Below are 56,941 nucleotides of genomic sequence, written 5' to 3'. Positions count from 1 at the left end.
CTGAAAGATACTTTAAGATTAATCCGATATTTCCAACCGTGATATTTTTCGATGTCGAAGAGACACACTGGGTTCCTGATGTCCTCCCGCGCCAAGAGTTCTGCCGCACACGGTTTTTTCAGGAATTCCTGCTGCCCCAGGGCTACATGGATGGTCTGTTCACGAACCTCGAAAAAACGCCGACGGGTTGCGCACTTTTCACCGTATTCCGCCGCATGAGCGACGGTATGGTCGATGACCGGATGCGCCAACGATTCGACCTCATCGTCCCGCATGTCCGTCGGGCGCTTCTGATCGGAAGAGTGATCGATCTCAAGAAGGTCGAGGCCGCGGCTCTTGCGGACAGCCTCGATACTCTTGCGTCCGCGATGTTCATGGTCGACGGCACCGGCCGCGTCGTCCACGCCAATGTCAGCGGCCACATCATGGTGGCCGAAGCGAGTGTTGTGAGAGCGCGCAAGGGCCGACTTGGGGCGATCGACCAGGCGGCTGACCGGGCGTTGCTGGATAGCTTCAACGCTTCGGGCGGCGGCGATGCGACGTTGGGCCGGAGGGGCATCGCAGTGCCGCTAAGGGCGCACAATGGTGAGCGGTATGTCGCCAACGTGCTAACCCTGACCTCCGGTGCGCGGCGTCGGGCGGGTATCTCCTACGAGGCCGTGGCAACCGTCTTCATTCACAAAGCTGCACTGGATTTGCCCTCGCCGCCGGAGGCGGTCGCGCAGGAGTTTCGCCTGACGCCGGCGGAATTGCGGGTTCTCTTTGCGATCATCGAGGTCGGCGGCGTTGCGGACGTGGCAGCGGTCCTTGGACTTTCTGAGGCAACGGTGAAGACGCACCTCCAACGCCTGTTCCACAAGACTGGCAGCGCCCGGCAGTCCGATCTGGTGAAATTGGTTGCCGGCTACTCCAACGCCCTCGTCGGCTAATCCCCTCGGATCATACGGATCTGGCCCGCATCAACCGAACGGTTGACGCGGACAAGATGTGTCGCTGGTAGAACAAGATCAAAGCGAACAGTCCGAGATATAAAGGAGGATTCCATGAGCGCTTTGGCTCGCAGCGTCGGCTTAATTTTCTTTGCCCTGACAACGGTCGCCCATGGCGCAAGCCAGACAACGCAAGTCGGCGGCTCCGGGGGCAGCCCCTTCAAGATCTTGTGTCCCCCAAATCATGTCCTGATCGGCTTTAATATGAGAACGGGCAGTGCACTCGACGCAATTGCACCGGCCTGCAAAAGACTTAAGGCAGACGGTACGACACTGATGCCGATCAGCAATCCCGGCGCAACCGGCGGCAATGGTGGTCACTCGAACCGCGTGAACTGTATGGGCGCCAACACATTCGTTGCGCGTTTGAATGTCTTCGTCGACCGTTTCGAGATCGTCAATCACATTGAAATTCAATGTCGCACATTGGCGAACAGTGCACCATCCGGCGTATTCCGCCCGCAAGAAGGCATAGGCGGGCAAGCCGTGCGCAGTTTCACGGTCGAATGCCAGACAGGCCATATACCGAACGGAATCATTGGCCGGAGTGGCGCGCTTATCGACCGGCTTGGCCTGCACTGCGACGCCTCAAGTGTGATCGCTCCGCGACAACTTGAGGCTATCCGCCGGTATTGGCCCTATTGACCTCGCTCTATGAGAGCCGCTGCGACACCGATACGCGGGCGCAAAGCGAAAATCATTCCCGTTGTGGGTACCGCCGCCCCCGTTGCCGTTCGGCTGCTTGCTGATAGGATGTGAGGAGCTCGGAGGGATGTTTAAATTCACGAACGTGCGGGCAGCGGAGCCGAGATGCCCCGCCACAGGGCAGCGCCATTCAGGTCTGGGGGCAAATCCATGAAACAGGGTGCGGGGATCGGGCGTCGAGCGCTGGTCGGGGCGATGGCGGGAGCATTTCTTGTGCTCCCATTTAAGGGCGCGCCGCCGGCCCGCGCCGCCGATCTGCCGGTGATCGCCTTCTTCAGGAGTTCGCCTGCCGGACCCTTCGCTTCCCTTGTGGAGGCCTTCCGCAAGGGGGTGGCCGAAGAAGGCCTGGTTGAGGGCGAGACCGTCGCGATCGAATACCGCTGGGCCGACAACAAGCCGGAACTGCTGCCGCAGTCTCCGATCCTCGCGAGAAATGGACCGACCCAAACCGGCTCCCGTTTTCCATCAGCTCCTGAAAGCTGGCTTCGCGCGACAGATCGCGTCCGCTGTCCATGATGTCCGGCACGATGCGGGAGACGCGCAGGAGTTCCTTGCCCTGGCGGTCGGCCTGCGCGAACTCGGTGATGGCGGGCGCTTGGCGCAGCAGGCGAAGGGCGTCGAACCGCCGTTCTTCAAGGCTCACAGAGGCGACGGGCAACTGGACGGTCCATCCCATCTGGTCAATGATTGAGTTCAGGAAACTGCTGATGCGTTCCGACGATGCGCGCGCCTCCGACAAGAGCCTGGAATCAATGGAGGCGCGCTGGTCGCGATACCCAAGCCAGGCCTCGATCGTTCCGCCGACAATGATGGGCAGCAGAACTGCAGCAAAAATCGTCGTGAAGTATTTCCTGAATAAGCTACGCCTCAATGGTCCGGCAGCTGTTGTCACTGCTGATCGCCTATGCCTGTTGGCTGTCTGAAACGCGGTTTTCCAATGCGGATTGAATATGAGGCTTTCAGCCGTTGCAGGGCGAGAGCAATTGTGACCCTGTCCGTTCGACGGAGAGCATCACAGCCGCCTCCGCCCACGGCCGCTGCGTATCTCTGCACTTTTAAGTTGATCCAGAATTGCGCGACGGTCAATGCGCACGATTCACCAGGCAGACGGGTTGGAGCCTCACCTCGCTACGCGATGGCTGCGGCAGGTTCGGCTAGGCGCTGTATTTGTTGCCGGGTCCCAACATCACTGGCTTAAGGTCGGACGTGGGCGCAAAGCTGTCGCGGAATGCATTCGCCTGGAAAGGCTGACAAGTCCGCCGACTACTCCTTCGCCGGATCTCGCCAGGCCCGCTCGAACGGCAGGCGCCAGGCATGAGGCGCGATGAGTTGGTGGATCGATTTCGGGCCCCAGCCGCCCTGATCATAGAGGCGCACCGGCGGCGGGTTTTCCAAGAGCGGTTGCGAGATTTCCCAAAGCCGCTCTATACCCTCGGCGGTCGTAAACAGCGTGTGATCGCCACGCATGGCGTCGAGGATCAAGCGCTCGTAGGCCTCGAGCACTTCGCCGATCAGACCGGTTTCGCTCATTGCGAACTGCAACGACAGCTTGTCGAGCCTGAACCCTGGGCCAGGTCGCTTGCCATAGAAGGACAACGAGACCTTTGAGGCATCCGCAAGGTCGAACGTGAGGTGGTCCGGTCCTTGCGCCCCAACACCCGAGCCGGCCGGAAACATCGACTTGGGAGGCTCTCGGAAGGCGATCGAGATGATGCGCTGGCCCTCCGCAAGACGTTTTCCCGTGCGCAGGAAGAAGGGCACGCCCGCCCAGCGCCAATTGTCGATGGCACATTTGAGGGCGATGAAGGTATCGGTGTCACTCTCCGGATCAACTCCCGGCTCCTTGCGGTAGCCGATATATTGGCCGCGCACGACATCGCGTGGCTCGATCGGCAGCATGGAGCGGAACACTTTGTTCTTTTCCTCTGAGATCGGCGCCGGCTCCAAGGCCGTGGGCGGCTCCATCGCCATGAAGGCCAGTATCTGAAAGAGGTGGGTCACCACCATGTCGCGATAGGCGCCCGTCGTCTCGTAGAAGGCCGCGCGAGTGGAAAGCCCCAGCGTCTCCGGAACGTCGATCTGCACATGGTTTATGAAGTTGCGGTTCCAGATTGGCTCGAAAAGCCCGTTGGCGAACCGGAAAGCGAGGATGTTCTGCGCCGGTTCCTTGCCGAGGAAGTGGTCGATACGGAAAATCTGCTTTTCGTCGAAAACCTCGTGCAGTCTCTTGTTCAGTTCCATCGCACTGACAAGGTCCGTGCCGAACGGCTTTTCCATAATGATGCGGCAACCCTCAACGAGTTTCGCCTCAGCAAGGAGTTGCACGGCCGAGAGCGCCGCCCTTGGCGGCACGGAAAGATAATGCACGCGCCGCGTTTCCGGCCCAAGCGCCTCCTCTGCCTTATTCACCGCTTCCTTCAACAAGCCCGCGCCGGCAGAAAGCGGGACATAGTCAAGCGATGAAGAGAAATCTTCCCATTCGGTCTCGGTGAATTTGCGGGTCAGGAACGTGCTGAGCGACTCGCGTGCGATGGCGCGGAAACCGTCGGCATCGATCTCATCGAGCGAAACACCGACGATGCGGCACCCGGGTATAAAGCCAGCCCTGATGAGATGGAACAGGCCCGGCAGCAGCTTGCGCCGGGAGAGATCGCCCGTTGCCCCGAAGAGGACGACGACCTGCGGATAGCCGGGTCCGACCCGACTCAAATTCTTTTGCACAGTGCCCGCTCCACTTTCTGCTGTTGCCCAGTCCTGCACCTATTTGGCTGGCTGCCCTGATACTTGACGCCCGCAGCATGCCTCGCCCGATCGAAGGCTGAATAGAGACATGAATAGCCCAGTCGATCAAGGATTTACGGGTTTCATCATCCCTCAGGCGTTCGCATCAACCGGACAGTTGACGCGGACAACGGTATCGTGCCCACGTCGGGCCATACCAAACTTTCGTTCGATTTTTTGCGTGAGCCCTGTCGGTATGGAAGCTCCAACTTCGTCCTACTGACAGAAGTCCATTCAACAGGAGGTTACACGATGAAGGTTACGCAACATCTTTGGTTCGAGAAAGACATGGAGGCGGCAGTCCGCTTCTACACCTCGCTGATTGGCGGCTCTTCCGTCGAATGGGTCTCGACCATTCCGGCAGATACGCCAAGCGGACCGGCGGGGAGCGTTAAACTCGCAGGCTTTACCCTCGGCGATCAGCGCTACATGGCTATCGAAGCCGGACCGCTCGATCCGTTCAATCACAGTTTTTCGATCATCGTCGAGTGCGAGACCCAAGGTGAGATCGACCGCCTTTGGGAAGCATTGGAGGACGGAGGCTCGACGGAGCAATGCGGATGGTTGCGCGATCGCTGGGGGTTGTCCTGGCAAATCACCCCCAAGCGCCTCGGTGAATTGATGAGCGACCCGGACCCGGCGAAGGCCAAGCGTGTCACCGAGGCCATGCTCAAGATGAAGAAATTCGACATTGCCGGACTGGAAGCTGCAGCAAAGGGCTGAACCTCCAGGAAAAGCCGAGGCATCGACGGAACTCTTCCAAGACTTCGCGGCACAATGGGGCGGCCGCACATTGCCGCCGCCCCGTTTGTTGCTGGTTAGCGCAGCGACTGGAGCCCGGTTCTAAGTTCCGTAGTGAACAGCGCCGGCTGTTCCCAGGCGGCGAAGTGGCCGCCCTTGTCGAGCTTGTTGTAATGGATCAGCTTGGGATAGGCCTTCTCCACCCAACTACGCGGCGCCGTATAGATCTCGTCGGGGAAAGCACTTACCGCTACCGGGATGGTGACGTTCTTCGGCGCGAAGAATGGAAGCTTGTTTTCCCAATAGAGACGAGCCGAAGATACGCCCGTATTCGTCAGCCAGTAGAGCGTAATGTTGTCGAGAATGTCGTCTCGCGTAAGGCCCTCGGTTTTACCGTCGAAGATGCGCGTGATGAGTTCATAACTGCGGATGTCGTGATCGAGTATCCAGGCGGCGAGACCGACGGGCGAATCCTCAATCGCATAAAGGGTCTGGGGTCGGTTCCCCATCTCCTGCGCGTAAGCCAGCCCATGCTTGTAGAAGAAGGCAAGCTGGTCATAGGCATTCTTCTCTTCAGGCGAGAGTCCCTCGGGAGGCGCCGCTCCTGCGAAAGCCGCCTTATCGATCTCAGGCGGAACTGCGCCGGCCATATTGGTATGAATGCCGATCAGTTCCGGCGGCGCCTGCACGCCCATCTGATCGACAATTAGCGCGCCCCAATCACCGCCCTGCGCGACAAATTTCGTGTAGCCGAGGCGCTTCATCAACGCGGTCCAGGCGGCTGCGATGCGGACGGCGTCCCAGCCTGTAGTGGTCGGCTTACCGGAAAAGCCGTAGCCGGGCATCGACGGTATGACGACATGAAAGGCGTCCTTTTCGGTGCCGCCGTATGCTGTCGGATTTGTGAGCGGGTCAATGATCTTCAATTGCTCGATGATCGAGCCGGGCCACCCATGTGTGACGATGAGCGGCAATGCGTTCTCATGTTTAGAACGGGCGTGGATAAAGTGAATCTCCAGCCCGTCAATCTCGGTTGTAAACTGCGGCAAGGCGTTGAGCCGGGCCTCGACTTTGCGCCAGTCGTAATCCGTTCCCCAATAGCCGGCGAGTGCCTTGATCGTCGCGAGCTGCACACCTTGTGTTGCATCCGTCACCACTTCTTGCGGCGGCAGTTTGGTAGCGGCGATGCGTCGACGCAGATCTTCGAGTTGGGCGTCCGGAATGTTCACCGTGAACGGGCGGATTTCTTCCGTCGCGGCCATAGCGTCCGGTTCGGCAAAAAGGCTCGCCGTGGTTGCAGCCGCAATCCCCAGTGAGACAGTGCTCAAGAATTCGCGCCGGCTTTGTCGGATAGGTCTGACCGCCGGCACTGATGAATGCTCGTTGGGATATTCTATGTCTGTCATTGTAGTGCTCCCGTTGGTCGGGCCCAAACAGAGAGACATGTCCTGCAGGTGATACGCTTAAGGGTACGCCGGTAGCATCTCATGCACTCTGTAGATGTGGCCCGTGCGAAAAACACCACGCCGCGATGCCAACAACAGGAGTGAACGGCGTGCGTGCGGTACCGATGATCCTTTCCAAACATATCCGCGGACAAGTACGTTACGGTAACATCGTTTGCCTTGGCGCTTGATCGACGCACCGCTGGCGCTCGTCCCAGCCCGGTGACTAACCCCTGCCCGACGTTGGCGTTTCACGGCGCTCAGTTGCTTCCAGCATCTGCGCCGCCTTGGTATAGCCACCGCCCAATCCGTCCAGGAAATGCAGGTGCGAATTGGGCTGTCCCGATGGTACCAGACAGGTCATCAGGGCATGCGACTGTCGATGCAATCCGAAGTTGATTTCGCCGCGCGCCCTTGCCTCGATGAGCAAGGCTTCCACTGTCTCGATTTGTTCGGTTGTGCAATCCAGCGTCAGGCGCAACCCATCGTCAAACTTGCGGAAATCCGAATTGGAGGCGATCTCCGCCCACATTTTCGCATCGATGTATTTCTTGCTGTCCCTTGGGATGCCTATCTCCTCGGGAAGCGGATGAGAACGGCGCGAACCGGTATCGAAGACTGCAAGGACCGCTCGCGCGACCTTGGCGAAGGCTTCGGGGTGCGTGTTTTCCGACGGCTCTACCAGAAGTGACAGGATCTCCCCTCGCCGACTGGGAAAGGGTGTCCAGTCGCAGGTAAGCCCAGACAGGTCAGGCTTAGTCTTGTCTGTACCCTGCTCGACGAGAAAACGCCCGCTCTTTATTTGCTGCTCGGCCCATTTTACCCCGCCTCCGGCAAACATCGCATAGGTGGCCTGTTCCGACGCCGCGTAGCGGGCAATTCTGACATCGCGTCCAGCGGCGCGAATGTCTCCAATGGGCACCAGGCCAGTTCGCAACCTGAGATTGAGATCGCTTTGCGCAAATGTTGAGACCTGCCGCATTACCGATGTTGCGATCCTATGGCCGTGTGGCGGCAATGCGAAAGCGGCTCCGTCGCCCCGAAACACAAACGGAAAATCGAACGACCCCCAAGCATTTCCGAGCGCGGCTATGATTGTCGCCCCGGCGTAGTTTACGTCTTCATATCGCCCTGACCCGATCGCAGAGGTTGAATCGATGACGTCCGTTATTCCGATGATCCAATCGTCCGGCAAAGCCTCATAGATGGCGGGGTCCAGCACGCGCGAAAACTCGCTGTAGGCCGGGCTTGACCTTCCATAGTCATCGATCATCGAACGCGCTCCTGTTGGGATGTCACTTTTACCAAAGTGGTCGGCCCGCCATGTTTGAACAGACCGGCCGATCTGCCTCATAGGAGTTTGGTCGCGACTTCAATATTGCCGTGCACCGCCTTGGAATAGGGGCAAATCGAATGAGCCGCTTCGAGCAACTCTTCGGCTAGAGCGCGGTCGATTCCCGGCACGCTTACATTGAGTCGCGCCCGGAGAAAATAGGAGCCCTCATCGACATTCAGGTCGATTTCGGCGTCAACTTCCGTCGCTGCTGGAAGCTTGATATTCCTTTGGGCGGCGGCGACCTCAATCGCTCCCATGTAGCAAGCGGACCAAGCGGCGCCGAACAGATTTTCGGCGGCAGGATGCGGCTGCGGAACCTTGAGATCCAGCTTGCCGTCGCTGCTGCGCGTACTGCCGTCGCGCCCGCTCGTGTTATGGGTCTTTCCAGTAAAAAGGAGCTTCTCGGTCATCGTCAAATCCTCGTGTTATTATATCGTATCCGATCCTTTCGGATGCGACGTAAATAGTCAGATGCAACCCTGATGTCAATACCATTGCGATTTAATCGTATGCGATCTATATAGAATCAATCAAAGTTGCGTCCCAGGAGGCGTCATGTCTGTTTCGAAAGCCAAATCTACGGACTTGACCGCGCCCTCTTCCACGGTGCCCGCCAATGAGCGGCGGCAGCTGTCGAATTTCCTGTGTTTCGCGGTTTACTCGGCGAATTTGGCGTTTGGCCGTGCGTACAAACCCATCCTCGACAAGCTTGGCCTGACCTATACCCAGTACATCACTCTGGTCGCGCTTTCCGAAGGGGACGATCTGACCGTTGGCGCGCTTGGTGAGAAATTATTTCTCGAATCCAATACGCTGACGCCCATTCTCAAGAAACTCGAGACAACAGGCTATCTTCAGCGTCGCCGCGATCCAGCGGACGAACGGCAGGTGCGCGTGAGCCTACTGCCTGCCGGACGGAAACTTCTCGATAAGATTCCTGCCGCGTCGGTTGTTGACGCCACCGGACTTGGTGAGGATTTTCCAGAAGTGCAGAAATCGGTGACGAAACTGCGCGACAACCTTTTGCGGGCGACGCAAGGCCGCAGCGGCAGGGCGTCAGCGGACGATGACCGTAAATCCGGCACATAGAGTGTTATGTCGATGATCCGCACGTGGCGCGTGGCGCCATAGGCTCCACTGACCGCTTGAATCCCCTGCCCAAAAGTAATACCTTCTACGACAAGAGCATTACCAGAGGCACAGAATGACCACCACCGTGACGACGAAAGGGCAAGTGACGATCCCCAAGCCCGTGCGCGACTTCCTGGGAATCGGGCCGGGCAGCAAGGTCGATTTTCACCGGGCGGTCGATGGCAGCGTCGTGATTACCCGCGCCGACAACAAGCAGCCAAAGAGCCGTTTTGGGGGTCTGCGCGGCCACGCTGGCGCCGGTCTCGATACGGATGCGATCCTCGCCCTCACCCGCGGTGAGAAGTGATCCTCGTTGATACCAATGTGTTGCTCGATCTTGTCACCAACGACCTGAAATGGGCCGACTGGTCGATCGCGCAGTTGGAGGCCGCGTCGTTGCGGGGCCCCCTTCTGATAAACGACGTTGTCTACGCCGAACTTGCGGTCCGCTACAATCGCATCGAACACCTCGACGCATTCATTGATGAGGCCGGACTGGAAATAATACCGATCCCGCGAGAAGCACTCTTCCTTGCCGGTAAAGTCTTCATGCAATATCGCAAGGCAGGTGGGGCCCGCACAGGCGTGCTGCCTGACTTTTTCATAGGAGCCCAGGCGGCCGTGGCCCGGTTGACTTTGCTTACGCGTGACGTCGGACGATACCGTACCTACTTTCCAACACTGACGCTGGTGACACCCGGCAGCTAGATCACTCCTATAATTAGGCATGATGCTGCTAACCAATGCGGTTAGGTCACTACGCCCCGCGTATTATAGAATGATTTTGTCTCTCCATTCATTGTCGAAAACGCCGACAACGAAGGAGATACGTCATGAAGATTGTCATTATTGGTGGGACCGGGCTCATAGGGTCCAAGACCGCGCTACGCCTGCGCAACAAGGGACACGAGGTGCTCGCCGTGTCGCCAAACACCGGTGTGAACACCATCACAGGTGAAGGCCTGGCGGAAGCGCTCGTCGGCGCCGAGGTCGTCGTCGACCTGGCAAACGCGCCTTCATGGGAAGACAAGGCTGTGCTTGAGTTCTTCGAAACGTCGGGCCGCAACCTGCTCGCCGCCGCAGCCAAGGCCGGCGTAAAGCACCACGTCGCCCTGTCGATCGTCGGAACGGAACGGCTGCCCGAAAATGGCTATTTCAGGGCCAAACTTGCCCAGGAAAAACTCATCAAGGAATCGCCAATTCCATACACGATCGTCCATTCCACCCAGTTTTTTGAATTCCTGAAGGGCATCGCCGATGAGGCGACAGTCGGCACCGTCGCTCGTCTTTCTCCCGCAGCTTTCCAGCCCATCGCCTCGGACGACGTTGCCGATGTGATGGCCGATGTCGCCACCGGCAAGCCCCTCAACGGAACGATGGAAATTGCAGGGCCCGAGCGCGCGCCCATGAACGCGATCATTGCCCGTTATCTGCAAGCCGCGAACGATCCTCGAACGGTCGAGGCAGACGTGCATGCGCGCTATTTTGGGTCTGAACTCAACGACCAGTCGATCGTGCCTGGCGATGGTGCACGGATCGGCAAGATCACCTTCCAAGACTGGTTCCGCCAGGCTCAACAGCCGAAGTAAGCCACCCATCTATTTGCGTTCAACAACCGAAGGGATCACGACAATGAAATCAGCTTTGTTGAGGCTATTTGTGTCCGCCGCCATTTGTCTCGTTGGCACCTTGCCGTCGATCGCCGCTGGCGACACTGCAAAAGTCACGCCGCTCATGAAAAAGGACCTCCCGAACTATCCCGGCAAGGAGGGCTTGATGATCTCGGTCGAATATGGCCCGGGAGGCTCATCACCTATTCACAAACACGAAGCAAACGCGTTCGTCTATGTGCTCGAGGGTTCGATCGTGATGCAGGTCAAGGGAGAAAAGGAAGTCACCGTATCGCCGGGCGAGACCTTCTACGAGAGTCCTGACGACATTCACCTGATCAGCCGCAATGCCAGCAAGACCAAACCGGCGAAATTCATCGTCGTGCTGCTGAAGAAAAAGGATGCCCCGGTTGTCATGCCGGTGAAATAAACTACGCGAGACACAACGCTGAAGGTTAAGGCAACGGGGAGAAATGCGATGCGGGGTGTGGGTTCGCCGTATACGCCGAAGACAGGCATCGAGCGCTGGCTGGATGCCCGCATGCCGCTGCCCCGGCTGGTGTACGATTCGTTCATCGTCTACCCGGTCCCGCGCAATCTCAACTACGCCTATTCCTTCGGCGGCATTCTCACCGTCATGCTGGTTTCGCAGATCCTGACCGGCGTCGTCCTGGCGATGCATTATGCTCCCAATACTGTACTGGCCTTCGATTCAGTCGAAAAGATCATGCGTGACGTGAATTCCGGCTGGCTGTTGCGCTATCTGCATTCGAACGGTGCGTCGTTCTTCTTCATCGCAGTCTATATCCACATCGGTAGGGGTCTTTACTATGGCTCCTTCAAGGCGCCGCGCGAGCTTCTGTGGGTACTGGGCTGCACCAACTTCCTGTTGATGATGGCGACGGCCTTCATGGGTTACGTGCTGCCCTGGGGACAGATGTCGTTCTGGGGCGCCACCGTCATCACCAACTTCTTCACCGCCATACCGGTGGCAGGCCAGTGGATAAAGCAACTGTTGTTGGGAGGTTTCGCCGTCGACAATCCCACCCTCAACCGCTTCTTTGCGCTGCACTACTTGCTGCCATTCATGCTTGTCGGCGTGGTGACCTTGCATATCTGGGCGCTGCACGTGGTTGGCCAGAACAATCCGATCGGCATTGACGTAAAGTCGAGCGCCGACGTCGTTGATTTTACGCCCCACGCAACGGTTAAGGACGCGCTTGGAATTGTCGTTTTCTCGCTCGTATTGGCCTATTTCGTCTTCTATATGCCGAACTTTCTCGGCCATCCGGACAATTACACGGTTGCCGAACCACTGAAGACGCCGGCACATATCGTACCTGAATGGTACTTCCTCCCGTTCTACGCCATCCTGCGCGCCATCACGTTCAGCATTGGACCGATCGATTCCAAGCTCGGCGGCGTATTGGCCATGTTTGCCGCCATCGCTGTGCTGTTTTTCGTACCGTGGCTCGATACGTCAAAGGTGCGCTCGGCGGTATACCGTCCTTGGTACAGGCTGTTCTTTGCACTCTTCGTCGCCAACGGCCTCTTCCTCGGCTGGCTGGGCTCTCGGCCGCCGGAAGGCGCTTACGTCATCCTGTCCCAGTTCGCGACGCTTTACTATTTCGCATTCTTCATCGTCATCATGCCGCTGCTGGGGCTCATCGAGACGCCGCGTCGACTGCCGAATTCGATAACCGAAGCTGTCCTCGAGCAAACAAGGCAGGCAGCAGATCCGGACTGAAGATATAAATCTCAATAGACCTTGGCGATGCGCCAACCCGGGCGCATGTCGTGGGCGGCTGGCCTGTCAAGTTTACGGTGACTTTGCCGAGAATCCGCAGACTAGGCCTGGCGTCCATTTCTTCGGTATACGTGGCTCGGGGAAAGCGATCCCTGTTGACGTTGGCGCTTCCTGAACATTGAACTCACTAGCGAGCGAAACGAGTTTGTCGAGGAGGTCGTCATGAAATCGTTTAATGTGGCCATTCTTGTTGTAAGCGCAACTGCACTGCTTTCGGCCTGTGCCACGAACGAACAGGATCGTCGTGCAGGAACTGGCGCGGTGGTCGGTGCGGGCGTCGGCGCCGTTGCCGGCCAAGCCATCGGCAACAATACGCGCAGCACCGTGGGTGGCGCTGCTGGTGGTGCCCTCCTTGGCGCTGTCGTCGGTACAGCATCGACGCCGAGCCAAGACCGGAGCAAGTGCCGTTATCGGCGCAGCGACGGCACGATCTTCATCGCGCCCTGCTGAGCGCAGATCGGCCGCTAACGGCCGATCGTCCCGACCGCAATAATGACGATGACATACCAAAGGACGCATAGGCAGTAGGTCTGGCCGTTTCCGGTATAGACCTTTCTGACCCCGTCCGCGGCGCCTAGCGTTAACGCCGACACACCGCGCCAGAATGTGATCGCGACCGGCTTCAACACGCGCGCAAGCGTCGGCTGATAGAATGCGTAAAAGACCGCGACGCCCGTCGTCGGGGTCCTGCGGTAGCCGTATACGTAGCGCAGCCAGACCACGAAGAAGAGGACCGTGGCAAGCGTGACCGTTATCGCCATGACAGGTAGCGGATTCCAGTAACCGTAAATGGTTTCGAGCGACATGCCTTCCCACACCAGCGTCGATGCAAATGTCGGGTCGATCGCCGCGGATACTGGCTCCATGAAGATCTTCGGGAAAAAGGTCAAAGCCAGTATGGCTGCGACCAGCACATACTGCGGCATCAGCAACGCCAGGGGCGCTTCCTGAACAGCGTCAAGTCCGGCCCTTCGCTCCCCGAGAAAAACCGAATAGGCCAGACGGAACATGTAGAGGAAGCCGACGAACGTCGCGACGACGGCCATCGCTGCCAGTCCGTACCAGCTCTTCTCCACCAGAGCGCTGAGCAGCAGCCATTTTCCACCGAAACCGGCAAGCGGCGGCAGGCCTGACATGGAGATGAGAGCCGTGGCGACGGCCGCAAAAGTGAAAGGCATATTGCGCACCAATCCGCCGCTTCCATCGATCAGACGCGTTCCGGTTCGCAGGATGATGCCGGCTGCGGCGAGGAATAAAATGCCTTTCACCATCAGGTGGTTGGCGACGAGATAAAGCGCTGTGACCCAGCCGAGGTGGCTCATCAGTGCGATGGCAGTGACAATATAGCCGAGCTGACTCATGCTCGAATAGGCCAGCATGCGCTTCATGTCATTCTGCTGCAATGCCATCAGAGCGCCGAATACGGTTGTCAGCAGGCCGACCCAACCCACGACATGCGCCATGTCTAGCCCGATCTGCGAGCGAATGGCGAGATATGTGACTGAAAACAGTCCAAAGATGGCGACCTTGCTGACGACAGCCGACAACATAGCCGAAAGGTCGTCGTCGGCTTCCGCATAGGCGCCCGGCAGCCAGACATGGACACCAGCAGCACCCGCCTTGATGAGGAAGCCGATTGCGAGCAGGACGAAAGCTGGCCAGGCATCCTTTCCGGCTGCGCCAAACGCAGCAAGATCCATCGTTCCATTGGCGGCAGCGGCAATGGCAAAGCCAGTGAGTAGGCAGAAGGCCGAGGCAATGGAAAACAACAGGAATGGCAGCGCGTAAGCATGTGCGCCGCGCGCCTGGGCGATCAGGAAATAGGACGCGAGCGTGATCATCTCCCAGCTGAAGAAAAATTCGAGGCTGGTTTTCGTCCGCAGGAGCGCTGCGATAGAAAGCAGCAGGAGCGCCATGAGTGGGTAGTAACCCGGGCGAGGATCGGCGCGATAAAGACTTGCCGCAGCGACGACCAGACCGCCTGCAAGAAGCAGAATCGCAAACAGCCGGCTTATGCCCTCTGCGGGAGAAATGATCCAGGCGCCAACGACAAGAACGAGGACGAGCATCAACGCGGATTTCAATCGGCCCGGAAGCCGGTCGAGCAGATAAAGAAAGCCCGCCCCGCATAGCGGCGCAAACATCCAGAGGGAGGCGGCACCCGAAAGGCTTGCCGCGATATAGCCGGAAACGCAGAGAAGCAGGGCACACATTCCCGCCGGTACGAGATGACCGGGCGAGACGTCCACCATCTCCACTTCCGGCGCGGCGCGGGTCGCCTGCTTGAACCAGCGGAACATATACGCGATCTCGAAAAGCGACCCGACCAGAATAACGGCGATCCATCCATACTGCCCGGCATTGGCCACTCTCATGACCAGTTCCCATTTGGACCAGAACCCTGGAAAAGGCGGAAGGCCGCCAATGGCAAGGAGCAGCATGGCGAAGACCAGCAGAAGTAGCGGACGTCCGGCGATGGCAGCCCAGCCATTGACCTTATCCCGGTCGACAGCGCCCGCGAGAAAGAAGAGACCGGCCTTTGCCAAGAGGTGATTGACGAAGAGACCGCCAACCACAAGCGGCATCGACGCATCGGAGCCAAGCTGCCGCATCAGCGCAAGCGCGAGCGTCAGCAATCCCATTTGTGCGATCGACGAATAGCCGAGGATGCGCTGAACATTCGTCTGGCGCAGCCCTGCGAGGTTGGAGAACAGAAAAGTGGCGCCGCCCGAAACCGCAATAAGTGTGAGAAAATTGTCAAAAAGCGGGAGCAATTTGAACAGGGCAAAGAACACGCCTGCCGAGACCACACCGGAAACGAGCGCTGCAATGCCGCTCGACGCTGACTCGTACACATCGAGGCCCCAGCCATTGGCTGGAAACGGCTTCAATTCGATAAGAAGACAGGCGAGCATGAGCAGGAGTGCCGTCGTTCCGATCGGGCCCGCTATCTGGTCACGATAAACGATCAGGTCATCGATGTTGAGTGTGCCGGCCACATGATAAAGCAGCACGGTGCCAAGCAGGAAAAAGGTCGATGCAAGCACAGTCGCCAGAATGTATTTGAAGCCGGCGGCGAGCGCCGCGGGGGTCCCGTCGAAGCCCAAGAGGCCGTAGGTCGCGATCGATACAATTTCGAGGAACACGAACAAGTTGAACAGATCACGCGTCATCACCATGCCGTTTACGCCCATGATCAGGAGCAGAAAGAGCAACAGGGCTGCGTAACTTTGGCGGAGCTGGCCCCACAGGTGCCAGGCAGCCAGAAGCCCGACAATGTTGATGCTGAAGGCACAGATGGCTTCCCAAGGGCCAATGCGTAGATTGATCGAATAGGGTGGCACATTGCCGGCCGTAAAACTCTCCAGCGCAGGCTGACCATGATAAACCGCCCACAGGCAGGCAGCGCTGATGGCTGTCATCCCAACAAGTGCAAGGCCGAAAGCGACCGCAGGCAAAGGCTTGGCGATCCGGTAAAGCAGCGGGATAAGAAAGCTGCCGCCAAGGCCGAACAGGAAAATGTTCAGCGGTTGCAACAAGGCCTCTACCATTTCGACTCCGTGAAGGCGTCGATATCAAGCGTCTTCTTTGCATCGTACAGGCGTATCGCAAAGGATAGCATGATCGCAGTGACGGAAAAACCGATGACAATGGCGGTGACAACCAGCGCCGACGGAACAGGGTCCACAGCGTTCGCCGCAGCGTGGGCCTTTTCCAATGCGGTATCGATGATTGGCGCAGTACCACCGGTCACATAGCCGGTTGCCACCATGACGATGTGAATGCCGGTGTCGATCAGCGAAAACCCGATGATGATGCGCAGGATATTGCGGTGGGCAAAGATTCCCCAAAATCCGATCAGGATCAAAAGAAACCCCGTAACGAGCAAGATTTGCGAAACCGGCAGTCCCATCAACGTACCTCGCCTGCCATGTCAGCTTCGGAACCGATCGATGACGACACTCAGTTCCGCGCCGACCTTGATGCCAAGCAGTGCCGATATCAGCGGGATCGCCCCAGCGCTGAGGAACGTGCCGAATTTACCGAGCGGGAGAATGTGGCTGTCGAGAAATCCGCCAGCAAAAACAATGCCGAGGACGCCTATCGAGACATAGATAACGCCTGCGAGCGACTCCGTCACGCTGAGGAAGCCGTGATGGAGTTGGCTGGCCGGGCTCGCCAGCATCAGCAACATGACGCCGGATGCCACCACGGCGCCACCTTGAAAACCACCGCCCGCTGAAAGATGCCCGTTCATGATCACATAGGCGCCGAAGAGGAAAATGAACGGCAGGATCACTTCAGCTCCGGTGCGAACGAGCTCGCTCGGTTCGCGCCCTCCGGCACTTGGCGCATCTTGCCCAGTCTTGCTTTTGAGGAGCACGCCAACACTCGCAGCCACCATGAAAAGTACGGCCACTTCCCCGAGCGTGTCGAAGCCACGATAGGTGATCAGGATCCCGGTCACCACATTCGACGCACCAAGTTCGCGCGGGACCTGCGTGAGATAATATGCAGCAAGCGGCGATATTGTCTGGCGTTCTGTATATCCTTTAATCAGGCCGAAAAAGATCACCCCGAACATGATGACAGCGAGAATGGCGAAGCTTCGTTTCATTGGGCGCCCTTCCCTTTCCGATCGTTTTCCGCGTCACGCAATGCGTCGGTGAAGGTCGACGCTGCCATTGGAATGCCGATCCTGTGCGCGGCACGCGAAAGTGCGTGGGATGACAGGGGATTCGTCATCAGCACGAAATAGGCAACGATGAGCAGCTTCAGGCTCCAATCGGGGTGGTACAAGCCCAGCCCGACAAGAACGAGAATGTTGCCGAGTGTCGACGCCTTGGTGCCGGCCTGTATACGGGTGAAAGCATCGGGCATGCGCAAAAGACCGAGCCCGGCGGAAAACAGAAAGAATGCACCGGCAAGGATTATGATACTGCCGATCAGTTCCATCATGGCTCTTTCCCGCCATTGGTCTTGCGCATCGTATAGAGGAAGATCAGGGTCGCCAGTCCAGAACCGATCGCCGCCTCTGCCATTGCCACGTCGGGAGCCGCGAGCAATACGTACGAGACGGCGGCAAACAGGCTGGCGAGGCCCGCGCTGATCATCGCGGCGAGCAGGTTGCTGAGCCAAACGGCAAGGACGCCGCTCACAAGGATGCCGGCACAAACGAGGATCACCAGAAGTTCCAGCATGGCGCTACGACCTCCGCTCGAGGTAACGCGCGATTGCAAGGACTGCAAGAAAGCTGAGAAGACCATAGACGAGCGCCACGTCGATATAGACGAAACGGCCCGACAAGTGGGCGTAAAGGGCGATAAGCGAGATTGAGACAACCGTCAGCATGTCGATGGCAACGACCCTGTCGACGATCGTGCGCCCGATGACGAGCCGGATGATACCGCATGTGATGCTCAGGAAGATCAGGGCACCGGCAATCTTCAGGATGATATCAGCCAAAGACCGCTCCCAGATGTTTCTCGAAGGGCGCTGCGATCATTTCAGTCGCAAGCCCTGGATCGACGGTCTTGACGTCCAGCCAGTGAATGAAAATCACATCGTCTTGGATATCCATGACCAGGGAGCCGGGAGTGAGCGCAATTGAGTTGGCAAGAGCCAGACGTCCTATCGGCGATTTGAGCCCCGTATTGATCTTGACGATGCCGGGGTGAATGTCGATGCGCGGCGAATAAACATAGCGCAGCATATTCAAATTGGCCTTCACCAACTCCACAAAGAAAACACCGGTATAGGCAATGAAATGGACCACGCTTTTCGGGGTCAGTATCACCTGCCACCAGGTGCCGCTGCGACGCATGAAGATCCAGTCGATGACGAGTGCGATCACGGCGCCAGTGAGGACGCCCGGAAGCTCGATACTGGCATTCATGATCAGCCAAAGCGCAAACAGCAGCAGCCAGAGGCTGATCGAGCCCAAGGGCGAAGGTGCGACGCCATTGTGAGCAGTCCCACGGTCTGAAGCCATCGAAGCGACCCTCGTAGAAAATCGGGATGATGCAACAAGCTGGCAGTAGGTATGCCACGCATTAACCGGTTCTATTATAAGCGAATTTCTAGGAAGAATGCTTTCGAATTGTTGCTGGCTTTTTGGTTTTTATTTGCCGGAGGGACTGCTTTTGTTCTGGCGAATAGTATCCGGTGCAAAGGTTTGGGACTGGATGCCAATCACACCATCGCGGCCGAAAGTTAAAGTGGTTGCGGGGTCGCCTGGCGGCCGGCACGATTCGGCGAAATCAGCATCTGCTTGTGGGGCGAAATGACATCGACATCCGAGACAAAATTCTCCGTATGGGCACTGATGGCCATGGTGGTCGGATCGATGGTCGGCGCCGGCATCTTCTCCCTGCCCCAGGGCTTCGGCCGCGTCACAGGGCCTTTCGGCGCACTGATCGCCTGGTCGATCGCCGGCGTCGGAATGCTCATGCTGGCCTTCGTGTTCCAGGTCCTTTCCCGCCGTAAACCGGACCTTGATGCCGGCATCTACGCATATGCCAAGGCCGGCTTCGGCAATTATCTCGGCTTCCTGTCGGCCCTCGGCTACTGGTCGGCAGCCTGCCTCGGCAATGTTTCGTATTTCGTGCTGATCAAATCGACGCTCGGCCTGTTCTTTCCGGTCTTCGGCGATGGCAATACGGTCATCGCTGTTGTCGCCTCATCCGTCATTCTGTGGAGTTTTCACACGCTGATCCTGAAGGGTGTGAAGGGGGCGGCATCGATCAATACGATCGTCACCTTCGCCAAGATCATACCGATCCTTCTATTCATCGTCTTCGTCATCTACGGCTTCAAGGCAGACGTGTTTGCCCTCAATTTCTGGGGCGGCGAAGACGTCAGTTTCAGCAACATCGCCAGTCAGGTGCGCGGCACTATGTTGGTAACGGTCTTCGTGTTCGTCGGCATCGAAGGCGCAAGCGTTTATTCCCGCTACGCGCGCAACCGCAACGATGTAGGCGTGGCCACGGTTGTTGGCTTCCTCGGCGTGCTTTGCCTTCTCGTCCTCGTTACCATCCTGTCCTATGGCGTGATGTTGCGCACCGATCTTGCCCAGTTGCGCAACCCGTCCATGGCGGGCGTGCTCGAGGCGGTGGTCGGACCCTGGGGCGCGATTTTCGTCAGCTTCGGCCTGCTGATTTCGGTTCTTGGCGCGTACCTGTCGTGGGTGCTTCTTGCCGCAGAAATTCTCTTCTCGGCCTCCAAATACGAGACGATGCCGCGGTTTCTCTCCCATGAAAACAAGAATGGAGTGCCGTCGCATGCACTCTGGCTGACCAATATCATTGTGCAGTCGTTTCTGATCATCACGCTTTTCACTGAATATGCGTTTCGCCTCGCGATCGAATTGACGAGTTCGATGATCCTCATCCCCTATCTGCTCGTGGCAGCCTATGGGTTCAAGCTTGCCTGGACAGGCGAAACCTATGACCGCGATCCCGCCGGCCACCGGACTGACCTGATCAGGGGCTTGGTTGCGCTCATCTATACTTCAGGTCTCATCTATGCCGCCGGCGCCAAGCATCTTCTGCTCTCGCTTGTACTCTACGGCCCGGGCACGATCCTTTTCATCATGGCGCGGCGCGAGCAGGGCAGGAAGGTCTTTACACCAACAGAAATGATCATGTTCGCCATTGCGGCTCTCGGGGCGGCTATCGCGATTTTCGGCATCGCCACGGGACGCATCACCATCTGAACCAATTAAAAAATGGGCCGCTCCAAGCGGCCCCAGGGATAGTTCCGATAAGTCCGGCAATCAGTAGTCGACGGGATCGCGGGCGATCGGGCAGGTCATACAATGGCCGCCACCCCGGCCACGGCCAAGTTCGGCGCCGCTGATGGTGATTACTTCGATGCCTTCCTTGCGCAGCAAGGTATTGGTGTAGGTGTTGCGGTCATAGGCATAAACGACACCCGGCGAAGCGCAAACGAGATTGGCGCCGCTGTCCCACTGCGTGCGTTCACGCATATAGTCGTTGCCGCCCGTCTCGACGACGCGCATTTTCTTGAGGCCGAGCGCATCGCGTACGGTCTCAACGAACGTACCCTTGTCTTTGTGAAGTTCGACAGTTCCTTCCTTGTCACCAGGGCGATAGGAGAAAGCGTCGATACTATTGACGATATCCGGATAGAGCAGAACGCAATCGCGGTCGGCAAAGGTGAACACCGTATCAAGATGCATTGCTGCCCGCAGCTTCGGCATGGCCGCTACGATCACGCGTTCGGCGGCACCTTTTTCGAAAAGCTTGGCCGCGAGTTGGCTGATAGCCTGGCGTGAGGTGCGCTCGCTCATGCCGATAAGAACATTGCCCTTGCCGATGGGCATGACGTCGCCGCCTTCGAGCGTGGCGAGACCCCAATCCTCAGTCGGATCGCCCCACCAGACATTGACCTTGCCGGCAAAGCTCGGATGGAACTTGTAGATCGAGGTCGTAAGAATCGTCTCCTCATGGCGCGCAGGCCAGTAGAGCGGGTTCAAGGTAACGCCGCCATAGATCCAGCACGTCGTATCACGGGTATAAAGCGTATTGGGCAGCGGCGGCAGCAGATACTCATTGACGCCTGCAGCGTCCCTGACAAGCTTCAGCATCTCGCCGCCGTGGGTCTCGGGAAACTCATAGGTGGAAAGGCCGCCGATGAGGGTCTCGGCCAGTTCGCGGTTGGAAAGTCCCTCGAGATAGCTGCGGATCTCGTCCACCAAGCCCAACCCAACCTGATTGACGACAACCTGATTGTCGAGAATCCACTTCTTGCCTTCAGGAACCGCCACGGTTTCGGTAAGGAGATTATGCATTTCCAGCACTTCGATACCGCGATCGCGCATCTTGGTGATGAAATCGAAGTGATCGCGCTTGGCGGTATCGACCCAGAGCACGTCGTCGAAGAGCAAACTGTCGCAATTGCTGGGTGTCAGCCTTTGATGCGCCCGCCCCGGTGCGCATACCATGACCTTACGCAGCTGCCCGACCTCGGAATGGACCCCGAAGTCGCTGGATTGAGTATTTGGAGAAGCTGACATGGTTGTACCTCCCGAGGTAGCTTAAATTGTGATGTAGCCGGATATGAGCCCGATCAGCGCCGCGACGCAGCCGATTGCTGCGGCAGCGAAAATCAGCCAATCGACAGTTGTGTTAAATATTGGCTTGCCGCGCTCACGGCGGGCCCAGAAATAGAGAATGGTTCCCGGCGCGTAGAGCAGCGCCGAAAGGAGTACGAATTTCAGTCCGCCCGCCGCAATCATGAACAGGGTGTAGACAGCGGCCACGCCGGCAATGATCAGATCGCGCTGGCGCTCCTCAGGCTTCTTTTCGTAGGTCTCCCCTCGCCGCGCCAGCATGACGCCATAGGCGGCCACGAAGAGATAGGGTATCAGCGACATGGCGCTGGTCAGGCTCAGCATCAGCGCGAAGGCGTCCCGAGACCAGTAGGTGCTGATGACGAAAAGCTGAACCACGATGTTCGTCAGCCACAACGCAGCCGCAGGAACCTTGTTTGAATTCTCGGTCCCGAACACCCTTGGCATATCCTCCTTCTGCGCGGCGATGTAGAGAACTTCCGCACAGACCAGCGACCAGGCGAGATAGGCGCCGAGCACCGAAATGATCACGCCGACGCTGATAAAAATCGCCCCCCAGTGGCCGACGACGGCTTCAAGAACGCCGGCCATCGAGGGCTGTCCCAGAGCCGCGATATCAGCGCGGGCCATGACCGAATAGGGGAGCAGCGACACCAGCACCATAAGCGTGGTGACGCCGATGAAGCCGAGGATGGTGGCTGTACCGACATCCGACCGTTTTGAGGCGTAACGCGAATAGTTGCTCGCGCCTTCGATACCGAGGAACACGAAGACGGTGACCAGCATCGTCGCCCGCACCTGATCGAAGATGTGCGATTCCGGCATGCCGACGCCGCCCCAGAAGTTGGCGCTGAACATATCGCCCTTGAACACGACGATAAGGATCAGAATGAAGGTGAGGATGGGCACGATCTTCGCGACGGTGACGACCGTGTTGATGAACGCGGCCTGCTGGACGCCTCTCAGGATCGTAAAATGAAACAGCCAGATGCCGATCGATGCGACGACGATGGCGACCACCGTATTGCCATCTCCGAAGACCGGGAAGAACAGTCCGAGCGTGGACTTGATCAGTACCCAGTAGGAAACGTTGCCGATGCAGCTGCCGATCCAGTAACCGAACGCCGAAAGGAAGCCCGGATAATCGCCGAAGCCCGCCTTGGCATAGGCGAAGACACCAGCATCGAGTTCGGGCTTGCGCTCTGCAAGCGACTGGAAAACGCGGGCAAGCATATACATGCCGGTCCCGGCAATGCACCAGGCGATGATCGCCCCGAAGGGACCCGTTGCGTTACCAAACGTGCGCGGTAGCGAGAAAATGCCGGCGCCCACCATCGACCCCACGACCATGGCAGTCAGCGCGAACAATGAGAACTTTTGAGTAGAACCTGAGGCCATGAGTTACCCCCCAAGAATTGGTCAGGTTAGGGGAGCGCAAGGTGTGGCTCCGGCAAAGATTATAGGAGGTTTCAATTCTCTATGTGATCAGCACAGAATCCCACAAATAGGCTGCGCGTCTCTAATTTTGCTACCGGCGCGGCTACGTCGGAGTATTGCGGACAAACGCCAGCAAATGCGATGGCGACAAAACAAGGATCCCAGCTTCAATGTGCCGGTTTCTGTCGCGTCGGGAATTAGCCGAAGCAACGCAGCGCCTTTAAATCCCTGATCTTCATGCAAACTTCCGGGGGCGAAAATCCCCCCATGGAAGTGGGCGACACTGAGCACTCAACGAGGGTAGGTCAACGCCAACCATCGCGGACAATAGCTGGAGGCCGCTTCTTGCACTGCGGAAATTGGGATTCCGGGCGGGCATTTGGGATTTCTGACCAATCACAAACGATTGGCACACGTTATAGTCGAATTGCCCCGCAGACGTATGCTTTGTCCCATTTCACGAGAGTTTCCTGGAGTCCATGAGAAATGCTGGTTTCAGTGAATAAATCGATGCGAAGGGTGCGCGCGCTGGGCGCGTTCATGGGCCTTCTGATGGCAGGTCCAATGCTTGCAGGATGCCGGGATGAAGCCAAGGATGAGCCTCCGGTCATTCGCCCCGTGCGAACGGTCACGGTTGAGCAGCGCAAGCTTGGCGACAGCGTCAGCCTTACCGGACATGTCGAGGCCGAGAACCAGGTCTCCTTCGCGTTTCGCCTTGGCGGCCGCATGATCGAACGCCTTGCCAATGTCGGTGATCCGGTCGAGCCCGGGAAGATTCTCGCCCGCATGGACCCGCAAAATGAAATCAGCGCGCTGCGCACCGCACAGGCGACCCTCGTCGCCGCCGAAGGGCAACTCGTCAAGACGAGCAATGCATTCGCACGGCAGGAAACGCTGCTGAGACAGGGCTTCACCACCCGCGCGCAATATGATGCGGCACAGCAGGCGATGCGCGCGGCGCAATCGCAGGTCGACAGTTCGCAGGCGCAGCTGGAAAATGCCGAGGATCGCGTGGGCTTCACCGAGCTCTACGCAGATGCGGCGGGCACCGTGACCGCTGTCGGCGCCGAGCCCGGCGAGGTCGTCCAGGCGGGGCAAATGGTGCTGCAGGTTGCGCGCCAAGATGGACGCGATGCGATATTCGACGTTCCGGCTCAGCTGCTGCGACAGGCGCACGACACAGCGATTGTCGAGGTTGCGCTGACCGACGATCCGACGGTAAAGGCCACCGGACGGGTGCGCGAAGTGGCGCCGCAGGCCGATCCGACGACGCGGACCTTCAGGGTGCGCGTCGGCCTCAGCGACACGCCCGCTGCCATGCGCCTTGGATCGACCGTGACGGGCCGTGTGACGGTTGATTCATCGCCTGAGATCGCGATACCGGCGACGGCCCTGACCAAGTTCAACAGCCAGCCTGCGGTCTGGATTGTCGATCAGGACAAGAAGACCGTGTCGACGCGCAATGTCGAAGTAGTTCGCTTCGATCCCGCCACTGTCATCATTTCGCAGGGCCTCACCCCCGGTGAAGTCGTCGTGACGGCCGGCGTCCAGGCTTTGCATGACGGCCAGGAAGTGCGTCTGCTCGGATCCACCCAATGAACGGCTTCAATCTTTCCGCTTGGGCGCTGAAGAGCCGCTCGCTCGTGATCTATGCGATGATTGCCGTCGTCGTTGCCGGCGTATTCGCCTTCATCAATCTTGGCCGCAACGAGGACCCAGCCTTTACCATTAAGACCATGGTCGTCAGGGCCGGCTGGCCCGGGGCAACCCTCGACGACACACTGAAACAGGTGACCGAACGGCTCGAGCGCAAGCTGCAGGAGATACCCGAAGTCGATTTCCTGCGCAGCTTTACCAATGCGGGCGTGACGACCATCTTCGTCAATCTCAAGGACGCAACGACGGCGGCCGAAGTTCCCGATGTCTGGTATCAGGTACGAAAGAGCATCGGCGACATTCGCCCGACCTTGCCGGCGGGTATCGTCGGCCCCGGATTCGACGATGATTTCGGCGATACGTTCGGCATCATCTACGGTTTCACGGCAGACGGCTTTACCCAGCGCGAACTCGCCGACTATGTCGATGAGGCGCGCTCGCGCCTGCTGCATGTGCCGGACGTATCCAAGATCGACGTGCTCGGGGCACAGCCTGAACGCATCTTCATCGAGTTTTCCACCGAACAAATGGCGGGCCTCGGCATCGACAGGACCGCCGTGATCGCCGCCTTGCAGGCGCAAAATGTGGTCAGCCCTTCGGGTACCCTGCGAACCGCCGACGAGCGCTTGAGCCTGCGCGTCAGTGGCGCTTTTGATTCCGAAGAGGACCTTCGCAACTTGAATTTCGTCGCAAATGGCAGGCTGATCCGGCTGCGCGACATCGCTGAAATTCACCGCGCCTATGCAGACCCGCCGCAGCCGATGTTCCGGGTGAACGGCAAGCCTGCCATGGGTCTTGCGATATCGATGCGCGAAGGAGGCGATATTCTCGCGCTCGGCCACAACATTACCGCGGCGATGAAAGAGATCACCGCGAACATGCCGATCGGCATCGAAACGACGCTCGTCGCCAATCAACCGCAGGTGGTCGATGACGCAATCGGGGAGTTCACCGAATCGCTCTGGCAGGCGATCGTCATCATAATGGCCGTCAGTTTCATCAGCTTGGGCATTCGCGCCGGAACCGTCGTCGCCCTCGCGATACCGCTATCGCTGGCGATGGTCTTTGCGGTGATGCAGATCCTCGGGATCGATCTGCAGCGCGTCTCCTTGGGCGCCCTGATCATCGCGCTCAGCCTGCTCGTCGACGATGCCATGACGACGGTCGATTCCATGACGACGCGGCTCGCACTCGGCGATGAAAAGGAAGAGGCCGCGAGCTTCACGTTCCGGACGCTCGCTGCCGCCATGCTGGCCGGTACCCTGGTCACCGCAACCGGCTTCGTACCGATCGGCTTTGCGCGGAGTTCAGCAGGCGAATATACGTTCTCGATCTTTGCCGTCGTGAGTATCGCACTGGTCGTATCCTGGCTTGGCGCCGTGATCTTCTCTCCGCTCCTCGGCGTTGCCCTGCTGAAGAAGCCTGACAAGATCGAGACCGGAAAGCCCTCCATCATTCTTCGCTTCTTCCGCAGCCTGCTTGTCGGCGCGCTGCGTATGCGCTGGCTGACGATCGGCATCACGCTTGCATGTTTCGTGCTCGCCCTTTTGGCGCTTCCGCTGGTGCCACGGCAGTTCTTTCCTTCGTCCGATCGTCCCGAACTGCTTGTCGATATAAGGCTTCCCCAGAACGCGTCCATCGAGGCGAGCCAGAAGGCATCGGACCAACTTGACGCGCTCCTCAGGGACGATCCGGACGTGGCACATTGGAGCACCAATGTCGGGCGCGGCGCCATCCGCTTTTACCTGCCGCTCAACGTCGAATTGCCCAATGAATTTTTCTCGCAAGCGGTTGTCGTTGCGAAGGACGTTCCGGGCCGTGAGCGGCTCCGCGCGCGACTTGAACAGGAATTGGCTGAAAAGGTGCCAAGCGCCATTTCACGTGTCTCGCTGCTGGAACTCGGTCCGCCAGTTGGTTGGCCGGTGCAATATCGCGTGAGCGGCCCTGATGCCAACGAGGTCCGCGAGATCGCTCAGCGCCTGGCACAGGTCATGGGCGCCAATTCGCAGCTCAACCGCATCAATTTCGACTGGATCGAACCCGCCCGCTCCATCCGCGTCCATATCGATCAGGATCAGGCGCGCCTCCTGGGCCTGAGTTCGCAGGCGCTGGCGACGGCGCTCAATACCGTCGTGTCCGGAATGGCGGTCACGCAGGTACGCGACGATATCTACCTGGTCGACGTCGTCGTGCGCTCGACCGACGAGCAGCGCGTATCGCTCGACAATCTGCGCACGTTGCAGTTCCCGCTTCCCAATGGCCGTACGGTACCGCTCAGCCAGTTCGCGACCTTTGAAGTCGACCAGGAGTTCCCGGTGATCTGGCGGCGCGACCGCGTGCCGACACTCACCGTGCAGGCGGATGTGACGGCGGGCGGTTCGCCAGAGGCGATCGTCCAGGCCATGGAACCGGAAATCGACAAACTCAACGCCACCTTGCCAGTTCCATATCGCATCGTCGCAGGCGGCACCGTGGAGGAAAGCGCCAAGTCGCAGGCGTCCGTGATTGCTGTTGTGCCGATCATGCTGTTCCTGATGATCACCATACTCATGGTGCAACTGAAGAGCTTTAGCCGCCTGTTCCTGGTGATGAGCGTTGTTCCGATGGGATTGATTGGTGTCGTCGGTTCGCTCTTCATCTTCAACCGGCCCTTAGGCTTTGTCGCCATTCTTGGTATCCTGTCGCTGCTCGGGCTTATCGCCAAGAATGCCGTCATCCTCATCGAACAGATCGAGACGGAGCGGGCCAAGGGAACGGATGTGTGGAATGCCGTCATCGACGCCACCGTGTCGCGCTTCCGCCCGATCATGCTCACCGCGATATCCACCGTGCTTGGCATGATTCCGATAGCCTGGACCATCTTCTGGGGACCGATGGCAATTGCGATCATGGGCGGCTTGCTGGTGGCGACCGTTCTTACACTGGTCTTCCTGCCGGCCCTCTACGTGGCCTCCTTCCGCGTCAAGGAACCGACAACCGATCAACCTTCGCGCCAACCTGCCCCAAGCCCAGCATAGATCGCATGAAAGGATGCGGGCATGGATGGCCGTATTGTGGTCGGCACAGTTCTTTGACAACTCCGGCAAAGCTTTGGCCTAACAACCGACACTTGTCAGGACGAGATCGTCAGTCGTGCAACCCGTTTGGTAACAGTTACGTACTGAACAGACGATAGAGGTTGTGCCATACTATTCAAGACGAGCATTCGTAACTGCGTGATTTGTCACTTCGGGGAATTTTTGGGGTAGCAATGCCAGCATTTTCTTCAGCAAGAACGGATCGAACCAGTTTGCCCGGTACGGACAGTGATGCATGGGCAAAGGTTTTCACTCGATTGTTGCGGCGCATGGTGACGGCATGAACGCCCATGACCACACCACAACGTCTGAAGCGTCGCTTGATCACAACTTTGCCCAAGCGGCTGCGATATCTCCTATCGACTGCCCTCCATTGCCTTCGAAGCGCTCTTCCTACCCGTCGACGATACCCGCGTTCAAGTTCGACACCCGGGTCGTGCCGCTTGACGATCAATATGACTCCTGGCGCAAGAGTTTCTCCTCCATGCTGGAGTTCGGCGACCGCAGGGACACGTCGAACGGCTTTGACGGCAGGCAAACCGTCTGGGATCTCGGCAATCTCGCCTTTTCCAGGATCAGAACCAACGCACTCGAATTTGCGAGCGTTCCCGGTCATACGCGGCGGGAAGCGCTCGATCACTGGACAATGACACTTCCGCTCGACGGAGCGATAAGCACCCTCGGTCCGGCGGGCAGTTTTGCAGGCGGCGCGGGCATTGTGCAGATCCATTCGCTCGGACGTTGGTTCGAAGGCAATGTAACGGACAGCGATATGCTGATGCTATTCGTCCCGCGTGACTTCGACCCGGACGTCGCCCACGCGCTCAGCGCGGCTGAGTTTTCCTCCGTCGATACAGCGATGGGCAGGCTGCTCGCCGACTACTTCATGGGGCTGGCCAAGCGGCTGCCGGGGGTCGAGGCGGAGAATATTCCAGAACTGGTGGGCGCGACGCGCGCGATGATCAGAGCTTGCGTCATGCCTTCGCCCGGCACAATCGAGGAGGCGCAGGCGCCTATCACGCGCGTTCTACTCGAAAAGGCGCGCAGTATCGTAAACGCCAGATTGTTTGATCCGTCGTTCAATGCCGAAGCACTGCGGCGCGATCTCGCAATCTCCCGGACCGGGCTTTACCGGATGTTCGAACCTTTCGGCGGCGTGATGCATTACGTTCAGCACCAACGGCTTCTCGATGCGCATGCGGCACTGGCGGATCCGAATGACAAACGCCGCATCGTCGAAATTGCCGAGCAGCGTTGCTTCAGCGACGGCGCGGAATTCAGCCGGGCATTCAAGCGGGAATTCGGTTACACACCCACGGAGGTGCGCGCCGGACGCAAGAGCGGGATACCGCGCAGGTCGGCAAGCGAAATCACCAGTGCTGCTCCCGAAGAACGCCTCGGTCTTCTCCTGCGCAAGCTCCACGGTTGATCTGCAACAATTGATGAGGTTTTCGATGCGTCATGAAGATGTGGATGAACGATTGAGAAAACTCGGCGTGAATGTCGGCCCCTTCACCTTCACCGTATTGTTTCTGATCGGCGTCATCGTTGCGGCGGGTCTTGGCTGGCTCCTGTACTAGTCTCGCCTGCTGGCTGGAGTATTGACTACGATGTTCGATAGCGACGACTGGAAACTGGCGATTGAGGATACGCGGTTTCGGCAAAATGCCATCGTCGCCCTCATTCATTCGAGCAACAATCAGGCCTTGGGACTTCTGCGGCTGTTTTCCGTCATCGCCCTTGCCACCGCGACCGGGGCGGTTACGTCACTTGCGGCAGGCGAATTCTCACCGACGGTCGGCTGGGAGCTTGCATCCCTGACATTGGTTCTTGTCTGGTCCTCATGGCAGTGTTTCCGGGCCCTCGAAGTCGGCGATATCGACCTGCCGGGTCGCGATGCCGAATTCTGGTTGCGTGCCGCCGATGCCGGGGACGACCGGCCAGCCTTTTCCCGCCACTACCTTGAAGGGTTCAGAGAACGCTACCGGACCAACCGCAGGGTAAGCGAGCGTCAGGCACGCGCGCTGAGGAGGGCAAAACTGGGAGGAATAATTGCGCCCCTCATCGGCATCGCCGTGGGCTTGATCCTAGCCTTCTTCCAAATAAACTATGCTTGAACTCTCGTGCGCTCACTGTGTCATGGTTTTGATGGCGAATTGGATACCCACCCAGTGCTCAGTCGAAGCGTATTGATACTCCGTGCAATCCTGCTGATGCTCGTCGCGTGCGGCCTTGCGGCATGCGCCTCGCCGGCCCGCGGTGTTCTCGCGCCCGTGGCTGCGCCGTCGCCGGACACTGCAAAGGTTGATATCCTGGTGGCCACGACCCGCGCGCCAACGACGCAGAATGGTGTCTTCTTCAGCGGCGAGCGCGGCAGCGATTTGAGCCTGGCCAATGTCGTGGTTTCAATTCCGCCGAACCGTCAACCCGGTACAATACAGTGGCCGCGCCGGCTTCCTGGCGATCCTGAGCGGAGTTTTGTAACCACTGCTGTGAACCCGGTCGAGATCGGAGATATTCGTACCTGGTACCGATCGCATGCGGTAAGCGACAGGCGCGTATTGATCTTCGTTCACGGCTTCAACACCCGGTTCGAGGACTCGGTGTTTCGCTTCGCGCAGATTGTTCACGACTCGCGCGCGGAAGTCACCCCGGTCCTGTTTTCCTGGCCCTCGCGCGGGGCTCTGCTCGATTACAATTACGATCGGGAAAGCACCAATTTTTCCCGGTCCGAACTTGTCTATGTCATTCAGCAGGCGGTAAAAAGCCCCGACGTCTCGGAAATCACGATTGTCGGTCATTCGATGGGCAGCTGGCCGGTGATGGAAGCACTGCGCGATATATCGATGCAGAACAAGCGTATATCACCCAAAATCACCGACGTCATCCTTGCCTCGCCGGATCTCGATATCGACGTTTTCCGCAAGCAGCTCACGGATATCGGCCAGGAACGGCCGCATATCTCGATATTCGTTTCGGCAAACGACAGGGCGCTGCGCCTTTCCAGGTTAATATCCGGCCAGGTCACGCGCGTAGGGGGCGTGGATCTTACCGACGTGGCCTACAAGGCCCAGCTTGAAAAGGCGACCGGGATTACGGTCTATGACCTTACTCAACTGCGCGACGGCGACAGTCTCAACCACACCCAGTTTGCAACGAGCCCCGAGGTTGTCCGCCTCTTCGGCGAACGACTGTTGCGAGGACAATCGCTTTCCGATGCCGATCCGAATGCGTCCGGAAATTTCGGCGCCACTGCAATTGAGGCCGGCCAGACCATCGGCACCGTGACAGGCGCTGCGCTGAGCGCGCCCATCCGCATTTTCGAGAGCGCCGTGCGTCGCTGATACGCGGCTATCCGCTTTGGGTAGCTTAATTCGGCACTATCGCCGCAGCAGCCATTCCTTCTTGATCGCCAATACTCCTCCGGGTCCGTGCGCTGCCGCAAAGAGCAGACCGGCGGCAAAAGTAAAATGGTCGATGAAAAACCCGAACTCGGCCTGGTTTCCGGCCCAGTGCGACGGGCCGTGAAACGCAAATGCCAGAAACAGAACGTAGGCGGCAGCTACAAGTGCTGCTTCGGAGAAATAGGCGCTGGTCAGGAAGCATGCGACGAGAGCAAGCTCAAGCAGCGCAGCGAGCCACGCCAGCAGGGTGGGAAACGGAAATCCGGCCCCGGCGATATACGTCGCCGTACCGCCGATATCCATCAACTTGAAGCTCACGGCCATGATGAAGACGAGCGCGAAGATAAGTCGCCCCACCAGAATCGCCGCCGTCGTCCATCCCGCATTGCCTGTTGCCGTTGTCATACTGGTCCTCCTGAAGCAAGTCTCGAAGCTTTCGCTGCAAGGACGAGTGCTGCGGACCATTTCCGACACCGCGCGGGCAATTTTCTTTTTGGACGCCGATCCGTACCCGAAAGGGGATCCGGCAGCGCTCATGGTCCTTGACGATCAGAAGCTATTGCGCTCGTGATAAGTACGCAGGAAAGACTGGATACGTGCATCCTGGGGATGATGCAGGATGCGGTCGGGGCTATCGACGCCCACGAGTTCGCCCTTTTCCATGAATCCGACCTGATCGGCGACGTGCGCGGCGAAACCCATTTCGTGGGTGACCACCACCATCGTCATCCCCTCCCCGGCCAGTGTCCTCATGACGCTCAGCACCTCGCCTACAAGCTCCGGGTCGAGTGCGGACGTCGGCTCGTCGAAGAGCATGAGCCTCGGTTCCATGGCGATGGCGCGGGCAATGGCAACGCGTTGTTGCTGGCCGCCGGAGAGGCGCGAAGGATGGTTCGCCATCTTGTCCGCCAGCCCCACCTTGGCAAGCGCCTCCACGGCGCGCCGATCGGCGTCGGCTTTGGACATGCGGCGCACGCGGATCAGCCCCTCGGCGACGTTCTCCTTGGCGGTCATATGCGGCCAGAGATTGAACTGCTGGAAAACCATGCCGATCGAGCGTCGCATCTCGCGGAGCTTGCGGCCCGACATCTTCTTGTTGGGCGCCTCATAGCCAATCAACTGGCCATCAATGCGGACTTCGCCGGAATCGTATTCTTCAAGGAAATTGATGCAGCGGAGCAGGGTCGACTTGCCCGAACCGGATGGTCCGATGAGACAGGTGACCTTGCCGGGCAGAATCGACAGGTCGACATCCTTCAGCGCCTGAAACTTGCCGTAGAATTTGTTGACCTTACGCATTTCGACGGATGACGCTGCAAGCATCTTACGTCCTTTCAATCAGATGTTTCGTGATACGCGCTTCCAGTCTGTGGCCGACGCGCGAAATCGTCTCTACCAAGCCCCAGAAGAACAGCGCCAGCACCAGGTTTGCCTCGACATACCGGAAGGTTTCCGCGGACATGCGCTGCACCTGGTACAGCAATTCGGGAACGGTGATGATCGACAGAATCACGGTTTCCTTGGTCAGGATGATCGAAAAGTTCACCAGCGCCGGCAAGGCGGAGACCAAGCCGAGGGGCAGCAGGATACGCCGCACAATATGGCCTTCGGCCATGCCGATGGCACGGGCGGCTTCGATCTGCCCGTCGGGCACGGCCCGGAATCCCGAACGGAATATTTCGGCGAAATAGGGGCTGCCGTAGATTGTCAGCCCGAGCAGGCCGGCTGGCAGTGCATCGAGGCGCAGGCCGATGAGTGGGCCACCGTAATAAAGCACGAACAATTGCACGAGGAACGGTGTGCCGCGGATAACTTCGATATAGACCTGGATGATCCACGTTACCCAGCGCGGTGCATAGCGTTGAATGAGCGCAATGACGAGGCCGAGCGCCATGCCGAAGACGGTGCCAAGCGCCCAACAGACGATCGTATTGGCAAACCCCTTGAGCAGCGACGGGCCATATTGCTGCAACATGCTCCAATCCATCAGACGGCCGTCCTGTGTTCGAGGTAACGTCCGAGCGCCGCGAGGCACAGGTTGATCACGAGATAAATGCAGGCGGCGGCGATGTAGACCTCAAGCGGCCGGAAGGTGGTAGCAGCCTGCGCCTGGCTGGCGCGGGTAATTTCGAGAATACCGACAACTGAGACCAGCGAGGACGCCTTCACCAGAAGAATAAGTTCGTTGATCAATGCCGGCAGCGAAAGCGTCACGGCTTGCGGGAGAATGACCCGGATCCATACGTCGAATGGCGTCATGCCGATGGCGACGGCCGCCTCTGCCTGTCCCCTCGGCAGCGCTGCTATCGCACCGCGCCAGATTTCGGAGATATAGGCGCTGGCGCAGATGCCGACGGTCACCACAGCAGCGACCATTGCAGGAACGTCGAGGCCAATGACCGGAAGCGCATAATAGAACACCAGCAATTGCACCAGGAGCGGCACGCCGCGCAGGAAACTGACCCAGATGGCTGCAAAGCGACGCAGCAGCGGGTAAGGCGACAGGCGAGCTGCGCACACCAGCGTGCCGATCACAAGACCCAGTCCGATACCGAGTATAGAGATCAGCAGCGTGTATCGCGCTGCCCACAACAACGGCTCGAAGCTTTGAAGGAAAACCGCTAAGGAAAACATCCGCCCTCACTTGACCCAAGATGTGCGGGCGGAGGTCACTCCGCCCGCCGCAAATTACTTGGTCGGAACCTCACGCGGCAGTTCGGTGTAGGTGCCGAGCCACTTCTCCTGGATCGCCTTGACGCGGCCGTCATCGGTCATCTTGAGCACCGCATCGTTGATGGCCTTGTTGAAGCTTTCGCTGTCGGCATCCTTGCGCAGCACCCATGCGAAATACTTCGGCTCACCGAACTGGGCAGGGGTGAAGAGAGCAAAACTTTCAGGACGGCTCTTCACGAGATAGGTAAGGTTCGGAAGCGAGCCCGCAACCGCATCGAGACGACCGGCAGCGAGGTCGGCATAGGCTTCGTCAGTGGTGCCGTATTCCTTGATCGTTACACCGCCAAGCTTCTGGCTATAAGCTTCAAGCTGCTTGAATTGTGCAGTGCCCTGCTGCACGCCAACGGTCTTGCCCTTGATATCTTCCGGCTTGGTGAGTTCGGTGTTGCTCGCAGCCTTCAGCAGCGAAACGGTGGCATCGGCGATAGGCAAGGTGAAGCCGTAGCGCTCGAGACGCTCCGGGGTAATGGTAACGGGGGCAATCACGATGTCGAACTTCTTGACTTCAAGACCTGGCAGCTCCGCCGTCCACGGAATGTCCTGGTAGACCGGCTCGACGCCGATTTCCTTGGCAACCTGGTCGAACAGGTCCTTGGTCATGCCCTCATACGTGCCGTTGTTGAGCATGTCGAAGGGTGCATAGTGCATGTCGGTGGCGGTTACGATCTTGCCCGCGGCCTTGACGTCCGCAAGCTGGTCCGCCCCGGCGGCGCTGGCAAGACAGAGTGTGGCCAAGCCGACAAGCGCCCCTTTGAAGGTCATGTGAATTCTCATTTCAGTTCTCCTAGTTGTTCCCACGGGATTGACACGGCGGGCACTTATTGTGTCGCCGTATTTTTAGATCAGAGAAATGCCTCGCCGATCGAGGCCGTATGTCGCTCCTTGACCGGCTGTTATGTTCGGGTTGGCGAAAGCGCAACGGATCACGCTTTTCGCCAGATTATTCCACAGCGCAGGAGTCCACCGGCGCCCGGTATCTTCCGCTTCGCTGCGCAACCTTACCATGCCAGAGTGCAACGAAAAGTACTCAAGCGGATTCGGTAAAGCACCAGGACCGCCGTCTTGCCCGTCACCACCGGACCGGAACCGGCCGTTCGGCGCGACGAGCGGAGGCATTGACCTCCGCTGGTTCTTGCCGGTTGTTCCCACGGCAATCGCTGGGAAAACATTGGATGCATTGCGCTTTGACTGATGCACGGATCGCCTTCGGTCAGTTCAGCATATGGCCGGAAATGATAATGCGCTGGATTTCGCTCGAGCCTTCGTAGATCCTCATGATCCGAAGATCGCGATTGATCCGTTCGATGGGGAAATCACGCGTATATCCATAGCCTCCATGCAGCTGCAGCGCGATATCTGCAATACGGCCCGCAGCTTCTGATGCGTGCAACTTGGCCATGGAGGCCGCGAGTGAAAACCGCCCGCCACCTGCATGCGCCAGGTCCCGTTGTCGCGCTGCGTCCTGCGCAACGAGCAATGCCGAGCGATAGGCCAAACCCATATCGGCGATCATCCAGCGTATGCCCTGCCGGTCACTCAGTGGCTGCCCGCCGATGACACGCTCCTTTGCGTAGGCGATCGCAGCTTGCATTGCAGTCTCGGCCATGCCGAGGCATTGCGCGGCAACCTCGATACGGCCATTGTCAAGCACTTGCATGGCCGTGCGGAAACCCTTGCCTTCCTCCCCCAGCAGCGCATCGGGCGGCAGCTCGCAGTCGATGTTCAGTGTAAAGACGTGACCGCCCTTGAGACCCATTGTCCTTTCAGCCGCACCAGCTTCAAGCCCCGGCGTCCCCTTGGGGAGGATAAAGGTCGAAATGCCGCGATGTCCCTTTTCCGGATCGGTCACGGCATAGAGAAGAATGAAATCTGCAACGCCGCCATTGGAGATGAAGCATTTCGTGCCTTTGACATGCCAACCCGCGCTCGTGCGGCGCGCCCGAGTCTTCATGTCAGCAGGATCGGATCCGGCAGTGGGTTCGGTCAGCGCGAATGATCCCAAAGCCTCGCCCGTTGCCGCCTTGGGCAGCCATTTCTGTTTTTGCGCTTCCGTTCCGCCAATGAGGATGGAGTCGGTCGCCAGATAGTGCGCGGTCAGCGCCGAAGCAGTGGAACCGCAGGCTCCGGCGACGATCGCCACTGCCCGCAGCAGCGCAGTTGCCGAGATCGAACTCCCGCCATAGGCTTCCGGCAGATTTGCGCCCAGCATTCCGGCTTCGGCCAGAACCGCGAGTTGTTCATGGACGAAGGTAGAGGCTTCGTCGGTTGCCGCCGCTTTCGTCGCAATGCGTTCCGCACACAGCCGCCCAAGCACGTCGCAGAACAGCCGCTCCTCGTCGGACAGCATGTACCATTCATCCGTCATGCGCGCTTCTCCAACCCGAACTCCCGCAGAATTGTTTCGCGATCGCCGCCGAGCCGGGGCGCCGAGACTGCTGCAACCGGCTTTTCGCCGTCGAAGCGGACGGGCTGACCGACTGTCGGCGCCTCCCCTAGCACCGGATGTTGCAAAAGGCTGACCAATCCACGCGCGGCCGAATGCTCATTCGAAATTGCCTGCGCAATGTCCCAGATCGGGGCAGCCGGCAAACCCACCGCAGAGAGAGCGGCAATGGCTTCCTCGGTGGTCAACTTGCGCGACCAGTTTTCGATCAAGGCCTTCAAGGCTGGTTCATGTTCGGTGCGGCTGGCATCTGTAGCAAAACGCGGGTCTTCGACGGCCTGCGGGGCGCCGACAAGTTGAGCAAGCGCGCTAAACTGCCTGGGGTTCAGAACGGTTATCACCACCTGACCATCGCTGGTGGCAAAGCAGCCAAAGGGCGTCGAGAGCGGATGGCGATTGCCGACGCGTTGCGGCAATAGGCCGGCATAGAGGTGCAGCGCATGGCTGGTCGTCAACACTGAAAACAGGGCGTCATACATGGCGACGTCAAGCGTGGCGCCCTGACCTGTCGAATTGCGTTGCACCAGCGCGGCCATGATGGACCAGCTGGCAAACAATCCGGCCAGCAGATCGGCAATGCTTTCACCGGTCTTGAGCGGGCCGCCTCCCTCCTCGCCGGTGCTTGCCATCAGGCCGGACATGGCCTGCACGATGAGGTCATAGGCCGGCAAATCCTTGAATGGTCCCTCCTGGCCAAAGCCTGAGATCGAGCAATAGATAAGTCTGGGGTTCGCCGCTCGCAGCGCCGCGGCGCCGAGGCCCAAGCGCTCGGCCACGCCGGGACGAAAATTCTCGACCACTACGTCTACTTGCTCGGCGAGCATCTGCGCCAGCGCCTGGTCTTCCGGAACCTTGAGGTCCAGAACGATGCTGCGCTTGCCACGATTGTTAAGAGTGAAAAGTGCGCTTTCACCATGGCTGAACGGGCCGACGTGGCGATAATCGTCGCCCGCCGGCGGTTCAAGCTTGATGACCTCGGCTCCAAGATCCGCCAGAAGCGCCGTGCAGTAAGGACCCGCCAACACACGCGACAGATCCAGTACCTTGATCCCCGCCAGCGGCCGGTTCATGCCCACGGCTCCGATATGGGACGCGCCGCACAATTGCTAGCTGCCGTATAACGGGAACGGTACATCTGCACTCCTCCATAGCGCGCTGTCACGGAATATGTCTACACATAAGCCCGCGAATATGTCTATACTTATTTTATGGATATGTCTAAACTTGCCCGCATTCCGCTGGAGATTCATCGGCGGGAGCAGCCATAGGCGACAAATAATGCGCAAGGCCCAAAATATCGCTGACGAGGTACGTCGTCGCATTGTCGAACTCAAGTGGCGTGAAGGCGAACGCATACCGGACGAGGCGGATCTGGCGGTCGAGTTCAGCGCCGCACGGGCGACGGTCAACAAGGCGTTGCAAGTGCTCGCCGATGAAGGCCTTCTGGATCGCCGGCGTCGCGCGGGCACGCGGGTGGTGGTCAATCCGGTGCGCAAGGCCACCTTCTCCATTCCCATCGTGCGTGAGCAGGTCGAGGACGCGGGCCTGATCTACAGCCACCGTGTCGTTGCGCAGCGGCTCAGTCCGATTCCCGGCCACATCGCGGTACGCCTGGGTCTTCCGGAAGGGGTACGTCTGGTCCATCTCAGGGCGGTGCATTACGCCGACGGCAAACCCTACCAGCTCGAAGACCGCTGGATTAATCCGCACGTCGTTCCAGGACTTGAACACGCCGGCTTCCGGGATTTGAATGCCAATGAATGGTTAGTGCGTAACGCACCCTATCTGCGGGCTGAGTTCTCGTTTTCAGCCGAGAATGCCGACCGGCGCGATGCGCGATTATTGCAGACGAGGCAAGGCCAGGCATTGTTGATCCTGCATCGCACCACCTGGAATGATCTTGGACCCATTACCACAGTCCGGGTGGCCTTTCAGCCCGGCCACAGTTTCGGCGCCGACGAGGGCCGCGATCAAGCGGCCAAAATCTGAGAGACAGCCGCAAGGCTTTCGCAAGCGCTATGCCCAATCTGGAATCAGGCGGACTGTGTGGCTGGATTTAGCTGGCACTGGTGACATTGTCTATCTGCTCGTGGAGATATTTATATGAAAGTTCCGTCCCAAGGTTCCACAATTGCGAGTATTAGCTACCAGACGGATGGATTAGCGAAGTAGACAAGGGCCAGGACCAACAAATTGCGAAGATCCGAGTTGGAAATAACGCTAAGGTGCGACGGACAGTTCTGCGGGACATGCCGTTTTGCAATTTTAAGGTGTAACCATCGGGCAACTGTCGAGGTGAGAAGTTTGAACTTTCCCAACGACGTAAAGCATTTCCTTTGTACGAATCAATTCAATCGCCTAGTTTTCCCAAATGTTGAAGAGGACCTCCTGTCTGATCTTGCTACTTCTGGTTGGCGGCTGCGCATCCGGGGGCCCGCCTCAGATCCTGGCATCGACGCGAACCGTCGACGCGCAGCAGGCCTATGCGCTACCGCCGCCTGGCGGTCCCTCCATCGTCAGCGTCGTCGAACGGTCCTACAACAATGCCGTTCAGCAGGAAATTCTGTTGGCAACGTCCGCCCGCACGCCTGGGCAGAACGTCCTGCGCGTACAGCTGTTCGGACCGGTGAAGGCAAACCTTTCCGGCGGTGATACGCTGCGCGACCGTCAGCTTGGTACAACGAACATCGATCGCGAGCTCCGCGGTACGTTGCCGGGCGTTCCAATGCATCGTTCTCCCAACTTCGTGCAGAACCGGTACGGTGCCTTCGGTTTCGCCAGCGGGCATTCACGCTCCGGCGATACCTGCGTCTATGCCTGGCAGCGCATCCGGCCACCTGAAACACAATCGCGCTGGTTTACCGGGCGCGGCTCGATCCAGATCCGGCTGCGTCTTTGCGACTCGCGCTTGACCGAAGAACAATTGCTGGCGTTCATGTATGGGTTCACCATCAACGCAGCCTTCAACAATTATAGCTGGAACCCTTATGGCGAACCGGCCGGCGTGCCGGAAAATCTTGGCCGCCCGGGCGCCAATGTCTTTCCGACTGGGCCTGACATGCCGCCATCCGCCGCATTGATGCCTCCGCCAGCGCCGCAACCAGTTGCAGTGGCGCCAAAACGGCGCGCACAGCCGCCTGCCGCACTGGCTGTCGAGACACGCCCGGCAAGACCTGCGCCGATCGGACCCATCGTACCGCCGCCGCCTGTATCAGGTGCGGCCCCGCCCATGCCCGCACCGACCCAGATCAATCGGGCCGTTGTTCCACCCCCGCCACCCGCCGCCCAATAACCCGGAGCCAAAACGCAGTGACATCCATTGGGGAATGACCCTCCCATTAACCCACCGCCAGGACATGAGATGAATTCTTCGCCCGCCCGCCCATCGAAAAGCACGGCCGTCCATGCGTAAGTTCCTCATCATCCTGATGTGGCTCGTAACGTCGATCAGTGTTCTGCTACTGGTCACGCTCCCGGTAAATCTGCAGACGCAGTTGATCGCCGGCGCCTCGGTACTGTTCCTCATGATGGTGTTGAAGACGCTGAATGCCGGCGGCATCTGGCGGCTGATCGCCCTCGCTTTCGGTACGGCCATCGTCATGCGCTATGTCTACTGGCGTACGACGAGTACGCTGCCTCCGGTCAACCAGCTCGAAAACTTCGTTCCCGGGTTCCTGCTCTATCTCGCCGAGATTTACAGCGTGATGATGTTGGCGCTCAGCCTTTTTGTCGTCTCAATGCCACTGCCGCATCGTACGACACGGCCGGCAACCAAAGGTGAATTGCCAAGCGTTGACGTGTTTATCCCGACCTATAACGAGGACATCGAACTGCTTGCAAACACCATGGCCGCAGCCAAGGCCATGGACTATCCGGCTGACAAGCTCACCGTCTGGATACTCGATGACGGCGGTACGCTGCAAAAGCGCAATGCCGACAAGATTGTCGAATCCCACATTGCTGAAAAGCGTTTCAAGGATCTCTCGGAGCTCTGCGAGGCTTTAGGCGTTCACTACCTGACGCGTGAAAAGAACGTCCATGCCAAGGCTGGCAACCTCAATAACGGCCTTGAACATTCCACCGGCGAATTGATCGCCGTGTTCGACGCGGATCACGCGCCAACACGCGATTTCCTACTCGAAACGGTCGGCTATTTCGATGAGGACGAGAAACTGTTTCTCGTGCAGACGCCGCACTTCTTCCTCAACCCCGATCCGCTCGAGCGCAATCTGCGTACGTTCGAGGAAATGCCATCCGAAAACGAAATGTTCTACGGCATCATCCAGCGCGGCCTCGATAAATGGAACGCGGCTTTCTTTTGCGGCTCGGCCGCCGTGCTCCGCCGCGAGGCACTGAACGTCACGGGCGGGTTCAGCGGCATCAGCATTACGGAAGACTGCGAGACTGCCATCGCGCTCCATTCGAAGGGCTGGAACAGCGTCTATCTCGACAAGCCACTCATTGCAGGATTGCAACCCGCCACATTCGCAAGTTTCATCGGCCAGCGCAGCCGCTGGGCGCAGGGTATGATGCAAATCCTGCGGTTCCGCTTTCCTTTATTCAATGGCGGGCTCACGATCCCGCAACGCCTTTGCTACCTCTCTTCGACATTGTTCTGGCTGTTTCCATTCCCGCGGGCAATCTTCCTGGTCGCGCCGCTGTTCTATCTGTTCTTCGGGCTTGAGATCTTCACGGCATCAGGCGGCGAATTTCTCGCCTATACGCTCATCTACATGGTCGTGAACCTGATGATGCAGAACTATCTTTACGGCGCATTCCGCTGGCCCTGGATTTCCGAGCTTTATGAATATGTGCAGACCGTGCATCTCCTGCCCGCAGTCGTGTCGGTTGCCCTGAACCCGCGCAAGCCGACATTCAAGGTCACCGCGAAGGACGAGCGTATCGACCGAAGCCGCCTTTCGGAATTGAGCACGCCATTCTTTGTCATATTCCTGGTGCTGCTTGTCGGCGTGGGAGTAACGATCTATCGAATTTACACCGAGCCATATAAAGCGGACGTGACGCTTGTCGTTGGTGCGTGGAATCTTCTGAATCTGGTTTTCGCGGGCTGTGCGCTTGGGGTAGTATCCGAGCGCGGTGACAAGCGGCCTTCGCGACGCGTAAAGGTGAGCCGCCGCTGCGAATTTCGCTTGGGCGAGCGCTGGCTGCAGGGGACGATCGACGATGTGTCGGTCAATGGTCTGCGCGTCCAGGTGCTGGGCGACGTGGCCGAGGCGGTTTCCGTCGGCATGCTGACCGACGTCCGCTTCAAGACATTCGCAACGGGAGACCTCGGCGATCTTCCATTGCAGGTCCGCAATGTCAGAAAGCAAGCTGGTGAAACGTCGGTCGGCTGCATGTTCATGCCTGACCAGCCCTCCGATCATTCATTGATCGCCGATCTGATCTTTGCCAATTCGGCTCAGTGGACCAAGTTCCAGCTGGATCGGCGTGGTAATCCCGGCCTGTTCAAGGGTACGATCTGGTTTTTCGGGGTCGCCATATTCCAGACATATCGTGGATTTTCCTATCTTTTCCGCCACTTGACTGGAAGAGGCAAAAAGGAATGGGAGGGTACACTATGAAGCGGCTGCTTAACGCCTGCCTGTTTCTCGGCCTATCCACCCTGAGTTCTTATGCGCAGGTTGCGCCTTTCGACATGTCGCCCGAGCGACCCGCCGAACCCGCACCGGCCGAGAAGCCGGCCGCGCCGTTCTCGCCACTGCCCGGCCAGCAGGCACCGGCCGCACCCGCCCCCGCTCCCAAATCGGCGCCGGCGCCGATCAGGGCCGACGGACAATGGCGGCGCTATATCGTGCCTCAGGACAGTCTTTCGTTCAGCGGTGAGAATGGTGACAAGACGTGGGCCGTTTTCATTACTGCGGATCAGGCAGCAGCTCCTGCCACTCTGACGCTGGCCTATCAGAGCAGCCTCGTCGTGGCGCCGGAGTGGTCCACCATGACCGTTTCGATCAACAACGCCCGCATCATCAGCGAGCCGGTACAGTCGCCGGAGGGCCGGAAGACTTTGACGGCGAAGATACCGGCCGGCGTCCTGAAAGAGGGGCTCAATACATTCCGGATAAACACCAGCCTTCGTCACCGCACCGACTGCACGGTGCAATCGACCTACGAATTATGGACTGAAGTCGATCCGTCAAAGACTTATCTTTCTTTCACCGGAGACAATCCGCGCAGGCTTAAGAAGCTGGACGACATACGTGCAATCGGTGTCGACGGGACCGGACGAACGGCGTTCAACATTGTCGTTCCCGCCATTGACCGCACCCAAGCGACGGCTCCCATGCTTCATACAGCCCAGGGTTTGGCGATCCTTGCCAATATGCCGAACCAGACGGTGACGGTCTCGTCCACCCTGCCGGCAGAGCAGTCGCCCGGCGCGCTGACGGTCCTTCTTGGTACCGACGAGGAATTGCAATCCCTCGCGCCGTGGGCAGGAGACAGTCGAACGGCACCCGGCGTGGCATTTGTGGACGACCCTGCAACCGGCAGTTCGATCCTCCGCTTTCGCGGCGCCGATTGGCAATCTGTCACCAATGCGGTTGCCGGCTTTGTCGACCCGCTGAAGCGCGATCTCAGCGTGCCGCGGACGTTCATTTCTACCCAGACATGGCGGTCACCCGACGTGCCGCTTTTCATTTCTTCATCGCGGGTAAAGCTCAGCGAACTTGGAGTGGATACGAAGAATTTCACCGGACGCCGGCTGCGTACGGAATTTGCAATTGGCGTTCCTTCGGATTTCTACGCGAACGAGTACGGAAAGGCGACGATCCTCCTTGACGCGGCCTACTCGGAAGACGTTTTGCCGGGCAGTCAGATCAATATTTACGTAAACGACAATATTGCCGCGACGCTACCGATAACCACTTCAGGCGGCGAAATCCTGCGGCATTTTCCAATCAGCTTCACCATGAGGCACTTCAGGCCCGGTGTGAACCTGATCACCATCGAGGCCGCGCTTACCACCAAGACGGATTCCATCTGCGCGCCTGGATCCAACGCATCCTCGACGACGCGGTTCGCGCTTTTCGATTCGTCTGAATTTGTCATTCCAAGTTTTGCCAGGATCGGTACCCTCCCCAACCTTGCTGGCTTGAGCGGCACGAGCTTCCCCTATAATCGTTCGGACAAACCGTTGCCTGTCGTGATGAACAATGCCGGGGAAAAAAGCCTGTCGGCGGCCGCAACGCTGCTTGCCCGCATGGCCGTGGCTGCCGGGCGGCCGATGGAGGTCGATCCGAGGGCAACCGCGAATTCCGCCATGAATTCAAATGCCCTGTTTATCGGCGCCATCCCGCAAATCGAATCGAGCGTTCTGACGCAGACCGGGATTTCCGAGAACACTCGGACGATCTGGAGCGCCGTCAAAGGCAATGTCGAACCGGCACCCGAGGAAAATACCCAGAGCGACTTCAACGAGTGGCGCGAGCGGCTTTCCGGAAGAGGTTGGCGCGGCCAGATTTCCTCTTTTGACGACTGGCTGAACCGTACGTTCAACATTTCCCTGGCGAGCCTCATGACCTCCGATGAGAGCGATGCGCCCTATACGCCGGAACCTGCCGCTACGCTGCTTGTTGCCCAGCGGCCGAATCCGAATTGCGACGGGGTGTGGACGGTGGCAACGTCGGCGACTGACGACAATCTCATCGAGGGCGTCCGCGCCCTGACGCGGCAGGATCACTGGCCCGAACTCCAGGGCCATATTTCCATCTACAAAGCCGGCACCGACGAAATGCAGATGGTACCAGTGGGTAACTACACCTTTGTTCAGTCACAGCCGCTGTCATTTTCGAACATGAGACTGGTCATCGCCAATTGGCTTTCCGGCAATATATTGTGGTTTTCATTGATCCTTGTTGTCCTTGCCTGCTTGCTTGGCATCGCGACCTCGCGGATGCTGGCAAATCTCGGGAGGCGCATATGAAAGCCTATGCCTGCCTTCTATGTCTTTTGCTCGCCTGGGCCGGCAGCGGAGTTGCGATGGCGCAAAACTTGTCGGGAACCGTGAAACCTGCGGATTGGGCCGCCTATAAATCGCGCTTCATCGATGCAGGTGGACGGGTAATTGATGATGCGAACGGCAATATCAGCCATAGTGAAGGCCAGGGTTATGGATTGCTGCTCGCATATCTTGCCAACAGCAAGGCGGATTTCGATCTGATCTGGTCATTTACAAAAACCGAGCTGTTGTTGCGCGACGACGGTCTTGCCATGTGGAAATGGGATCCCTCGGCAAAACCGCACATTACCGACAGCAACAATGCCTCCGATGGCGATATTCTGATCGCCTATGCGCTGTTGCTGGCGGGAGGCGAGTGGGAGCGCAACGATTTCATCAACGCCGCAAAAACGATTATCGGCGGGATCGGCAAATCGAACGTTGTCAAATGGCAGGACCGCCTGCTTCTGCTGCCGGGTGCCAAGGGATTTTCTGAATCCGACCGCACCGACGGTCCGATCATTAACCTATCCTATTGGGTCTTCGAGGCCTTTCCGAAATTTGCCTCGATCGACAAGACGACAGACTGGATGCAATTGAGCATGACCGGCGTTGGGCTACTCAACAAAGCCAGTGCCGGCCCGCGGTCGCTACCGACGGACTGGATGTCAGCCAAGACACAGTTAAAGCCTGCCAAGGGATTTCCCGCGGAATTTGGGTACAATGCCTTGCGCATTCCACTCTACCTTATTCGTGCCCGCATCTACGACCGGGAATTGCTTACGAGATTGCGCAAGGGCATGACCTCGGAAAGCGGCCAGGTGGTCATTACCGACAGCGATAGCGGAAATGTGAAGGAAACGCTCTCCGATGCGGGATATGCGATCATTCCGGCACTCGTCGCTTGCGTGCTGGACAAGGTAAAATTGCCCGAGGCCGTTCGCTCGTTCGAACCGTCTCTATACTACCCGTCAACGCTGCATTTATTATCGCTTTCGTTCGCCAATAGTCAGCATCCGGAATGTTTATGAAGAAGCCGGTCCTTATCATCGCACCCCTGATAGTCGCTTGCGCCGCAGCCTTTGCGCTTCAGCAAAGCTATCTGCCGGAGTCGGCGACGGCTGGAGAGACGATCCGGTCGGCGCTGTTGGGAGGCGCAAAAGGCAGTTCCGCCCAAGCGGATTCAGCCGGTGAATATGTCGTCGCGCAGTCCGGCCGAACGCCTGCCCGCCGCACGCAGCCTGCACCGGAGCAGCCACCTGCTCCCGCGACGACGCCGAAAGTCGATGAAACCGCGCTGCGTTATTTTGCCCGCCAGGGCGATCAGCGCCGGTTGGCGGCGGAGATCGCGCGGTTGCGGGCGCTCTACCCCGATTGGACGCCCCCCGCCGATCCCCTCGCCGTGCCCGTTCAGACCGATGCATCGCTCGATGCCATGTGGAAGCTCTATGCCGACGGGAAACTCGCCGAATTGCGCAAGGCCGTGCAGGATAGGCAGAGTACAGAACAAGGCTGGACACCGCCCGCCGATCTGATGGACCGATTGGACCTTGCCGAAGCGCGCGAGCAACTGATCAATGCCTCCGACCTGAAACAGTACGATACGGTGATCCGCGTCGGCGCGGCCCATAACAGTCTGATGACCTGCAGCGAGATCGACGTGCTGTGGCGGACGGCCGAAGCTTTCGCCAAAACCGATCGCGAGGCCCGGGCGAAAGCTGCCTACGCATATATCCTCGACACCTGTACCGATCCGGCTGAACGGCTTGCGACGGTGCAGAAGGCGTTGCCGCTGCTGACGCGGCCCGATCTCGACACGTTGTTGGCAAAGGCCAAAATCCTGCCCGACGGGAAGAGCGAATTCGATTCGATACGCGACGACCTTGCGCGCAAAGCCATCGCCGACGCAGGGTCTGACCCGAAAATTGTCGTACCCCAGCCCGATATCGAGCGGGTGGAGAAACTTGCGACCGCTACAACGGGGCCTTCCGATCCGCTTATCCTCGGTTGGTATTATCTGCGCCGCAATAATTTCGAGGCGGCAGAAAAATGGTTCAAGCTTTCATATGATCGCGAAAGCGCGCCGTCATCCGCGCAAGGCCTCGCACTTGCGATGATCGCGCGCTCGCGCCCGGCAGAAGCCGAAGCAGTCATGTACGAATGGCGCGACAGCTCGGACGACACGAAGGCGGTCTACATGGCTGCCGTGGCAAATCTTCTGGCGCAGGACCCGCCGGTGGAGATTGCGCCTGCGATCCTGCAGCGCATGGTGCCGGAGGTCGTGGAAGCAAAGGATGCCAATGCCGCGCAGCAGCTCGGTTGGTACGCTTATCTGCTCAATCAGTTCGAGACCGCTTCAGGCTGGTTCTCGATGGCCCTGCAGTGGAAGCCGGACGACGAACCATCCTCCTACGGGCTCGTACTGACGCGGCAACAGCTCGGTGATGCGGCAGGCGTAGCGGCGATCCAGCGGCGCTGGGCTGGTCGCTCGGAGCGCATCGCGCGGCTCGGTGAACAGCGCAAGACGCGGCAACCCGGGCTAGCGCCCTCGCCCGAGCGGTTCGGCGACACGCTGGAGCAAACGCAACTGCGGCCGACCCTGACCACGCCGCTTGCGCTGCAGGATATGCCAGCGCCGACTTCCCCTGCCAGCCCACCGGCGGCGCCTCGGACGCTGGCGGACCAGGTCGCCGAGACCATTTCCCGCCAGCGAGCCGACGCATACGAGCAGCCTGCACTCCAAACCGAGCAGGCGCCCCGACCGAGATCGCCGGAAGCGCGTCCGCGTCAGGCGCCGCGCGCGGCCACCAACAATGCCGGCGCGCGTTCGGTCCGCGGCTGCACGACAACAATCGACCCGCAGGCACTTTCACCCGAGAACGCGTTGTCGCGCGGCTGGTGCCTGATGGATATCAATCGCCCACTCGAGGCAGCCGCAGCATTCGAACGCGGCCTCCTGAGCCGGTCGGAGGCACAGCGGAGCGACGCCGCCTACGGCCAAAGCCTTGCCTATCTGCGTGCCGGTCTCAGCGACAAGGCCGCGGTGGCCGCCTCAAAGGCTCGCCAGCAGCAGTCCCGCCAGATCGAACTCGACATCGCGCTGCTTTCGTCTCGCGCAACGGAGGCCTTCAACGCCGGCCGTCCGAACGAGGCCATCCTCGCGCTCGACCAGCGGGCGCGGATCGCTCCCGAACGCACCGATCTCATGATCCTGCGCGGCTATTCCTACATGAAGTTGAACCGGCTCGCCGATGCCTTGCGCATTTTTGAGGCCGTTGCGGCGACGGGCAACAAGGAAGGCTTGCGGGGAATCGCCACGATAAGGGCGATAAGGAACAAAGAGTACTGAGTCAGAGATAATCAGGCATGTTGCCGCGAATGCCAACGGATCACGAACGTCCCAGGATGTGTTCGACAAGGCGAGTTGCTTCGTCGGCGACCGCCAATATGATGCCAGACTTGCGTGTCGAGCCGAAATCCAGTCCCGCGAAATAGAGGCCCGGCAGGACCCCGACGCCATCCTTGTGAATCGGCTGTCCGGCAGCGTCGAGCGCACCTGCAAGTTTCACATAGCTGAAATCGCCCTTGAAGCCGGTGCACCACACCACGCTCATGATACCGAACCCGGCAAGATCGAGCGAATTGATGGCGGGATCCGGCCGATGCCACTGGACCGTCTCCGCTGGGTCAGGAACCGGAACCGGCGCATCGATACCGGCTCGGGCGATATATTCATCGATGTAGCGTTTGGCATTGTCCGAGGCTTCGTCTCCGAACCGAACATTTGCTTCGACATCGTCTGCGAAAGCGAGGCGGCCATCCACAACGCCGGTCAATCGCCCGAGAAGCACAATCCCCTGGGCGGCGAGCGCCTGAAGGCTTATCGTGTGCTCCGACCCGAGTACACCACGCGCCGGGATGCGTCCGGCCGACCGAATGATCTCCTCTCGCCGCAGGTCGAGAAACCCGCTTTCATCCAGCCAGATCATGATATCGCGCCCGCGGTAACGCCGTGGGAGCCGCCCGACGCGGCTCGTCGCAAGGAACACCGTCCGACCCGCTTGCGCCAGTTCCTCAGCGATCTGGGCCCCTGATTGGCCGCTTCCAACCACCAGAACCGCTCCACGCGGCAGATCGGCAGCACTTCGATAGCCCGAAGCGTCGACCTGATAAATATCAGGCGGCATCGCATCCGACGAGACCGGACGCACCGCACGATTGAGGCTGCCGCTTGCGATGATCACGTTGCGCGCCCGATGTGTGCCGCGCGAGGTGTTCAGCCGATAGGCGCCATTTTGGTGCGTAAGTTCGCTCACTGCGGTGTCGGGCTCGATCGGCAGCCCGTTTCTCCCGGCGAAATCCTCAAGCAGGGCGACGAACTGGTCGCGCGTCAGGGCTCCGTACGGATCCGTACCCTCGTAGCGGTCGCCAGGCATTATAGTCTGCACATTGGGCGTATTCATATAAAAGGCATCCCACCGCTGCGTCCGCCACGTCTCTCCTATGCGACCGCGCTCCAGCACGCTATGGCGCAGGCCCCGTCGTGCCAGCCAATAGCTTACACCGAGGCCTGCCCAGCCGGCCCCGATGACAACAGCGTCGAGAACATCGCCACTACGATCCATTTGCTGCGGTGATTTCATGATCGGCATCCCCCGAGCCATCCCCGCTCGTTATTAAGCCTTGTTGACGGCAACTAGTCCAGCCGCTGCTCTCTTCGCGATGAGCTATCCGCTTGGTCTGCAAGGAGACGCTGGCGGGAACCAAAAGCAATGGTCGTAAGTTGCGGCTCAAAGGAGATACCGATGTCAAACACTTCCAAAAACAGAAACTCCCAGAAGACCCCAAAGGCGGACGCCAAGGGACAATTTGCCCGCACGGGCCACGGCTCGGACAATGACGGCGTCGTAAGCGCCAACCCCCGCGTGCTGTCGGGCAAGTCGGATGGTGACGCGACATTCAAGACAGATGCAAAAGCGAATGAACGTGACAGGCGGGCACCGGCCAAATAGTCGGCGGTGCTTGCAGGCCGAACGCGATCACCGGCTGCAACGATCTCGGCATAAAGCCACCATGCGATGCTATTTTCGTTCAACCGAAGGCCGTCTCAACTGCGCTTCCCATCCGGCTTCTGCCATGTCCGGTGCGGAACGTTCCAGGAATCGTGCCGTTAGGGTCTGAGACAATACACGTCGACTTTTAAGATCGGTCGGAGAGGGTTGAATGCGTTTCCTGCGAAACAATGGGCTGACAATTGCGCTTTTTCTGGCCTTTGCCGGGAGCGTGGTCGGCATGATCTGGTTCGGTTGGCGGCAACAAAACCATGAGTTGAGTCTTCATGGGCAAGCGCTCCTGTCTCTGACCGGCTACCTGTCCGATGAGGCATTCTGGTCCGCTTTGTTTGAAAACTGGGAAAGCGAGTGGTTGCAGATGGCAACCTACGTTGTATTGACGGCTTATCTTTTTCAAAAGGGCTCTTCTGAATCGCGCGATCCCGACAAGCCTGAAAAAAAGCAGGACTCCGGCAGCGGAAGCTGGATTTATGATCAATCGCTGGGATTGGCACTGTTGAGTTTGTTCGGCTTGTCCTTTGCCGGGCATTTCTTCGCAAGCCTCGCCACTTACAACTCTGAGGCCGCCTTGCACGGGGAGGCGGCGCTAACGCCGTTGAGCTATATGGGCAACGCCCAGTTCTGGTTCGAGTCGTTTCAAAATTGGCAATCGGAGTTCTTCTCGACTGCCATGCTTGTCGTTCTGTCCATCTTTCTGCGGTATCGCGGGTCCCCTGAATCCAAGAAAGTTATGGCGGCTAATCAACAGACAGGAGATTAGCGGCGGCGCGATCTCTGAGATCGCGGTCCTTGTGACCAGATATCGGCAAGCCATCGCGCGGTGTTACGGAACGCTAGTGTATCTCCCGCGTTGGAAGCCTGTAGATATCCCACTAGGAGTACACACTGATGGCCGACAAAACACTGGAAACATTGTTTCATGAAACGTTGAAAGACGTCTACTACGCCGAGCGCAAGATTTTGAAGGCATTGCCCAAGATGGCACGTGGCGCAACCTCGCCCGACCTAAAAGCCGCTTTTGAGAAGCACCGCGGCGAGACCGAAATCCATGTCGAACGTCTCCAGGAGGTATTCGAGATTTTGGGCAAGCCGGCACGTGGCAAGACTTGTGACGCTATCGAAGGTATCCTCGCTGAGGGCGACGAAATCCTCGAAGATTTCAAGGGACAGCCAGCTCTCGATGCGGGCCTGGCCTCGGCCGCGCAAGCCGTCGAACATTACGAAATGGCCCGCTATGGGACATTGGCCCGCTGGGCCGGCGAGCTTGGCTTAAAGGACGCGCAGAAGCTTCTCGTCACCACTTTACAGGAAGAAACGAAAACCGACGAAGCTTTGACCGCATTGGCGGAAGGCGCTTTGAACCCGGCAGCGATGGCTGCCTGATTCGACAGGGAGCGCTTTCAAAAGGCGCTCCCCTCTTCTCCAGCGTCACTGTTCCATGTTGTCACCGGACAGGTCTCATGCGCTGGGCGATATCGACTTGCCATAGCGGTCGAGTAGGACCGCGACATCCTTCAGCATCGCGGTCAGGAGTCTGGTCCGAATAATAGCGATCGTCAGGTCCGGACGCTCAAACAGCGCTATGCAGATTTCGCCTGGATCGTGTCGCGATTGATAGGCCAGTCCGTCAGGCTGGTCGGGATGATCCCATAGTGCGTCAGCCCACTGCCCGCATGGCTCATATGGCCCTGTGGAAATCGCGTTGTCCGTGCCCAGCGCCTGCAAACCAGTTGCGTGCATCCTCACGATGCGAAGATCGCGTTGCGGTCTGAGTTCGGTTGCGGCTCGACCGGAAATTTCGGACGCGGCCACCATTAGCCGCTGCGGATTACGCAGGATCGTTTCCGCCAGTGCGCCGCTTAGCGACATTCCCACATAGAGCACTGCGAAGCGGCCGCCGGCGCTGTCGAAGCGATTTGTTGGCGAGCTGCCTTTTCCCGGTCCGAAGAAGACGGGGGCAAGTGTGGAACGGTGGATGCGATGCAGCACCGTTCCGGCAGGCACTAGGTCGATTGGCAAGGGCTTTGTGTCGAGCCAGGCAGGCGGTGGCGGCGCGGCCCCGGAAGGGCCACGCTGATCAGTGCGTGCCGCCATCAGGCAAAGCCATCCGATCCATCAGCGCGGACAAGCCGCAAGACGGTGTCCACCTCTCCGTGCCGCAGCGCCTCAAGTGGCGATCGACCGCCAAGCACCGTGTCGGGAGCAAGCAAGAAGTCGAGCGTCGCCCACGGACCTGCCGACACAAGGCCACGTACGACATCGGCGATCCCGGCAATCACCTCACCCTCAGTGAATTGGCAGGCAGGATAGCGCCAGTCGCCGCCTTCGCGAACAGCCAGCATTGTGTTCGACCGCCGTCTCTTGTCGACCGCCTGTCTGGTGATACCAAGGATTCGGCCCGCTTCGTCTGCGGACAATACGCCGCCCGCAAGCTTGAGCAGCCGCTGGCGATGTTCGACATTCCGGGCGAGCGCCGGGACCAGCGGATCGAGATCGGTCACCGCCGATCCCAGTATATCCGAGCGGCTGAGTAGCTGGGCAAGCGAGCCGGCGTCGGTCGGGGCGGCAAGCGCGTCCGCCAACGTCTTCGCCGACGCATTTGCGGAGATGCGCTCCAGCGCCGACATTGCCCGTCGCAGGAACGCCGCCTGGACGGAATTCGGATCAGCATGAATATTGAGCGTCAGGCTCGGCGCAGCATGTTCGCGGGCCATCGCGACCTCCAGTGGTTGTCTTTGTATTTATATGGTTCAAGAATATACAAAGTCAACCTACTACGAGGCCCCGCGCACGAGGTCGATGCCGTTTGCGCTTGCCCATTGCCCGATGTCCTGCCGCGTCAAGGCGCATGCCATCATATCCGGAAATTGATCCGGCGTGCAGGCAAAGACCGGACAATCCATCGCGGCGATCGCGCTGGCATTGCGCACGTCGTAGCTCGGCCGGCCGTCGTCGGACAGCGCCAGCAGCACGATTACGTTGACGCCCGCCTGCTTGAATGCCGCTACGCGCGCCAGCATCGACGCTGCATGCCCGCCCTCGCAGAGGTCCGTGACGAGAACGAGGTGCGTCTTGCCTGGCCGGTCGATTTTGGTCTCACAATAGGCAAGCGCAGCATTGATATCGGTGCCACCCCCCAGTTGAACCCCGAAAAGCACCTTTACCGGGTCCGCCAGCTCCTCCGTCAGATCTACGATAGCCGTATCGAAGCAGATGAGTTTCGTTGAAAGAACCGGCAGGGACGCCATAACCGCCGCAAAGATCGACGCATAGACGACGGATGTCGCCATCGACCCCGATTGATCGACGCACAGCACGACGTGATCGAGATCGGCTCTCGTGCGGGTCTTGCGGGCGAAACCGATCAGCGTCTCCGGCACCACCGTGTTGTAGCGCTCCTGGTAGTGGCGAAGATTGGCACGGATCGTTCGCGGCCAGTCGATATCGGCGTGCCGCGGCCGACGTGTCCGCCGCGACCGGTTGAGAGCGCCGGACAGTTTCTCAACGGTCTTTGCCCGAAGGCGCTGCATCAGTTCCTCAACGACCTTGTCGATCGCCATCCTGGCGGTCTCCAGCGTCCTCTCGGGCATCGCGCCTCGCAGCGAGATGAGGTCGGCGACGAGATGCACATCCGCTTCAAGTGTCGCAAGGAATTCCGGCTCCAGCATCAGTGCCTTCAGATTGAGACGTTCGAAGGCGTCCTTCTGGATGATCTGCACGACCGGTGCGGGGAAGAATTCGCGGATGTCGCCGAGCCAGCGCGAGACCTTCGGGGAAGAAGCACCAAGCCCGCCGCGCTTCCCCCGCGTCTCCGACGCGTAGAGAGCGGACAGCGCGTGGCCAAGTCGCTGGTCGCGTTCGCCAAGTCCATCCATGTCGTCATCGCCAAGTGCCAGTTTCCAGCGGCGGATTTGTTCCGAAGTCATGCGCTTATTCCCAGGATTTGCTTCAGCAGCGGGAGCGCGCGTTCGAAGGCGGGATTCTCTTCGCTCACGGATCGCACTGGCCTCCGCTCCTTTCTGCCGCCCGCGATGCGCTCAAGCACCCGCTTTCGGCCGACGGAATCAAGGCCGGCAAGGGCGCGTCGGAAGAGCGGCAGGTTCTCGACGAAAGTCTCCTCGTCCAGTCCGCAAAGCCACTCGTCGATCAGAAAGAGCAGCGTCTGGTCCTGAATAAGCACGTCCGCGGACCCGGCAACGAAAGCTTCGATGAAAGCGCCGGCGCGGGACGGCGTTTCACCAAGCACATGCCGCGAGAAGGCAGCCGACACCTGCAACTCATCCCACAGGCCGAGATCATGCAGGCGGCGCAGGCTGAAACCGATGAGAGGCGCAAGGGATTGCGCATCATCGACCATAAGCGCGAGTTGACGCCGCCATTCCTCGAGCAGTCCTGAATCTCCAAAAAAGCCGAGAGCTTCGTCATAGGCGCGCATTGCATTCAAGCGCTGCAAGGTTGCCTCGTCGTCGAGTTGGCGAGAACCGACGCGGACACCGGCATTGGCTTCTGCACTGAGCGCCGTGATCAGTGCACGCAATTCCAACTCCGGCAGCTTACGGGCGGTGCCGTAGCGTACGATACGCACGAGAGGAGCGACGGCGTTCATCACGTCGGTAATATCGTTGTTATGCACCGCGGTCGCCTGCAAAAGGTTGATGCAGGTGCTGGCGGCTTGCGGAAGATCGGCAACCAGTGCGTAGCGGACAAGTTCGGCAAGTTGCGCAATGCCATCCGTTTTGTGAGCGCGTTCGACGGTTGCGGAGGCCGCGGCCTGCTCAATGGTAAGCCCCCAGACCAGTGCTTCGGCCAAACGGACAGACATGTCGGGAGACCAGGATACGCTCCAGATCTCGCGATAGGTTCCCCGGCCCGCCTCGGCGTCAATCAGGCGGCCCCAATTAACGCGGATAAGATTGAGCCGGTGCAGCAAGGTCGATTTGAGGAGGCCTGCCTCGCTGCGAAGATCGAGCTTTATTTCGCTCGGCTGCTCGTCCGGCTTGAGCCGCGTCTCGCGGCACCAAAGCTCGAAATCCTTCGCCAGCGGCATTTGCGGAACCGCCTCATCGATCTTGCCTATGCGGCTGTCGATATAAAGCTTCCGCTCGATCATCGCCAACTGGATATCGTCTCCGTGGCAAAGGCTCGAAAGGGATGCATCCCGCATTTCGGCGAGGCCAGGCATGCCGATCCCGCGCAAGCTTGCAAGGGCGAGCGCGAGGCGCGCGGCCTCTATGGCGGAAGCCGTCGAAGCGTCGAACCCTTCCTGCCGCAAAAGCGCTGCCGTCCGGGCCTGCCAACCGGCCGCAAAGGCTTCTGGCCCATCGTGACGGTCGCCCGAATAGAGGTCCCAGAGATGGCGATACCATCCGGGAGAGACCACGCCTGCGCCGTATCCAGATGCACGGCTCAGCCGCCCATCGCTCCAGGGCGCCCAGGTCGCTTCGACCTTTATTTTCGGAAGATCCTTTATGATTGCACGGTCCTCGGCAGCGGTCGTGGCTGTGCTCAGCCCGCCGATGTGCCACGCGCCTACCACCACCGCGACTTCGCCATCGTGCTGCTTCAGCGCGTCCCTTACATGGATCCGCATGAAAGCCTCGCGGCGCTCTTCGCGCAGCCGCTCCGCAGCGCTCCTGTCATCGTAGCCGCCGGGATACTTTCGCAGTTCCGTCATGGCCGTTTCAATGGCGGCGAAGATGTCGAGGGGCGACTGGCCGCCACCATATTGTTCGATCAAACCGTTCCAGAAGGTTTCCCCGTCACTGTATCCGGCTGCGCCGGCAAGCACATCGAGAGGATCGAGGCGCGCTGCGTGACCGGCCTCGTTCCCACTTTCGTCCGCTTCAGCGTCAGCGTCTGCTGTGTCCTCTTCGCGCCCGGCCTTGGCGAGCGCCAGCGAAACAGCGGCGGGCCAATCGATGAACCGCACCCGACGGCCGCGCGCGAGGGCCCATTGCATCGCAACCCACTCCGGCGAGAACTCGGCAAACGGGGCAAAAGCCGCATTGGCAGCTTCTTCGGCTGCGTAGAACAACATCGCCAGCGGCGGCTTCATGCCAGGGAGCGCCGCATGTTGGATCAACGCATCGCCCTCGGGCGGGCCCTCGATCAGCACACAGGCGGGATCGAGCGCATCCAGCGCACCCTTCAACAGGGCTGCCGAGCCCGGGCCGTGGTGGCGAATTCCAAAAAGATGCGCCTGGCGCTTCACGGCTCAGACCACTTCGCGAATAGCTTCGTAGAGGTCGCTCCAGCCATCGCGCGTACGCAGGACGGTTTCGAGATATTCAGACAGCGCAACACCGTCCTGCACCGGATCCTTGACAACTGCACCGACGATGTTGGCAGCAAGGGCATTTGCATCGATACGGCCATTGCCAAAATGTGCAGCTTCCGCCCATGCCGACACGCCGACGGAAATCGCCTCCGCGGTTGAAAGCGTGCCGGTCGAGGTCTTGAGCTTGATCTTGCCATTCAACGTCTTGCCGCCACGGATCTCCCGGAACAGGACAACGATGCGGGCGAGTTCCTTGTCCGCAGGCTGGATCGCCGGCAGTCTGAGATTGTTGCCGATCTCGTTGACACGTTTGACGACGATCTGCGTCTCCTCCTCGAGCGTGCCCGGCGACGGCAATACCACGACATTGAAGCGGCGCTTCAAAGCCGAGGACAGATCGTTCACCCCCTTGTCGCGATTGTTGGCGGTGGCGACGATGTTGAAGCCGCGTTCAGCATTGATCGCAATGTCGAGCTCCGGCACTGGCAGGGTCTTTTCCGAAAGGACGGTGATCAGCGTATCCTGCACCTCCGAGCCCATGCGGGTCAGTTCTTCAAGCCGAAGAAGCGTGCCCTCTTCCATCGCCCGTACCAGAGGCGTCTTGACCAGAGCCCCCGGCGACGGCCCCTTGGCGAGGAGCAGCGCATAGTTCCAGCCGTAGCGGATCTGGTTCTCGTCCGTGCCGGCCGTGCACTGAATCAAACGTTGCGAGGAACCGGAAATTGCGGTGGCGAGGTGTTCGGACACCCAGGATTTGGCGGTGCCCGGCAAGCCGAGCAGCAGCAACGCCCGGTCAGTCGCAAGCGTCGCGATCGCCGTCTCGATCAGCCGTCGGCTACCGACATATTTGGCCGAGATAGGCGTTCCGTCGGCAGCATCGCCGCCCAGTAGATAGGTAGCGACCGCCTGAGGTGAGAGCTTCCAATTGGTGGGACGGGGACGGTCGTCGCCCTTCGCGAGCGCCTCCAGTTCGGCCGAGTAAATCTCTTCCGCAGGACGACGAAGTAAAGCTTCAGACATCTGTGGTCTCCAGTTTGTCCATGAGATCGAGAAAAAGGATGGCGTTGCCGCACTGCGCCGGATCGAAGGCGGCAAGTTGGGTGCGAAGCAGGGAGCGCATCGGTGCCGGGCACATGATGGCCATACTGTCTGCGATATCCGTATCAAGGTACGTCTTTTCATTGCCGAACGATTGCCATTGCTTGGATCGCAGCAGGTCACTGAAGAGTGCTTGTGTCGCCTC

56 protein-coding genes (2 of these 56 cut by a window edge) are annotated in these 56,941 nt (G+C 59.2%); 28 read left to right on the top strand and 28 right to left on the bottom strand.

The window, feature by feature from the left end:
• The 4 genes from BR48_RS0119250 to BR48_RS26345 all read left to right on the top strand — a co-directional run.
• Window positions 1-929: the 3' portion of a helix-turn-helix transcriptional regulator gene (locus BR48_RS0119250; protein ID WP_197030372.1), read on the top strand. The gene continues 259 nt to the left of window position 1, outside the view; the window shows 929 of its 1,188 coding nt (coding positions 260-1,188); its start codon lies off the left edge, out of view; the stop codon is at window positions 927-929.
• 114 nt (window positions 930-1,043) lie between these two features.
• A complete protein-coding gene (locus BR48_RS0119245; protein WP_027232802.1) occupies window positions 1,044-1,634 on the top strand; it encodes a hypothetical protein in 591 nt (196 codons plus the stop codon).
• A 210-nt stretch (window positions 1,635-1,844) separates the two neighbouring features.
• On the top strand, window positions 1,845-2,210 hold the full coding sequence (locus tag BR48_RS25575) for a hypothetical protein (protein ID WP_051615218.1): 366 nt from the start codon (window positions 1,845-1,847) through the stop codon (window positions 2,208-2,210).
• A 191-nt stretch (window positions 2,211-2,401) separates the two neighbouring features.
• On the top strand, window positions 2,402-2,617 hold the full coding sequence (locus tag BR48_RS26345) for a hypothetical protein (RefSeq protein WP_155810929.1): 216 nt from the start codon (window positions 2,402-2,404) through the stop codon (window positions 2,615-2,617).
• A 340-nt stretch (window positions 2,618-2,957) separates the two neighbouring features.
• Here the strand turns inward: BR48_RS26345 and zwf are convergent, their stop codons facing one another.
• On the bottom strand, window positions 2,958-4,415 hold the full coding sequence (gene zwf / locus BR48_RS0119230) for a glucose-6-phosphate dehydrogenase (RefSeq protein ID WP_027232800.1): 1,458 nt from the start codon (window positions 4,413-4,415) through the stop codon (window positions 2,958-2,960).
• Window positions 4,416-4,727: 312 nt separating this feature from the next.
• Between zwf and BR48_RS0119225 the strand changes: the two genes are divergently transcribed.
• Window positions 4,728-5,198 (top strand): VOC family protein, encoded by a 471-nt coding sequence (locus BR48_RS0119225; protein WP_027232799.1) that lies wholly within the window; start codon window positions 4,728-4,730, stop codon window positions 5,196-5,198.
• Window positions 5,199-5,293: 95 nt separating this feature from the next.
• Here the strand turns inward: BR48_RS0119225 and BR48_RS0119220 are convergent, their stop codons facing one another.
• The 3 genes from BR48_RS0119220 to BR48_RS0119210 form a co-directional block, all read right to left on the bottom strand.
• Window positions 5,294-6,544, bottom strand: coding sequence for an epoxide hydrolase (locus tag BR48_RS0119220; RefSeq protein ID WP_245273582.1), 1,251 nt, complete (start codon window positions 6,542-6,544; stop codon window positions 5,294-5,296).
• A 343-nt stretch (window positions 6,545-6,887) separates the two neighbouring features.
• The gene (locus BR48_RS25025; RefSeq protein WP_051615215.1) at window positions 6,888-7,934 is read right to left on the bottom strand and encodes a DUF3095 family protein; all 1,047 of its coding nucleotides are present in this window, start codon (window positions 7,932-7,934) and stop codon (window positions 6,888-6,890) included.
• 77 nt (window positions 7,935-8,011) lie between these two features.
• Window positions 8,012-8,407 (bottom strand): Ohr family peroxiredoxin, encoded by a 396-nt coding sequence (locus tag BR48_RS0119210; RefSeq protein WP_027232797.1) that lies wholly within the window; start codon window positions 8,405-8,407, stop codon window positions 8,012-8,014.
• A gap of 145 nt (window positions 8,408-8,552) precedes the next feature.
• Between BR48_RS0119210 and BR48_RS0119205 the strand changes: the two genes are divergently transcribed.
• The 4 genes from BR48_RS0119205 (at window position 8,553) to BR48_RS0119190 (ending at window position 10,717) form a co-directional block, all read left to right on the top strand.
• Window positions 8,553-9,086, top strand: a complete 534-nt coding sequence (locus BR48_RS0119205; protein WP_027232796.1) for a MarR family transcriptional regulator — start codon at window positions 8,553-8,555, stop codon at window positions 9,084-9,086.
• A 115-nt stretch (window positions 9,087-9,201) separates the two neighbouring features.
• Window positions 9,202-9,435, top strand: a complete 234-nt coding sequence (locus tag BR48_RS0119200) for an AbrB/MazE/SpoVT family DNA-binding domain-containing protein (RefSeq protein ID WP_027232795.1) — start codon at window positions 9,202-9,204, stop codon at window positions 9,433-9,435.
• Window positions 9,432-9,836, top strand: a complete 405-nt coding sequence (locus BR48_RS0119195) for a type II toxin-antitoxin system VapC family toxin (RefSeq protein ID WP_027232794.1) — start codon at window positions 9,432-9,434, stop codon at window positions 9,834-9,836. Before BR48_RS0119200 ends, BR48_RS0119195 begins: the two co-directional genes overlap by 4 nt.
• A gap of 125 nt (window positions 9,837-9,961) precedes the next feature.
• Window positions 9,962-10,717, top strand: coding sequence for an SDR family oxidoreductase (locus BR48_RS0119190; protein WP_027232793.1), 756 nt, complete (start codon window positions 9,962-9,964; stop codon window positions 10,715-10,717).
• Window positions 10,718-10,726: 9 nt separating this feature from the next.
• On the opposite strand, the gene BR48_RS26735 is transcribed toward BR48_RS0119190, so the two are convergent.
• Complete coding sequence (locus BR48_RS26735; protein WP_245273597.1) at window positions 10,727-10,864, bottom strand: hypothetical protein; 138 nt, start codon at window positions 10,862-10,864, stop codon at window positions 10,727-10,729.
• On the opposite strand from BR48_RS26735, the gene BR48_RS0119185 reads away from it, so the two are divergent.
• From BR48_RS0119185 to BR48_RS0119175, 3 genes are all read left to right on the top strand, one after another.
• Window positions 10,818-11,168: a cupin domain-containing protein gene (locus tag BR48_RS0119185; protein ID WP_245273593.1), complete on the top strand. Its 351-nt coding sequence runs from the start codon at window positions 10,818-10,820 to the stop codon at window positions 11,166-11,168. The two genes, BR48_RS26735 and BR48_RS0119185, sit on opposite strands and share 47 nt — an antisense overlap.
• A gap of 48 nt (window positions 11,169-11,216) precedes the next feature.
• Window positions 11,217-12,485 (top strand): cytochrome b N-terminal domain-containing protein, encoded by a 1,269-nt coding sequence (locus BR48_RS0119180; RefSeq protein ID WP_027232791.1) that lies wholly within the window; start codon window positions 11,217-11,219, stop codon window positions 12,483-12,485.
• A gap of 222 nt (window positions 12,486-12,707) precedes the next feature.
• Window positions 12,708-12,995, top strand: a complete 288-nt coding sequence (locus BR48_RS0119175; protein WP_027232790.1) for a glycine zipper 2TM domain-containing protein — start codon at window positions 12,708-12,710, stop codon at window positions 12,993-12,995.
• A 14-nt stretch (window positions 12,996-13,009) separates the two neighbouring features.
• Here BR48_RS0119175 and BR48_RS0119170 read toward each other — a convergent pair whose 3' ends face one another.
• The 7 genes from BR48_RS0119170 to BR48_RS0119140 are packed head-to-tail and all read right to left on the bottom strand — an operon-like array spanning window position 13,010 to window position 18,537.
• On the bottom strand, window positions 13,010-16,096 hold the full coding sequence (locus tag BR48_RS0119170; protein ID WP_027232789.1) for a proton-conducting transporter membrane subunit: 3,087 nt from the start codon (window positions 16,094-16,096) through the stop codon (window positions 13,010-13,012).
• Window positions 16,090-16,458 (bottom strand): cation:proton antiporter subunit C, encoded by a 369-nt coding sequence (locus BR48_RS0119165; RefSeq protein WP_027232788.1) that lies wholly within the window; start codon window positions 16,456-16,458, stop codon window positions 16,090-16,092. Before BR48_RS0119165 ends, BR48_RS0119170 begins: the two co-directional genes overlap by 7 nt.
• Before the next feature lie 21 nt (window positions 16,459-16,479).
• Window positions 16,480-17,163: a hydrogen gas-evolving membrane-bound hydrogenase subunit E gene (gene mbhE, locus BR48_RS0119160; protein WP_027232787.1), complete on the bottom strand. Its 684-nt coding sequence runs from the start codon at window positions 17,161-17,163 to the stop codon at window positions 16,480-16,482.
• A complete protein-coding gene (gene mnhG, locus BR48_RS0119155) occupies window positions 17,160-17,504 on the bottom strand; it encodes a monovalent cation/H(+) antiporter subunit G (RefSeq protein ID WP_027232786.1) in 345 nt (114 codons plus the stop codon). The genes mbhE and mnhG overlap by 4 nt, the downstream gene beginning before the upstream one ends.
• Window positions 17,501-17,746, bottom strand: coding sequence for a hydrogenase subunit MbhD domain-containing protein (locus tag BR48_RS0119150; protein WP_027232785.1), 246 nt, complete (start codon window positions 17,744-17,746; stop codon window positions 17,501-17,503). The genes mnhG and BR48_RS0119150 overlap by 4 nt, the downstream gene beginning before the upstream one ends.
• A gap of 4 nt (window positions 17,747-17,750) precedes the next feature.
• Window positions 17,751-18,011, bottom strand: a complete 261-nt coding sequence (locus BR48_RS0119145) for a monovalent cation/H+ antiporter complex subunit F (RefSeq protein ID WP_027232784.1) — start codon at window positions 18,009-18,011, stop codon at window positions 17,751-17,753.
• On the bottom strand, window positions 18,004-18,537 hold the full coding sequence (locus BR48_RS0119140; protein ID WP_027232783.1) for a Na+/H+ antiporter subunit E: 534 nt from the start codon (window positions 18,535-18,537) through the stop codon (window positions 18,004-18,006). Before BR48_RS0119140 ends, BR48_RS0119145 begins: the two co-directional genes overlap by 8 nt.
• 291 nt (window positions 18,538-18,828) lie before the next feature.
• Here BR48_RS0119140 and BR48_RS0119135 point away from each other — a divergent pair, with 291 nt between their 5' ends.
• Entirely contained in the window at window positions 18,829-20,259 is a 1,431-nt protein-coding gene (locus BR48_RS0119135; RefSeq protein ID WP_027232782.1) for a basic amino acid/polyamine antiporter, read from the top strand.
• 60 nt (window positions 20,260-20,319) lie between these two features.
• Here the strand turns inward: BR48_RS0119135 and arcA are convergent, their stop codons facing one another.
• Both arcA and BR48_RS0119125 read right to left on the bottom strand, forming a co-directional pair.
• On the bottom strand, window positions 20,320-21,582 hold the full coding sequence (gene arcA, locus BR48_RS0119130) for an arginine deiminase (RefSeq protein WP_027232781.1): 1,263 nt from the start codon (window positions 21,580-21,582) through the stop codon (window positions 20,320-20,322).
• A gap of 21 nt (window positions 21,583-21,603) precedes the next feature.
• Window positions 21,604-23,037 carry a basic amino acid/polyamine antiporter gene (locus BR48_RS0119125; protein WP_027232780.1) on the bottom strand — a complete coding sequence of 478 codons (1,434 nt, stop codon included), beginning with the start codon at window positions 23,035-23,037 and terminating at the stop codon, window positions 21,604-21,606.
• A 525-nt stretch (window positions 23,038-23,562) separates the two neighbouring features.
• Between BR48_RS0119125 and BR48_RS0119120 the strand changes: the two genes are divergently transcribed.
• From BR48_RS0119120 to BR48_RS0119095, 6 genes are all read left to right on the top strand, one after another.
• Window positions 23,563-24,675: an efflux RND transporter periplasmic adaptor subunit gene (locus BR48_RS0119120; RefSeq protein WP_244532959.1), complete on the top strand. Its 1,113-nt coding sequence runs from the start codon at window positions 23,563-23,565 to the stop codon at window positions 24,673-24,675.
• Window positions 24,672-27,749: an efflux RND transporter permease subunit gene (locus tag BR48_RS0119115; RefSeq protein WP_027232778.1), complete on the top strand. Its 3,078-nt coding sequence runs from the start codon at window positions 24,672-24,674 to the stop codon at window positions 27,747-27,749. The genes BR48_RS0119120 and BR48_RS0119115 overlap by 4 nt, the downstream gene beginning before the upstream one ends.
• Before the next feature lie 295 nt (window positions 27,750-28,044).
• Window positions 28,045-29,238: a helix-turn-helix domain-containing protein gene (locus BR48_RS25020; RefSeq protein WP_245273580.1), complete on the top strand. Its 1,194-nt coding sequence runs from the start codon at window positions 28,045-28,047 to the stop codon at window positions 29,236-29,238.
• Window positions 29,239-29,263: 25 nt separating this feature from the next.
• On the top strand, window positions 29,264-29,389 hold the full coding sequence (locus BR48_RS26795; RefSeq protein WP_280139098.1) for a hypothetical protein: 126 nt from the start codon (window positions 29,264-29,266) through the stop codon (window positions 29,387-29,389).
• Window positions 29,390-29,419: 30 nt separating this feature from the next.
• Window positions 29,420-29,926, top strand: a complete 507-nt coding sequence (locus BR48_RS0119100) for a hypothetical protein (RefSeq protein WP_027232777.1) — start codon at window positions 29,420-29,422, stop codon at window positions 29,924-29,926.
• Between the two features lie 72 nt (window positions 29,927-29,998).
• The gene (locus BR48_RS0119095) at window positions 29,999-31,153 is read left to right on the top strand and encodes an alpha/beta hydrolase (RefSeq protein WP_027232776.1); all 1,155 of its coding nucleotides are present in this window, start codon (window positions 29,999-30,001) and stop codon (window positions 31,151-31,153) included.
• Between the two features lie 36 nt (window positions 31,154-31,189).
• Here BR48_RS0119095 and BR48_RS0119090 read toward each other — a convergent pair whose 3' ends face one another.
• From BR48_RS0119090 to BR48_RS0119060, 7 genes are all read right to left on the bottom strand, one after another.
• The gene (locus BR48_RS0119090) at window positions 31,190-31,618 is read right to left on the bottom strand and encodes a DoxX family membrane protein (RefSeq protein WP_027232775.1); all 429 of its coding nucleotides are present in this window, start codon (window positions 31,616-31,618) and stop codon (window positions 31,190-31,192) included.
• 144 nt (window positions 31,619-31,762) lie between these two features.
• Entirely contained in the window at window positions 31,763-32,536 is a 774-nt protein-coding gene (locus tag BR48_RS0119085) for an amino acid ABC transporter ATP-binding protein (protein WP_027232774.1), read from the bottom strand.
• Between the two features lies 1 nt (window position 32,537).
• A complete protein-coding gene (locus BR48_RS0119080; protein WP_027232773.1) occupies window positions 32,538-33,200 on the bottom strand; it encodes an amino acid ABC transporter permease in 663 nt (220 codons plus the stop codon).
• Window positions 33,200-33,805, bottom strand: a complete 606-nt coding sequence (locus BR48_RS0119075) for an amino acid ABC transporter permease (protein WP_245273578.1) — start codon at window positions 33,803-33,805, stop codon at window positions 33,200-33,202. Before BR48_RS0119075 ends, BR48_RS0119080 begins: the two co-directional genes overlap by 1 nt.
• Window positions 33,806-33,901: 96 nt before the next feature.
• Entirely contained in the window at window positions 33,902-34,720 is an 819-nt protein-coding gene (locus tag BR48_RS0119070) for a transporter substrate-binding domain-containing protein (RefSeq protein WP_027232771.1), read from the bottom strand.
• 436 nt (window positions 34,721-35,156) lie between these two features.
• Complete coding sequence (locus BR48_RS0119065; RefSeq protein ID WP_027232770.1) at window positions 35,157-36,311, bottom strand: acyl-CoA dehydrogenase family protein; 1,155 nt, start codon at window positions 36,309-36,311, stop codon at window positions 35,157-35,159.
• A complete protein-coding gene (locus BR48_RS0119060) occupies window positions 36,308-37,459 on the bottom strand; it encodes a CoA transferase (RefSeq protein WP_027232769.1) in 1,152 nt (383 codons plus the stop codon). Before BR48_RS0119060 ends, BR48_RS0119065 begins: the two co-directional genes overlap by 4 nt.
• 208 nt (window positions 37,460-37,667) lie before the next feature.
• On the opposite strand from BR48_RS0119060, the gene BR48_RS0119055 reads away from it, so the two are divergent.
• The 6 genes from BR48_RS0119055 to BR48_RS25010 all read left to right on the top strand — a co-directional run bounded on the left by BR48_RS0119055 (window position 37,668) and on the right by BR48_RS25010 (window position 47,698).
• Window positions 37,668-38,378, top strand: a complete 711-nt coding sequence (locus BR48_RS0119055) for a GntR family transcriptional regulator (RefSeq protein ID WP_036814919.1) — start codon at window positions 37,668-37,670, stop codon at window positions 38,376-38,378.
• 409 nt (window positions 38,379-38,787) lie between these two features.
• Entirely contained in the window at window positions 38,788-39,681 is an 894-nt protein-coding gene (gene bcsN, locus BR48_RS25015; protein WP_051615213.1) for a cellulose biosynthesis protein BcsN, read from the top strand.
• Between the two features lie 112 nt (window positions 39,682-39,793).
• The gene (bcsA, locus tag BR48_RS0119045; protein WP_027232767.1) at window positions 39,794-41,974 is read left to right on the top strand and encodes a UDP-forming cellulose synthase catalytic subunit; all 2,181 of its coding nucleotides are present in this window, start codon (window positions 39,794-39,796) and stop codon (window positions 41,972-41,974) included.
• Entirely contained in the window at window positions 41,971-44,334 is a 2,364-nt protein-coding gene (locus tag BR48_RS0119040; protein WP_027232766.1) for a cellulose biosynthesis cyclic di-GMP-binding regulatory protein BcsB, read from the top strand. The genes bcsA and BR48_RS0119040 overlap by 4 nt, the downstream gene beginning before the upstream one ends.
• Window positions 44,331-45,380: a glycosyl hydrolase family 8 gene (locus BR48_RS0119035; protein WP_027232765.1), complete on the top strand. Its 1,050-nt coding sequence runs from the start codon at window positions 44,331-44,333 to the stop codon at window positions 45,378-45,380. Before BR48_RS0119040 ends, BR48_RS0119035 begins: the two co-directional genes overlap by 4 nt.
• Window positions 45,377-47,698 (top strand): hypothetical protein, encoded by a 2,322-nt coding sequence (locus BR48_RS25010; protein ID WP_051615211.1) that lies wholly within the window; start codon window positions 45,377-45,379, stop codon window positions 47,696-47,698. The genes BR48_RS0119035 and BR48_RS25010 overlap by 4 nt, the downstream gene beginning before the upstream one ends.
• Before the next feature lie 40 nt (window positions 47,699-47,738).
• Here the strand turns inward: BR48_RS25010 and BR48_RS0119025 are convergent, their stop codons facing one another.
• Entirely contained in the window at window positions 47,739-48,992 is a 1,254-nt protein-coding gene (locus BR48_RS0119025) for an NAD(P)/FAD-dependent oxidoreductase (RefSeq protein WP_348625696.1), read from the bottom strand.
• 162 nt (window positions 48,993-49,154) lie between these two features.
• Between BR48_RS0119025 and BR48_RS25005 the strand changes: the two genes are divergently transcribed.
• From BR48_RS25005 to BR48_RS0119010, 3 genes are all read left to right on the top strand, one after another.
• Window positions 49,155-49,361: a hypothetical protein gene (locus BR48_RS25005; RefSeq protein WP_036814916.1), complete on the top strand. Its 207-nt coding sequence runs from the start codon at window positions 49,155-49,157 to the stop codon at window positions 49,359-49,361.
• 211 nt (window positions 49,362-49,572) lie between these two features.
• Complete coding sequence (locus tag BR48_RS0119015; RefSeq protein ID WP_027232763.1) at window positions 49,573-50,181, top strand: DUF6766 family protein; 609 nt, start codon at window positions 49,573-49,575, stop codon at window positions 50,179-50,181.
• Between the two features lie 128 nt (window positions 50,182-50,309).
• Window positions 50,310-50,804, top strand: coding sequence for a ferritin-like domain-containing protein (locus BR48_RS0119010; protein ID WP_027232762.1), 495 nt, complete (start codon window positions 50,310-50,312; stop codon window positions 50,802-50,804).
• A gap of 75 nt (window positions 50,805-50,879) precedes the next feature.
• Here BR48_RS0119010 and BR48_RS0119005 read toward each other — a convergent pair whose 3' ends face one another.
• The 6 genes in view from BR48_RS0119005 to BR48_RS0118980 are tightly spaced (at most 60 nt apart) and all read right to left on the bottom strand, a layout consistent with a single transcriptional unit that may run on beyond the window.
• On the bottom strand, window positions 50,880-51,515 hold the full coding sequence (locus tag BR48_RS0119005; RefSeq protein ID WP_027232761.1) for an RES family NAD+ phosphorylase: 636 nt from the start codon (window positions 51,513-51,515) through the stop codon (window positions 50,880-50,882).
• Entirely contained in the window at window positions 51,515-52,135 is a 621-nt protein-coding gene (locus BR48_RS0119000; RefSeq protein WP_027232760.1) for a helix-turn-helix domain-containing protein, read from the bottom strand. The genes BR48_RS0119005 and BR48_RS0119000 overlap by 1 nt, the downstream gene beginning before the upstream one ends.
• A 60-nt stretch (window positions 52,136-52,195) precedes the next feature.
• Window positions 52,196-53,347 (bottom strand): VWA domain-containing protein, encoded by a 1,152-nt coding sequence (locus BR48_RS0118995; protein WP_027232759.1) that lies wholly within the window; start codon window positions 53,345-53,347, stop codon window positions 52,196-52,198.
• Window positions 53,344-55,632, bottom strand: a complete 2,289-nt coding sequence (locus tag BR48_RS0118990; RefSeq protein WP_027232758.1) for a DUF5682 family protein — start codon at window positions 55,630-55,632, stop codon at window positions 53,344-53,346. Before BR48_RS0118990 ends, BR48_RS0118995 begins: the two co-directional genes overlap by 4 nt.
• A gap of 3 nt (window positions 55,633-55,635) precedes the next feature.
• Window positions 55,636-56,718, bottom strand: coding sequence for an AAA family ATPase (locus BR48_RS0118985; protein ID WP_027232757.1), 1,083 nt, complete (start codon window positions 56,716-56,718; stop codon window positions 55,636-55,638).
• A protein-coding gene (locus tag BR48_RS0118980; RefSeq protein ID WP_155810928.1) for a DUF5691 domain-containing protein crosses the window boundary here: on the bottom strand, window positions 56,711-56,941 show its end. 1,173 nt of this gene lie beyond the right edge of the window; the window shows 231 of its 1,404 coding nt (coding positions 1,174-1,404); the start codon falls outside the window, past its right edge; its stop codon occupies window positions 56,711-56,713. The genes BR48_RS0118985 and BR48_RS0118980 overlap by 8 nt, the downstream gene beginning before the upstream one ends.

The sequence above is a fragment of the Phyllobacterium sp. UNC302MFCol5.2 genome, from assembly GCF_000686005.1.
In the GTDB taxonomy this organism is placed as follows: Bacteria; Pseudomonadota; Alphaproteobacteria; order Rhizobiales; family Rhizobiaceae; genus Phyllobacterium; species Phyllobacterium pellucidum.
The sequence above is the reverse complement of the archived record's forward strand: the minus strand, read 5'-3'. Positions and strand labels throughout refer to the sequence as shown.

Bases quoted from the DNA above. Each gene is read 5' to 3' on its own strand.
- BR48_RS0119205 (WP_027232796.1), top strand. From the start codon at position 8,553: ATGTCTGTTTCGAAAGCCAAATCTACGGACTTGACCGCGCCCTCTTCC.
- BR48_RS0119015 (WP_027232763.1), top strand. From the start codon at position 49,573: ATGCGTTTCCTGCGAAACAATGGGCTGACAATTGCGCTTTTTCTGGCC.
- BR48_RS0119025 (WP_348625696.1), bottom strand. From the start codon at position 48,992: ATGAAATCACCGCAGCAAATGGATCGTAGTGGCGATGTTCTCGACGCT.
- arcA (WP_027232781.1), bottom strand. From the start codon at position 21,582: ATGTCAGCTTCTCCAAATACTCAATCCAGCGACTTCGGGGTCCATTCC.
- BR48_RS25575 (WP_051615218.1), top strand. From the start codon at position 1,845: ATGAAACAGGGTGCGGGGATCGGGCGTCGAGCGCTGGTCGGGGCGATG.
- BR48_RS0119070 (WP_027232771.1), bottom strand. From the start codon at position 34,720: ATGAGAATTCACATGACCTTCAAAGGGGCGCTTGTCGGCTTGGCCACA.
- BR48_RS0119040 (WP_027232766.1), top strand. From the start codon at position 41,971: ATGAAGCGGCTGCTTAACGCCTGCCTGTTTCTCGGCCTATCCACCCTG.
- BR48_RS0119170 (WP_027232789.1), bottom strand. From the start codon at position 16,096: ATGGTAGAGGCCTTGTTGCAACCGCTGAACATTTTCCTGTTCGGCCTT.
- BR48_RS0119120 (WP_244532959.1), top strand. From the start codon at position 23,563: ATGCTGGTTTCAGTGAATAAATCGATGCGAAGGGTGCGCGCGCTGGGC.
- BR48_RS0119135 (WP_027232782.1), top strand. From the start codon at position 18,829: ATGACATCGACATCCGAGACAAAATTCTCCGTATGGGCACTGATGGCC.
- BR48_RS26345 (WP_155810929.1), top strand. From the start codon at position 2,402: ATGCGTTCCGACGATGCGCGCGCCTCCGACAAGAGCCTGGAATCAATG.
- BR48_RS25025 (WP_051615215.1), bottom strand. From the start codon at position 7,934: ATGATCGATGACTATGGAAGGTCAAGCCCGGCCTACAGCGAGTTTTCG.
- BR48_RS0119245 (WP_027232802.1), top strand. From the start codon at position 1,044: ATGAGCGCTTTGGCTCGCAGCGTCGGCTTAATTTTCTTTGCCCTGACA.
- BR48_RS26735 (WP_245273597.1), bottom strand. From the start codon at position 10,864: ATGAGCGGCGTGACTTTTGCAGTGTCGCCAGCGGCGATCGACGGCAAG.
- BR48_RS0119085 (WP_027232774.1), bottom strand. From the start codon at position 32,536: ATGCTTGCAGCGTCATCCGTCGAAATGCGTAAGGTCAACAAATTCTAC.
- BR48_RS0119100 (WP_027232777.1), top strand. From the start codon at position 29,420: ATGTTCGATAGCGACGACTGGAAACTGGCGATTGAGGATACGCGGTTT.
- BR48_RS0119180 (WP_027232791.1), top strand. From the start codon at position 11,217: ATGCGGGGTGTGGGTTCGCCGTATACGCCGAAGACAGGCATCGAGCGC.
- BR48_RS0119200 (WP_027232795.1), top strand. From the start codon at position 9,202: ATGACCACCACCGTGACGACGAAAGGGCAAGTGACGATCCCCAAGCCC.
- BR48_RS0119125 (WP_027232780.1), bottom strand. From the start codon at position 23,037: ATGGCCTCAGGTTCTACTCAAAAGTTCTCATTGTTCGCGCTGACTGCC.
- BR48_RS25005 (WP_036814916.1), top strand. From the start codon at position 49,155: ATGTCAAACACTTCCAAAAACAGAAACTCCCAGAAGACCCCAAAGGCG.
- BR48_RS0119150 (WP_027232785.1), bottom strand. From the start codon at position 17,746: ATGCTGGAACTTCTGGTGATCCTCGTTTGTGCCGGCATCCTTGTGAGC.
- mbhE (WP_027232787.1), bottom strand. From the start codon at position 17,163: ATGAAACGAAGCTTCGCCATTCTCGCTGTCATCATGTTCGGGGTGATC.
- BR48_RS0119005 (WP_027232761.1), bottom strand. From the start codon at position 51,515: ATGGCGGCACGCACTGATCAGCGTGGCCCTTCCGGGGCCGCGCCGCCA.
- BR48_RS26795 (WP_280139098.1), top strand. From the start codon at position 29,264: ATGCGTCATGAAGATGTGGATGAACGATTGAGAAAACTCGGCGTGAAT.
- bcsA (WP_027232767.1), top strand. From the start codon at position 39,794: ATGCGTAAGTTCCTCATCATCCTGATGTGGCTCGTAACGTCGATCAGT.
- BR48_RS0119060 (WP_027232769.1), bottom strand. From the start codon at position 37,459: ATGAACCGGCCGCTGGCGGGGATCAAGGTACTGGATCTGTCGCGTGTG.
- BR48_RS0118995 (WP_027232759.1), bottom strand. From the start codon at position 53,347: ATGACTTCGGAACAAATCCGCCGCTGGAAACTGGCACTTGGCGATGAC.
- BR48_RS0119055 (WP_036814919.1), top strand. From the start codon at position 37,668: ATGCGCAAGGCCCAAAATATCGCTGACGAGGTACGTCGTCGCATTGTC.
- BR48_RS0119090 (WP_027232775.1), bottom strand. From the start codon at position 31,618: ATGACAACGGCAACAGGCAATGCGGGATGGACGACGGCGGCGATTCTG.
- BR48_RS0119175 (WP_027232790.1), top strand. From the start codon at position 12,708: ATGAAATCGTTTAATGTGGCCATTCTTGTTGTAAGCGCAACTGCACTG.
- BR48_RS0119035 (WP_027232765.1), top strand. From the start codon at position 44,331: ATGAAAGCCTATGCCTGCCTTCTATGTCTTTTGCTCGCCTGGGCCGGC.
- BR48_RS0119190 (WP_027232793.1), top strand. From the start codon at position 9,962: ATGAAGATTGTCATTATTGGTGGGACCGGGCTCATAGGGTCCAAGACC.
- mnhG (WP_027232786.1), bottom strand. From the start codon at position 17,504: ATGATGGAACTGATCGGCAGTATCATAATCCTTGCCGGTGCATTCTTT.
- BR48_RS0119115 (WP_027232778.1), top strand. From the start codon at position 24,672: ATGAACGGCTTCAATCTTTCCGCTTGGGCGCTGAAGAGCCGCTCGCTC.
- BR48_RS25020 (WP_245273580.1), top strand. From the start codon at position 28,045: ATGGGCAAAGGTTTTCACTCGATTGTTGCGGCGCATGGTGACGGCATG.
- BR48_RS0119080 (WP_027232773.1), bottom strand. From the start codon at position 33,200: ATGGATTGGAGCATGTTGCAGCAATATGGCCCGTCGCTGCTCAAGGGG.
- BR48_RS0118985 (WP_027232757.1), bottom strand. From the start codon at position 56,718: ATGTCTGAAGCTTTACTTCGTCGTCCTGCGGAAGAGATTTACTCGGCC.
- BR48_RS25010 (WP_051615211.1), top strand. From the start codon at position 45,377: ATGAAGAAGCCGGTCCTTATCATCGCACCCCTGATAGTCGCTTGCGCC.
- BR48_RS0119065 (WP_027232770.1), bottom strand. From the start codon at position 36,311: ATGACGGATGAATGGTACATGCTGTCCGACGAGGAGCGGCTGTTCTGC.
- BR48_RS0119010 (WP_027232762.1), top strand. From the start codon at position 50,310: ATGGCCGACAAAACACTGGAAACATTGTTTCATGAAACGTTGAAAGAC.
- BR48_RS0119225 (WP_027232799.1), top strand. From the start codon at position 4,728: ATGAAGGTTACGCAACATCTTTGGTTCGAGAAAGACATGGAGGCGGCA.
- BR48_RS0119140 (WP_027232783.1), bottom strand. From the start codon at position 18,537: ATGGCTTCAGACCGTGGGACTGCTCACAATGGCGTCGCACCTTCGCCC.
- BR48_RS0119210 (WP_027232797.1), bottom strand. From the start codon at position 8,407: ATGACCGAGAAGCTCCTTTTTACTGGAAAGACCCATAACACGAGCGGG.
- BR48_RS0119000 (WP_027232760.1), bottom strand. From the start codon at position 52,135: ATGGCCCGCGAACATGCTGCGCCGAGCCTGACGCTCAATATTCATGCT.
- BR48_RS0119165 (WP_027232788.1), bottom strand. From the start codon at position 16,458: ATGGGACTGCCGGTTTCGCAAATCTTGCTCGTTACGGGGTTTCTTTTG.